Here is a 48,904-nt window from a genome sequence, read left to right as displayed (position 1 = left end):
TTTAAGGATAAATTACGCGTTAATTACAAAGGAGGTTCTCGCTTTCGCGAGATCCGATAGCTATCGGATGACAACTCCTTGGGTGTCGAGAGGAGATTCCGGCTCAATGCCGGAATTGGACTCTTATCAATAGCTGCAATTTAAAAATTGAAAAGGCCTTTTTTAGGTACTAACTCCGATCCTGACGAAAGTCAGGATCTCCCCTACTATTAAATATTGAACTGTCATCGTGGCGGAGGCCACGACCTCATTTTCTTCTTAACTTAATGACATTGGACGAAAGTCAGGACCTGAACGATCACTTTCCGGGAACAATGAGTTATTTAATCGCCTAACTTAATGACATTGCCCTACCTGGTCATTAGAAAAAATCCTGACTTGATTGTAATCAAGCGGATTGAATTAAACTTAATTTTAACCCGAAACCACTGATGAGCAAATGAATTCCTAAGTTAAAAGGGATACTGAAATCAGCAGCAAAGTAATTTCCTCTGCCTGGTCATTCTGGTGTAGGGTGAAAACTAAAACAAGGAAATCATCACAATCAAAAAAAATCGTAGTTCAGACAATAGGTTGTTTTTGGTTGGTGTGTTCACACCAACCAAAGGGCAAATTAAATTGCAATCAGCATTTTCCCCTATTAAATTTCCAAGTATTTTTACAGTATTTTAGTAAAAAAAATACGTAAATAAATATGTCTGATACAAAAATTTTTGAACCTGGATCATATCGTTATCTTCGGGGTGTAAGGCAGTATTCTGCAGGTATAACGGCACTGGATGGTTATAGATTAGAACGTGTACGATTCAGCCGGCCGCTGCCACTAAAAGAGGGCTTCTTACGCATCCAACAACATCTCGACGCTTTAGGTCGTCCGCTCGCTGCATTTGGAGCCTGCGAATTACGTTCACCCGAGCCATTTACCGAACAAGGCTTTGTTGACTTTAATAACCTTTATATAGGTACTTTAAAAGAGTGGGGTATTTACGAAGAGGGGGGCGACAATCCCATAGCTCGCTCAAATGTCATTCCAGAGTTGAATAAACCATTGAGTCCGAGTATTCATGCATTTACTTACACAATGCCTGATGCTAATGCAAAACCTTCTTTTGTAATCGCTGGTAGTGCTGAAGCTCCAGAGGGTATGAGTGATTATCGTACTCACAGTATTAGTCTGGGTGACATATCCCAGGAGGGCTTAATGAAAAAGGGACGCTGGGTGCTTAATGAGATGGAACGTCGGATGGCTGGTCTTGGCTTTACCTGGGCAGATTCTACGGCAACCCAGTTGTATACTATCCATAACATTCACCACATAATGGTCAACGAAATTGTAAAGCGTGGCGCTGCATTAAGTGGTATTGACTGGCATTACAACCGGCCTCCAGTCCAGGATTTAGAGTTTGAAATGGACTGTCGCGGAGTTTATGCTGAAATCGTTATAGATACAAGGTAGTCCAATTTTCCTGTGGTCGGTGATATCACCGACCACTTAAATCCTTAGCACTACAACCCTAATTTCACTATCTTAGCTCTCAGGTGGTTGATGTTATATTGCCTATTGATCACCAACCCAAGGGTAACCACAGCTAATACAATTTATGAGAAAAATAGTTTTATTCCTCTTCCTCGCAATTATCACTAATTCAGGTTTTGCTCAAAAAGGCTGGACCAGTCTATTCAATGGCAAAGACCTCAAAGACTGGAAAGTGAAGATCAATGGCCACCCATTAAATGATAATTATGCCAATACCTTTCGTGCGGAAAACGGAGTAATGAAGGTCTCATACGATGGCTATTCTGATTGGAAAGACCGCTATGGACATATATTTTATAAAAAACCTTTTTCAGCCTATGTTTTGGTGGTTGAATACCGCTTCACGGGTGATCAGATCCCCGGCGGACCGGGCTGGGCATTCCGGAATAGCGGTGTGATGTTGCATAGTCAATCGCCTGAAAGTATGAGACTGAATCAGGATTTCCCGATTTCTCTGGAGACACAGTTCTTAGGCGGAAATGGAAAAGATGAACGAAGCACACTGAATTTATGTACTCCCGGAACAAATGTATTTCTTGACGGAAAGCTGTTTACCCCGCATTGTATTAACTCAACATCAAAGACCTATCATGGTGACCAGTGGGTAAGGGCAGAGATTGTTGTCCTGGGCGACTCACTGGTAAGTCATCGCCTGGAAGGCAAAGAGGTCTTCAAATATACCAAACCACAGATTGGTGGCGGAAGTGTCTCCAATTTCGACCCGGCGGTTAAAGTAGATGGAAAAGCTTTGAAAGAAGGTTACATCTCCCTCCAAAGCGAAAGTCACCCGGTTGAATTCAGAAACGTGAAATTATTCAATCTGGCAAAATACATGAATGATCCAGCAAAACTGGATACTAAGCTTCAAGCTATTTTGCAACGATAATTCTTAAAGCCAAAAGCACAGAAAGCTTAAAGGAAAAAGGAAATTCCAATTAATAATTAAACTCTGTATTAGTAGTTACAGTTAACAGGCAACTGATAACAGATAACGAATTCTTCAATTCCCCATCGGTCTTCCTTCAGGAAATACAATTGGTATTCTATCCGGATCTTTTGTGTTTTTCTTTCCTGTAAAATTTGCCGTCAGGAATTCTCCCATATCAATTTTACCTGAAATAGTATCCCCGCTGATCGTGCCGGCAAAAGTATAGCTAACTGCCGGCCTGCGTCCGGGACTCAGGAATTTCACCTCATTCCCTTCGATACTTCCGGAAATTTCGCGTACCGAAAAATCGGTTTTATGAATCCCTTTAAGCCAGTTTCCATCCTGTTCAAGGTAAAGTATATGATCACTTTTGCTGCTGAAATAATCTATTTCCAGATCCCAGCGACCGCCTATTTTTGAACCTGGCGCCTTCATCGCTGTTTCAGCTTTCGGACTTCTCTTCTTAGAAAGTAATTCAAAGATTTTATCTCCAACAATCTTATCCTGACCCGGCTGCATTTGCGATGCATTAATTGAAATAGAGGCCATTCCAGGATCTGTACTTCTTCCTCCACCGACAGTAATTCTGGGTTTAGAACTGATCAGCTCCTGAATCAGCTCGGCACTGCTCAAATGAAGTTTCTCAGGATCCCATGAAATGCTTAATGAAGCACTGCGGTTATTAATTCCTTCGGGCTCACGAATTGTAGTTTTTATGCTCTCGATTCCTGAAACTCTTTTAGCAATAGCATTCACCCAGGTCATCCAGTTCTTCTCACGTGCAGCATGGTCCATTTTAACCCAGGTTTCTACTGCCGCAAGCATACCAAGGGTCTCTTCACGGCCAACTTTGTTATCGCGGCCAGGACCATGATGTGGTGAGCTGGCCTGCCAGGCCGACATCAAAATATTTTTAGGGCCAAGCAGCAGTCCGGCACATTGCGGACCGCAAATTGCTTTTCCTCCACTGTAGGCAACCATCGTTGCCCCGTTTTTCAGATGAACATTCGGAATAGTCAGAATTTCGGCAGCGGCATCTGCAAGAATCGGAATATTTAAAGGTTTAGCAATTGCGGCAATAACTTCCAGACTCATCGGTCCGGGAACCAAATTCCCACCACTAAGTTTGATCATTGCAGTCTTAGGCCCTAATGCATCTTTTAGTTCTTCAATAGTTTCAACCCGTATGATCTTTACCCCAATATTCTGAATAGCAAAATCATAAGCACTGAATGATCCAGCAGGTATAATCACTTCTGTTTTATCCAATCCGCTCAGATCAGGAATACGGTGTAATTTCTCAGGATTCCCTCCTGCAACACATGCAGCGGTTGCCATTTTAAGTGCTGCTGCGCAACCAGCCGTCACCATTCCCCACTGTGCGCCAGTCAACTCAGCAAGCCTCTTCCCTACCGCATCAGCCAGTTCATCCATCTGAACAAAATGTCTCGATGCTGAATCCATTGCCGCTCTAACCTCAGGCAGTTCGATTGAGCCACCGATAATAGTAAAGGTACCCCGGCAGTTAATAACCGGCTCAACTCCAATCGACTGGAATATTTGCGGGCCGGGAGTTAGCGGACCATCGGGAAGCAGAGGTGCGATGAACTCATTGACAGCTCCCATAGCTGTTTCAGGTGATCCGACTATAGCTCCTGCAAGGGGCAGAAAAGTAAGTCCTTTAATTAATTCTCTTCTTTTCATAAATGACATGTTTATACAGGTTTGCCTGATAGCAATTTCATGTAATTTTCAGAGAATAACAAAAAAAAGCTAAAAGGTAAAAGCAGAACGCTTAAAGCAATTCAATCTCAATAATGGATCTCCACAATCCGGTGATAAATTGACGGGAAACTCCAATCAAAGAAGCATTTAATATCTTCTCTATAAGCCGCTGAATGAATTTATATGACTGATCTACATGAACTTATAATTATTTTATAAATTAAAACTAACAAATTAGTTGCATAACTAAATATTTAGTTATAGCTTTATATTACAGATTCGAATCAGGTGTAATTAATTATATCAGACAATAAATAAAATTATATGGAGATAAAGGAATTAACAAAAGCAGAAGAGCAGATCATGCAGGTTTTGTGGGATCTGAAAAAAGGATTCGTAAAAGACGTGGTTGACCAGCTTCCTGAACCGAAGCCAGCTTACAATACTGTATCAACGATCATCCGCATTCTGGAAACTAAGGGTTTCATTGATCATGAAGCCTTCGGGAAAAGCCACAGGTACTTCCCCATCATCGGTATTGAGGAATATAAAAGCTTTGCAACCGAAAAACTACTTAGCGGATATTTCGACAATTCGGTAGAGAATATGTTTTCCTTCTTCGTAAAGGAGAAAAAACTCGACCTGAAGGAAGCAGATGAGATCATGAAACTGATTGAAAAACTAAAAAACAAGTAAAATGAACATCCTGAATTATCTTTTACAGACAAACCTGTATCTGATCCTGTTCATGGGATTCTATACATTGGTTCTGAAGAATGAGACTTTCTTCAGACAGAACCGTATTTATCTGAATACGAGTACACTCCTTTCATTTATCATTCCATTCATCAATTCCAACTGGTTTCAGGAGCTTTTTATTACGCAGAAACTCAGGGAAACTATCGTTCCAACCCAGATAATCTACGAAACTGTGGTAGTAGGAGCTGATGAGGGAACAAGTAATTGGGCAATCGGAGATATAATTTTATGGGTTTATTCTGGTGTGATGGCAATATTATTGTTTCGTTTCCTAATCAGAATGATACTCTTGAATTCCAAACTCAAACCCAAAAAGGGAGCTGCTTATTCCTTCTTCAACACGATGGTTGTAGACAGAGAATTGCCTGAATCGGGAATCATCATCGATCATGAAAAAGTTCATATGAGGGAGTGGCATTCAGCCGATGTTCTGTTCATTGAACTTGCCTCGATTATCAACTGGTTCAACCCGGTGGTTTATCTGTACAAAAAGGAGATCAGGCATATTCATGAATTCATCGCTGATGAGGAAGCTGCATCAGCGATGCCCAGCAAATCAGATTATGCCCTATTGCTGTTCAGTAACACCCTGGGAGTTCAGCCCGATCAATTAAGTAATAATTTCTTTAATAACTCACTTTTAAAACGACGTATAATCATGCTAAATAAAAATAAATCACGCAGAACCGGTCTTTGGAAATATGGTTTTTCTGCCCCCCTCTTTGCTTTAATGCTAATCTTCTCTGCTGCCAGTGTTGCTACTGAAAAAACTCACCTGATTGCAGGAGCCGAAAAATTGATCAGCCCTTTAAAAGCAGAAGTATATCCCACATTAAGATCTTCTTCAATAGTTTCTGAAAAAAAATCAGATGAAAAAATCCTGAAAAAACCTCCAACAATTCGATCAGAGGCCTCTTCAAGCATTGAGAACACACAAATTTTCAGCGCCTTATGGAATCATATTCAGAAAAACATTAAATACCCCGCTTCTGCCAGGCAGAATAAAGTAACAGGTTATGAGATCGTATACTTTAATGTTCAGAATGGAAAGATGTCCAATGTAAGAATAGCTAAAGGCTTACAAAGCGATATAGACAAAGAGGTTCTGAGAACTTTTAATTTATTCAAAGAATCCATTCAGGCTGAAGATGGAAACTATTCTATGGCTCTGGCTTTTCAGTTAACAGGTATTGAGTCTAATCTGGGTGTATTACCTGCTACTGGCAAAAATTACTTTTTAGGATCCATTTCTGTTTCGGCAATCGGAGGGCCACAAAAAGCTGGAACAACTGCCAGCAATTCTTCTTCATCTGACGTTCTCATTGTAAATGATTTTGCAAATGTTGAAGTTCTACCTGAGTTTCCCGGAGGTATGAAAGGCTGGGGAGATTACCTTCAATCAGCTCTTAAATATCCGGATGAAGCAAAAAAACACAAGATAACCGGAAGAGTAATAATAAGTTTCATAGTACTAAAAAACGGCAGTATAACAGATATCAAAGTTTTAAGGGGCATCGGTGGCGGAGCTGATGAAGAAGCAGTAAGAGTAGTTAAAGAAAGTCCCAAATGGAAACCAGGTTTAATAAGGGGAGAGCCAGTAAATGTTGCCTATACCATGCCAATATTTTTTCAACTTGCTCCGAAAGCATCTGAGGAAAAGACAAACTAATAGGACCTGAAGGTTATCTTTTATTGGGAATAGGAAATAGTGAATGGGGAATAGAGATTAATACTATTTCCCATTCCCTGTTTTCTATTTCCTATTTCCTATTCCCTCCCCCTCAAATCAACCTATCCTTAATCACCAGCGTCCCTGCTATCTTATCATGCAGGCATTGCTGTTTCTTGTCGAAAAAACCCATCATATAACCAAACCCGACAGTTGCAGTACTGATAATTTTGGATAAATTTCTGACCAGCGAACGACCGAAAGCAATTGGTGCTCCCTTCTCGTCGGATACTTTAAGTCCCATTAATATTTTACCCCAGGTTCCTTGTCTGGCCGAGGCCTCCATTATGGTACTATAAATAATTTTAGAAATCGGGATGATTGCCAGTCCGGCAAGAGAAACGATGATACGCAATTGCTTCTCATCAATAAAAAGCACTACAATTGTAGCGATAACACAGTAAATGGCAAAAATTATAAAGTAGTCAATGATTACTGCTAAAAGGCGTACATCCAGGGAGGCAAAATACTGGGGTTCCCGAATATGAGTTTTGATACCCAGAAATTCACATAATTCAGGAACATCATGTGCTTCTTTATAGTCATCCATATCCTCTGTTTTCACAAAGGTTCCGGGTTTAATCTTCAGCCCTTTTAACTGCTCAGGTGAATGAGGCCCGGTAGGTTTCCCTTCAACAACAACAAAATAATCCTTCATTTTTTATATGGAAAAGAGCTGTCATCCTGAATAGATTTCAGGATGACAGCCACTATGTTTCCATCAAATATATTTAATACTTTTTAACTTCAAATGAAGATAGTCCGCCTTTCAAACTGATATTAATCTTATTTGGCGCAGTACCATAATTACTGGTTTCATAAGTTCCGTCTGCTTGCTTAATGAAACCAATAAAATCTTTGGAAGATAAACCACTGTCTACATCAATCCGGCAACCTGAACTATCAGGGACTTCTATCTCAACATTTGCCACCCCGGTTTCAACTTCAACCTCAGTCAATGGCAATCCAGAACCAAGCTTTGCCTCAAAGGAAGCAGCCCCTCCTTCAAATACCAGTTTTTTAACCTTGTAATTACTCAGATCAAAAATTGCCTCACCGGCTCCCATCTCAATTTTAATATCCCAAACAGGTGTATTGTTCAATTGAATGAGAGTCTTGTTGTTCTCCATTTTATCCAGATTCCAGCTTTGCTTTCCGTCGCGCATCCTGAAGTTCAGGACTTCAACAGAATCAATCACAGTCTTATTAAGAGTAAATTTTCCAAATCGTTTCTTTAAACTCGCTTCAAACAAATTAGATGTAGTATCAGTAAGTCTGAAACTGGTAGCACCACCCTGAATATTCAGACGGGCATTTTTAGAACCGTCATAAGTTTCGGTAAAGGTAGTGTTGGCACCATTAGACCCGTAATCCTCATCCTGATCATTCTCATGTTGAAAATTCAACCAACCCCTTCCTCTATCAGGCCTTGTTCCCTGATAGGCAATCAACCCAAGAGTAAGAATCGTAATTGCACCAATCATATAAGGAGCTGCAGATTTATTTCCAAACCTGCTAAGGAGCATATTGGCACCAATCAGGATAAATATTACCGGCCAGAATCTCCATACTGAACTCCAGTAAAACTCAATCAGGTTAAAGTTCTCAAGAAGAAAAATACTTCCTGTAAAGATGAGGATCAAACCCCATACTATTTTTTCGGTTTTCATGATAGCTTAGTTTTGCTTTGGGTCAGTATTTGTATTTAGATCTTCTGAAGACTCAGCAGATTCAGTTGATTCGGTAGTGCTAACAGCCTGCTCTGTATTTGGGGCTGTGCTTTGGGTAAAGTCTTCTGTCTGAGCCCAGTCATCTTTCCAGGGTTCCTTTTTCTTTGCACTTGCAAGGGTATAAAGCCCCATTGCAATTAATATCAGCGGCCAAAGGTTATGAAACTCCACCCAGTGAGGAATCAGGTCAAATTCATTCAGGAGGAAAAATGATCCGAAAAATATAAAGATTGAACCTGCAATCAGACGTCCGTTACCGTTTCCTTTTTTCTTTTGTGGAAAAGCAGGATTTGAAAGATTCACCGGCTCAGACACTTTATAGTCAACATTAAACTGACTATAATCAGGCAGGTAAGGTCTTTTGGGAACGGCTATCCAAAGTACAATATAGGCCAGAATACCTGAAGCTCCAGCCATTACAGCTACTACAAAAGCGATCCTGATCCAGGTTACATCAACATCGAAGTATTCTGCGAGACCGGTACATACACCTGCAATCATTTTTTCCTGCTCGATGCGTTGAAGTTTCTTTTCCATTTCTTTAATTTTATAAGTTCAGCTTTTAATGTCAATTATTCTTTTTCTTTAATTGATAGATCAAAACTAAGCCTTGATTCCCGGGTTCTAAATACCAAATAGGTAGGTTATCCTAAGTTCTCGGTAAAGCGCATTAAATTATCGGTAAATGAAGACAAAATAATATAAAATCAAACTTTGCCATATAGAGGCCTGATTATAATCTCATCAATATTTGCGCCGGGGCTCATTTGAAGACAGTTCATAATTGATTTTGCGATATCCTCAGATAAAATAAACCAATCTGATGGGAGGCTCGTTCCTGACCATGAATCTGTCAGTGTGGATCCCGGCAGAACTGCAGTCACCTTTACTCCTGCAGGTCTCAGCTCTTCCCTCAAAGCCTTTGTAAGTCCAAGGAGTGCCGTTTTACTGATACTGTATGACCCGGCTCTGGCAACAGGCTCTAAACTTGCAATTGAGCAGATATTTATGATATGTCCCTTTTCCTGGCCAATCATTTTGGCGGCAAAGAACTTGCTTAAAAAGTGAGGGGCAAAAACGTTGACCTGCATTTGCCGTTCCAGACATCTTTGATCCTCATCCATGAGTCCGGATGGAATATACAGGCCAGCATTATTAATCAGAACATCCACATGGCCTAAACTCTTTTCAGCAAATTCAGCGAATCCCCTCACATCTGAGCTTTCTTCCATATCTGCCCGCATCCCGAAAAACTGTAGACGGGGATAGTTTTTCCTGAGTTCATCCAGAAGGGCCTGAACCTCCATTTCATCTCTGGCACAAAATATGATATTATAATTATTTGCCGCGAGTTCCATAACAATGGCCCTGCCCATTCCCTTTGTTGCACCGGTTACAATTGCATTCATGGATTAAAATTAACAAAATCAATGATGGAGCAGTATTTAATTTAAGGCATAATCTCATTTGATTACCTTTGTTTAATTATACTTCTGTCTCCGGCAGTGATAATTTTATATTAATATTGTATAATTAGTAAAACAAACAATTTTCAAATGATATTTCACCCCTTAGGTAAATATATATTATTGTTAAAAGCAGTATTCCGCCGGCCGGAAAAATGGAATATTTACCGGAAGGAAATTTTCCACGAAATGGTATCTATTGGTGTTGGCTCTTTGGGTATCATCGCCATCATCTCTGTGTTTTTGGGTGCTGTAACTACCGTTCAGACCGCGTTCCAGCTTGTCAGTGATTTCATTCCGAAATCTGTGATAGGTATGATCCTTCGGGATTCATCCATTCTGGAATTAAGTCCAACTATTTCTGCAGTTGTGCTGGCAGGTAAGGTTGGATCGAGTGTTGCCTCTCAAATCGGGACTATGCGCGTAACCGAGCAGATTGATGCGCTTGAAATCATGGGAATAAATTCACCTGGTTATCTGATTCTACCTAAAATCATTGCTGCAATTACTACTATTCCCTTGCTGGTAATCATCTCAATTGGTTTAAGTATAACAGGAGGTTTTTTTGCCGGCACGGCATCAGGAGCCGTTACCCAACAGGATTTTATTACCGGACTTACTACTGATTTCAACTCCTTTACTCTTACTGTGTGCATGGTTAAGGCCGTAATCTTTGCATTTATAATCACTTCAGTATCAGCCTATCAGGGATTTTACACCAGTGGTGGTGCTCTTGAGGTTGGGCAGTCAAGTACCAAAGCAGTAGTAATCAGCTGTATTGCTATTCTGTTTTCTGATTATGTTATCGCCCAGTTAATGTTATGATAGAGATTAAAAACATTCATAAAACTTTTGGCGAAAACCACGTCCTTCAGGGTATTTCAGCAGAGTTTGCAGAAGGAAAATGTAATTTGATTATTGGAGGATCCGGCTCAGGTAAAACCACTTTATTGAAATGCATGGTGGGGCTGCATGAGCCTGAGGAAGGTTCTGTAATCTATGATGGGCGTGATTTTACCCGAATGAACTTTGCTACAAGAATTGAAATTCGTACCGAAATCGGGATGCTTTTTCAGGGATCTGCGTTATTCGATTCCATGAATGTAGAAGATAATATCATTTTTCCAATCAACATGTTTACGAATCAAAGCCACAAAGAAAAACTTGATCGTGCCAATTTCTGTTTGGAAAGAGTAAATCTTGCCGGAAAGAATAAATTATTCCCTGCTGAGCTTTCAGGAGGAATGAAAAAAAGAGTAGGTATTGCAAGAGCAATAGCAATGAATCCCAAATACCTGTTTGTAGATGAACCCAATTCCGGACTTGATCCTAAAACAGCTATCGTAATTGATGATCTTATTCAGGAGCTTACAACGGAGTATAACACAACAACCATTGTTGTTACCCACGATATGAACTCGGTGATGGGTATCGGAGAAAATATCATTTTCCTGCATGAAGGAAAAAAATGGTGGGAAGGTACAAATAAGGAAATTTCATCGACCGATAACAAAGAATTGAACGAATTTGTTTTTGCCAGTAAATTCATGCAGGCATTACAGAAGAAATAAAGAACACATTACTCTCCATTAAGTGAGTAAAATAGTATAAGAATGATTCAACTGTTAAGTCCGCAAAACTGGAAAGATTACGAACTGATTGATTGTGGCAATTTTGAAAAGCTGGAACGCTTCGGAAATGTAATCCTGATCCGTCCGGAACCTCAAGCTGTCTGGGGGAAAAAGTATCCTGAAAGTGAGTGGACCAAACAACATCATATTCGCTTTAAGGGCCGTTCAGCAACTTCAGGAGAGTGGATTAAAAAAGATCAGAAAACACCCGACAGATGGCATATCACTTATAAAAATGAGGATATCAAACTGCAGTTCAGGTTGGCCCTCACCTCATTTAAGCATCTGGGTATATTTCCTGAACAGGCTGTTAACTGGGATTACATCATTAAAAACGTTAAGAAATTCAAAACTGCGCAGCCAAAAGTATTAAACCTTTTTGCTTATACGGGAGGTGCTTCTCTTGCTGCCAGGGCCGCGGGTGCCGAAACGACACATGTTGATTCAATCAAACAGGTAGTAAGCTGGGCGAATGAAAATCAAACACTATCCGGACTTGAAAACATTCGCTGGACAGTTGAAGATGCCTTGAAATTTGTAAAACGTGAAGTCAAGAGAGGGCGTAAGTATAACGGAATCATTCTGGATCCTCCTGCCTACGGACATGGGCCAAATGGAGAAAAATGGAAACTGGAAGATAATATCAGGGAAATGATGGATGATGTGGTGAAATTACTGGATGAGGATGAACATTTTTTAATTCTGAACACCTATTCTCTTGGTTTTTCATCTGTGATTGTCGAAAATCTGATTCTATCTTCTTTTCCCGAAGTTCAAAACCTGGAAACAGGAGAGCTTTACCTTCAGGCAAGTTCAGGTTACAAATTACCATTGGGTGTATTTGGAAAATTCTGTAAATTTTATTGAAAATTATTCGTGTACAATACAGGCAACAATTAATTTGATTCTCCGGAACGCTCTTAAAATTCAAAATACTTTCAACAAATAAATTAGGCATTATTAGCACATCATCTCAAAAACAGAATATAAACTCAATCTATGAAAACCGGAAAACTAAGCATAAGCAGTCTTTCAATTTTATTCCTCATTATTTTTTTCACAAACTGCAGTGAATCAAAAAGTAAGACAGATACTAAATCTGCGCTAAAAACCGAGTCAGGCGCTAAGCCTGAAGGTGAAGAATCCGAAGAAGAATCAACAGCGGAAAATATTGATTATGAACCAATTGACACTGCTCTTTACAACAAGAAGCTTAAGGAACTCGCAAATGGCGATACTACCGGAAAATGGCCGGTTAAAAAGCAGCCTTATCCACTTCCGGGTGCAATACTGCCTTTTAAAAGAGTAGTAACCTATTATGGGAACCTCTACTCCAAAAAAATGGGTGCTTTGGGCGAGTATGCTCCAAAAGAGATGTTGAGAATGCTTTATGCAGAGGTTGCAAAATGGGAGAAAATTGATCCTAAAACACCGGTACAACCAGCCCTGCATTATATTGCGGTAGTTGCAGCAGGTGATCCCGGAAAAGATGGTAAATACAGAAACCGTATGCCTGATAAGCAGATCGATTCAGTATTAACTATTTCCAGAATGAAGAAAGACATGATTGTATTCCTTGACATACAGGTAGCCTTAAGTACGATCAGGGAAGAACTTCCGCGTCTTGAAAAATATTTAATGATGCCAAATGTACACCTTGGAATTGATCCTGAATTCTCAATGAAAGGTGGAGTTCTGCCAGGCAGAAAGATTGGCACTTATGATGCTTCAGAGATCAATTATGTATCAGATTATCTGGCAAAATTGGTGAGAACCCATAATCTGCCTCCTAAAATCTTTGTCATACACCGCTTCACGAAAAAAATGGTCACAAATTATCAGAACATCAAGCTGAGACCTGAAACACAAATCGTTATGCACATGGATGGATGGGGTGAACCAGAACTTAAAATGGGAACACATCGCCACTTTATATATTCTGAACCGGTACAGTTTACAGGTTTTAAAATTTTCTATAAAAATGATCTGAAAAAAGCTCCAAACCGTTTAATGACTCCTCAGGATCTGATGAAACTTAAACCACAACCAAGCTATATTCAGTATCAGTAAAGACAAAATACACAATAGATAAAAGAGGGTTTTACCCTCTTTTATTCTTTACAGGGCTATTATAATTCTTTCATAATAAATTCTCACATTTAGTGATATGGAACAGGCAATTTTTGGCGGCGGATGCTTTTGGTGCACAGAAGCCATCTTTCAGAATTTAAAAGGAGTTACAAAGGTAGTATCGGGTTATATGGGAGGGCATAAACCAAACCCCAGCTATGAGGATATCTGCAAGGGGGATACGGGACATGCAGAAATCATCCGAATTGAATTTAACCCGGAAGAAATCTCTTTTGAGGATCTTTTGCTCGTATTCTTCAAGACTCATGATCCTACTACCCTGAATATGCAGGGAAATGACGTTGGCAATCAATATCGTTCAGTTGTATTCTACGAAAATCAGGAACAGAAACTTGCCGCTGAAAATATGATCGATCAGCTGGAAAAAGAAATGGTGTTTGAACGGCCAATCGTTACTGAGGTAACACCGGTTTCAATATTTTATTCTGCAGAAGATTATCACCAGGACTATTATAACAATAATGCGAATAAGGCCTATTGCGTCCATGTTATTCAACCGAAGCTGCATAAGTTTATCAGAGAATTCAGGGAAAAATTAAAATAATATTAAGGCTGACAGGGTTTGGAACCCTGTCAGCCTTTTATCAGCTTATTCTTTAACACCCAATTTAGTAAGAATATCATCCATAAGACACCATTTTGTCATGGAAGACTGTAATAAATTAGCTCCCACAAAAGCTGTAAACCAGAGAAAGTTGATGTTAACATAAACAGCTAAAAGTAAGCTAAGCAAAATAAAGCTGCCAGCAATTGCTCTTACAATGCGATTTTTCATTTATTATAAATTATTTGACTTTTCAATATTTAAAACTGCAATGTGAATACGGGACTCATTCCCCTGTTTAGAATTGTATACGTCCGTGAGATTGAAAAATGATTCAACTATCTCCTTATTTACAAAGGCATAGAATAAAATTGATTCATTTTCATTCATCTCAGAGGCAAACCAGTTAAGTCCAACCTCATCGCCTGAATTATCCTGAAATCCTGTTACTTCTCTGTATGAGAAGTTTTTAACTCCAGCTGCCCTGAGCATCTTCAGTATATCTTTTTTGTACTCTCTTATCGCAGTAATTACCAATAATTTCATATCTCTTCTGATTTAATAGTTTCTCCATTGTCGGGCAATTTACTTTCCCATTTTTTTCTCTCAGTAATGTAATAGATCAGGGGCACCACGACCAGGGTTAGCAGGGTTGAAACAATTGCACCTGCCACGAGCGAAATTGCAAGTCCCTGAAATATCGGATCGAACAAAATTATGGATGCACCAATCACAACAGCGCCTGTTGTTAAGAGGATCGGAGTAGTTCTCACAGCACCCGCTTCAACGATTGCCTGCTTTAATGGAACCCCGTCATTCAGACGAATTTCAATAAAGTCAATCAGCAATACTGAGTTGCGAACCATAACTCCTGCTAATGCGATCATTCCTATGAAAGAAGTAGCTGTAAAGAAGGCTCCCAACATCCAATGCCCGAGTACAATACCAATCAGCGACAATGGAATCGCCATCATCATGACCATTGGGGTTTTAAAATTCTGGAACCAGCCAACAATCAACATATAAATAATGATTATAACCACTAAAAATGCTGCACCAAGATCCCGGAATACCTCTAGTGTGACCTGCCATTCACCATCCCACTTTACTGTAAAATTGCTTTCATCAGCAGGCTGTTCCATATATAACTCATTCACTTTATATCCCTTTGGCAATTTGATTTTCTGAAGTTTTTCATTCATACCAAGAATAGCATAAACCGGGCTTTCTAAAGCACCTGCCATATCAGCAGTCACATAAACCACACGCTTTTGATCCTTACGGTAAATAGTTTTGTTCAATGTATCACGCACTACCTTAACCAGATCACTTACCGGAATCATATTCCCATGAGAACCTTTTACCTTAAGGCTGGTAATATCCTGTAAATCTGACTTTTCCGAATCATCCAGAGATAATACGATACCAACCTGATCATTTGAATTTTCATCATATAAATGAGAAACCGGATACTCTTTAAGCAAATAGGTCAAATTACCCACTATCTGCTGGGAGGCTACTCCATTCAGCATAGCCTTTTCTTTATCAACCTCCAGGCGGTACTCCGTTTGAGCATCTTCAACCATCCAGTCGATATCAACAATATCTGAAGTTTGTTCCAGAATAGTTTTTACCTGCTTCGCAACCTTAATTTGCTCCTGATAATCAGGACCATATATCTCGGCAACAAGTGTAGATAATACCGGAGGACCAGGCGGAACTTCAATGATCTTTACATTTGCACCGTACTTTTTGGCTATCTTTTGAATCTCAGGACGGACCTCCTTCGCGATATCATGACTTTGCTGATCTCTCTCCTCTTTATGTAACAGATTTACCTGAATATCCGCCATATTGCTTCCACCTCTAAGATCGTAATGGCGAACTAATCCATTGAAGGTAATGGGTGCAGATGTTCCAATATAATTCTGATAGTTAACAACCTGCGGTTTTTGAGAAAGATACTGTGCAATTTCCTTAGTTACCGCAGCGGTTCTTTCCAGGGTTGTCCCTTCAGGCATATCAATCACTACCTGAAACTCATTCTTATTATCAAATGGAAGCATCTTCACTATTACTGATTTGGTGAAGAACATCATCACCGACCCAATCAACAATAAGAAAGTAATACCCAGCATCCAGCGACGCTTTGGAGAACTTTCAAGTAAAGGGCGCTCAATCTTATCGTAAACTCTATAAATCAAACTGGTTTCCAGTCCCTGCTCTTCCTTATGCTTTTGCTCATCTTTCTCTTTCAATAAATGATAACCCAGGTATGGAGTAATTGTGAGGGCTACAAAGAGAGATAAAATCATCGCGATAGATGCCCCAATTGGCATAGGACTCATATATGGCCCCATCATTCCGGAGACAAAAGCCATAGGCAAAATCGCTGCAATGACAGTAAATGTTGCTAAAATAGTTGGGTTTCCAACTTCGTTTATTGCAAAAATGGCCGCTTGTTTAAACGGAAGACGTTTCATCTTAAAGTGCCTGTGCATATTCTCGGCGATGATGATACTATCATCCACAACAATACCTACCACAAATACTAATGCAAATAATGTTATACGGTTTAGCGTATAATCAAGGACATAATAACTGAACAGGGTCAATGCAAACGTCAATGGTACTGAGAAAAACACGACTAATCCACCTCTCCATCCCATAGCAAGCATAACCAGGAAAGTTACCGCAACAATTGCAATACCAAGGTGGAGCAGGAGCTCTCCTACTTTATCGGACGCAGTCTCACCATAGTTCCTGGTCACTTCAACATGAACTTCATCAGGAATGATATTTTGCTTCAAATGATCCACCTTCTCCAGAATCTTTTCAGATATTTTCATTGCGTCAGCACCCTTAACTTTACCGATAGAAATTGTTACTGCAGGATATTCTGAATTAGATTTAGAATAGCTTTCATTAGACTTTCCGTACCCAAAAGAGACATAGCTGCCTGGGCTTGATGGGCCGTCCTGAACTGATGCAACCTGCTTCAGATAAACAGGCATATTATTATTTACTCCAATTACAAGATTCTCAACATCTTCAGAATTAGTCAAAAACTGTCCCGTAGACACTAAAAATTCCTGATCATTATTAGAGAAGCTCCCTGATTGAGAACTTGCATTATTCGACTGAATCATTTGCATGATTCCAAGCGGATCAACACCGCTCTCAGCCATTTTATCTTTATCTAAAACAACTTTTACTTCACGTTTGCGGCCTCCAATCTCTTTTGTCGCTGCTACATCTTTAATTTTTTCGATTTCAGAGGTTACTTCTTCTGCAATTTGTCTAATCTGAAATTCATCATATTTCTCACTCCATAATGTCAGTCCCAGCATTGGAACATCATCTATAGAGCGGGTCTTTACGATTGGCTTATAAACTCCTGCCGGAAATAAATCCTCATGCTTATTTAATTCATCATAAAGTTTAACATACGAACGCTCTACATCTTCACCCACAAAAAATTGCACAATCATCATTGCCTGGCCATTCATTGCCATACTATGAACGTGCTCAACACCCTTGATGTTGGAAATAATCTTTTCCAGTGGTTTAACTACACGGCTTTCGATCTCTGACGGACTTGCTCCCGGATACCCGACCATCACATCAGCCATCGGTACATTGATTTGAGGTTCCTCTTCTCTGGGAATAAGAAACGAACTGTAGACACCGATAATCATCAGCACCGACATCAATAAAATTGTAAGTTTAGAGTTTATGAAAAAATGGGCTATTTTTCCTGATATACCTTCTTGCATGATACTTTAGTTATATTCTCTATCGCTAAATGGATAAAAAATGCTTGAAACTGTAATTTATTGTTGGATACTAACTTTCGCTCCGTTATACAATTTGCCCTCTGCAGAGACTACATATTGTTCAGAAGCAGATAATCCAGATAAAACCTCAACCTGATCACCAAATGTTTTACCTGTCTTGATCCATCTCAGAATTGCAGTATTTACATTTCCTATAGTATATACTCCTTTAAGCTGACCCTGCTTTACCAATGCAGCAACAGGAATCAAAACCTTATCTGAAGATTCAGTAGAGGCTGGTTCACTTTTAACAGGGAAATGAACATTAACAAACATGCCTGATAGAATAGACTTATCAATTTTATCAAGATCAACCTTCACCAGATACTGTCCACCGGTATTTTTTGCCGAGACACTCACCTCGGAAACCTTACCATTAACCTCCTTATTAATTGATTTTATAAGAACCTCAGCAGGCATTCCTTTTGTAATACTTGAGATCTGATTTTCTGAGACCATCGCAGTTACCTGTAATCGGGATACCCCCTCCATACTCAAAAGAGGCATTCCCGGATTAGCCATATCACCCTCTTTAATAAAAGTATTGGTAATTACTCCAGTGAAAGGAGCCGTAAGATTTGAATATGAGAACTGCGCCATCACCTCCTTCTTCATTTGCTTTGCGCCATCCAGTGCGGCTTTTGCCATCTCATATCGGGCAGTAATATCATCCAGCTCCTTTTGGGAAGCACTTGCATCCTTAAATAAATTCACAAATCTGTCGTAATCCTTCCTGGCACTGTTATATGCAGTTGTCGCTTGCAGAATCCCTGCATCTACCTGTGCTCTTTTTGCTGTTAGATCAGAGCTGTTTATGCTGATTAGCAATTGCCCTTGTTTAACTTGCTGACCAACCTTTACATGAATTTTAGTAATATAACCCATCATTCTCGTACTGATATTCGCACTGTTCTCTGCCTCAATCTTTCCACTTGCACTGATAAAATCGGTATTCTGTATTGAAGAAGAGCCGGCCAGCTTTACCGCCACCGTAGGAACGTCTATAACTGTTTCTTTCTTACTTTCACCGCAGGAAGCTAAAAATGAGAGTGCTCCTAGAATTACTATTGGTATTAATATCTTTTTCATCCGTTTATTGTTTGTTAATGGTGATGAAGCAATCATGATTTAATAATCATACCCCTGCGGGTTTTGGCAAAATCATGATAGTTTCATTTTATTACTTAGTTAAAAAGCTTAAATATTGTTGAGTGAAATTGTATTCAAATACTGCCTGAAGGTATTCAAGCTCTTTCTGAAACATCTGAGTCTCTGAACCAAGCAGATCGCTGGTCTTTTCGAGCCCCTGTTTAAACCGGTTATTGTGTATCCGGTAAGCCTCCTGAGATTGCTCAAGCGCTAATTTCGACAGGCTTACTTTAAGGCCTGCGTCGTTAAGCTGCCGGCTGGTTTTATTGAGTTCCATTTGACTTTGGGCCTTATACTGATTGGTTTCAGCTTCAGATTTTTGATAATCTGCTAAAGCTTTTTGTCTCTTTCCAATAGACTTATAACCATCAAATACATTCCATGACAATTGTACACCCAACAGATAACCCTTGGCCCGGGCACCAAATACTTTATTATCATACATTTCGTATGTTCCAAAAGCATTCAACCTCGGCAAAAAGGTCATTTTTGAGGATTTCAACAAGGCATGATAAGCTTCGGTTGATTTTGTCATAGCCATGATATCTTTACGACTTTCTGATAAACCGATACCGCTTTCATTTATTGAAATAGAATTTTCAAGTTCTTCAACAGGACGATATACTTTACCGTTCATATCCTCCTGCATTAGAAATGCCAAATAATCTGATGCATTCCGGGTATTGCTTTTTGCCAGTTGAACCTGATTTTTAATCTCGTTCACACGTACTTTTACAGAAAGGACATCAGTCATTTGAAGCATACCCTGATTAAAGTAGCTTTCAATTAATTTAAGATTGGCTCCGGCCGTCAATTCTGCTTTTCTGAGAACATCAACTGCTTTGTAGGCTAATTGCAATTGCATGAATGCCTTAACTGACTCCAATTCAAGATATTCCTTTGAACGTTCAGACTGCAAATGAATAGCCTCCATTTTAGATTTTGCAGCCTGCCTTCCATATACACCATCCAGATTAAGTAGGGGTTGCAGAATTTGAAATTTAGTTGCGAAATTGCTCGTAACATCAGGGTTATTCAATAAAGCCGGATTAAAATCTGATGCCGTTAAAATTTCCTGATTTAATTTCGAACCAAAAGCAATCAAAGGATTGGTACTTGATGTTCCTGTATGCGAGAGAGAAACATCGGGCAAAAACAGTGAATTTGATTGCTTGAAATCAGCCTGAGCCGACTTATAATCCTGATCCTGAATTTGCAATTGAAGGTTCCTTTCAGATACTTTCGCCCAAATATCTTTCCTGGAAAGTGAAATTGTATCCTGGCTGAATACCTCTGCCGAAAGTGAAATAAGGCCGGCAAAAATGACAATCGCTATGCTCTTCATATAAAATTGTTTAAAATTTTATACAAAGGTATTTCACCTAAAATCTACTGATGGTAACAAATATCACAATTGTCACAAACGTGTTTCAAGTCATGAAAAGCAAATGAAAGTATCAGCTAACCAGGCAGATATCTGAAATTATTTTGGAAAAGAGCTTTATAGTCTATTAGAAAATTCAATTCAGGAATAAATTCTGTTGCCAGAATTAGCTTTTGAGTCAGTCTGATCAAAACAATCCCAATTGCCCTTTATCATCAATATCCAGATCCTCCGGATTGGTGATTTCAAAATCAATTTTCTTTGCAGGCTTTATTTCTTCTTTTGGAGGTTCCTCAGAAACTATTGTTACATCCTGATCCTCAGCAATATTATCCTCAACAATCTCTTCAATACCATTGGATTCATCCAAAGATTCAGTTTTTGACAAAGGCTCTTCAACTATGATTTCAGCACCCTGTGTCGGCTCTATTTCAGCATCAATATCCCTGGCCTGTGAAGAAACTGGGGTGGCCGTATGGACTCCCGGCTCATCTCTTTCATTATCGTCGGGTTCAGAATCCGCCGCTAGAATCTCTTCATCTTCTTCATCAATAAGTGAAGGGATAAGCTGGATATCTTTCACTTCATGAGGGCTGAGCCTGTTACCCATAGCCTTCATTCCCTTAACTTCAATTGCTTCACTCAGATCAATCTCAGATTCCTCAGCAATTTTAGTTTTACCCTTCAATACTTCCAGTTTGATCTTTGGTCTGACATGGCCTGAGATCAGAATAAGTTTTGATCCTGATTCTTCGCTGATGACACTGGTTTTCTTGCCGATAGTAGCGTTTTCAAAAACAAATCGCTTGAGATAATGTGCACCGGATTTACCTTCAATATAGATCATGGTGAACACCTTTTCCGGATTAAACTTCTCAATCAGCAGCAGGCGATCATCAAAGTGATTACTCAGATCAAAACTACTCAACTCATAAACACCCTGCGGATTTAGCGTCAGAATTCTATCATCTCCATCAAATTCTCCAAGATATTTGCCCCTTCCATCCACATTCAGTCGTTTTAGAATTTCATCATACCATATCTTACGTCCTGATAAAGTGGAGATACCCTTGCTCTTCAGCACGACCTTCTTCACAGGATATTTTGTTACAATATTGCCCATTGAACTCCTGCCTTTAATCACCTGATCAGCAAAGTCAATATCGAACTGCAGTTTTTTCAGTTTGGAATGAGGTTTAAGCTGAACATTAATTATTTCAGCCTCACCGTTAGGGTTTGCTGTAAAATATAACACTTTTGATCCCTTGCTTCCCTTGGTCAGGTCGTACTCCTTATCACGGGTAACACCCAGTACAGAGAACCGTTTTATATAGGATGTACCACTTTCCCCATCCCTGTAAATCAGGTTGTATACTGTACGCTCATCATTCTTTTTAAACACCTGGGCGTGGACTATCCCCTTCCCTGCAAAGGTTTTTTCGGCGACCTTTGAAACAATGAACTTTCCATCCTCTCTGAAAACGATTACCTCATCCAGATCAGAGCAATCACAAACAAATTCATCTTTACGAAGTCCGGTTCCGATGAAACCATCTTCGCGGTTCATATATAATTTAACATTGGCTAAGGCCACTTTGGAAGCCTCCACCCGATCGAAAGCCCTTATTTCTGTCTTGCGCTCCCTGCCAGCACCATATTTACTCTTTAATTTTTCAAACCAGGCAATGGCATAATCTGTCAGATGTTTGAGGTGTTTATTAACTTCCTTAATATCACTTTCCAAAGCCAATAACTGCTCGTCAGATTTCTTAAGGTCAAAGCGGGTAATACTGCTCATCGGTTTATCGATCAGCTTTTTATAATCTTCAGGAAGAATCTCCCTGTATAATTGGGAGAAAAACGGACTGAATAATTTATTTAAAACTTCAACTACAGCTTCAAAATTACCGGAACCTTCATATTCAGGATTCTTGTACATTCCTTCCTGAATAAATATTTTGAGTAATGAACTGAAAAAGATCTTTTCCTTGAGTTCTGCAAGCTTAATTTCAAGCTCCAGTTTAAGAAGACCTTTGGTGTGCTGGGTACTCTCAATGAGGATATCATTCACACTCATGAAATAGGGCTTATCACCCTTAATGATACAGGTATTGGGAGAGATAGAAACCTCACAATCTGTAAAAGCATAAAGTGCATCGATCGTCACATCAGGTGAGATCCCCGGTGCGAGATGAATAATGATCTCAACATCTTTGGCTGTATTATCCTCGATCTTTTTGATCTTGATTTTGCCCTTATCATTTGCCGAGATCACACTGTCAATCAGTCCGCCGGTAGTTGTAGTATAAGGAATCTCGGTAATAGCCAGAGTCTTCTTATCCCTTTCAATAATTTTAGCCCTGACCCTGATTCTGCCACCCCGCATCCCTTCATTGTAATTACTGAAATCAGCCATTCCCCCCATCTGAAAATCAGGAAGAAGATCAGGACGATTACCTTTCAGAACCTCAATCGAAGCGTCGATCAGTTCCACAAAATTATGAGGCATTATTTTAGTCGCGAGACCAACTGCAATACCATCTGCCCCCTGAGCAAGAAGCAAAGGAAATTTTACAGGAAGAGTAACAGGTTCACGGTTACGTCCATCGTAACTGCTTTGCCATTCGGTGGTATCGGGATTAAATACTACCTCATTTGCAAATTTAGAAAGCCGGGCTTCGATATAACGTGGTGCAGCTGCGGAGTCGCCTGTTATAGGATCTCCCCAGTTACCCTGAGTATCAATCAGCAAATTCTTTTGGCCGATCTGAACCATTGCATCTCCGATTGAAGCATCTCCATGCGGATGATACTTCATCGTATTACCGATTACGTTGGCAGCCTTATTAAAGCGTCCGTCGTCCATCTCCTTAAGAGAATGTAAAATACGACGCTGAACAGGCTTTAAACCATCATGAATATGAGGTACTGCGCGATCCAGAATAACATAGGATGCATAATCTAAAAACCAATTTTCATATAAACCGGAAAGCGATGTTACATTATGTAAAGCTTTTTCTTCGCCTGCCGTATTGTTGTTTTCGCTGTCTGTGTTTTCTATTTCTTCACTCATCCTTAAATATGAAATTCTATTGTGGTAAATATAAGTTATCGGATGAAATTGCAAGCGCTAAGTTTTAAACAGCTCTTAGTTAAATTTAATAATTGATGAATAATTAAATTAATGCTTCTGCAAACTGTTTTAATAGCAATCAAGTAATTAATTAGATTTATTTCATTGACATTCAATATTTTACATTTAAATTCACTAGTAAAAGCAACCATTTAAATCCTTTCACCGTGTATATCACAAATAGCTATTAAATTGAGTAATTCGATCGAACAATTACCTCATCAGCTTCGCGAAGATTGCATACGCGGAATAGCAGGTAGTCAGAAAAAATTGTATTACAATTTTTATGGCTTTGCTATGGGGATTTGTTTGAGATATGCCCGCGACAGAGATGAAGCGGTTCAAATATTGAATGATGGTTTTTATAAAGTTTTAACTCGTCTCGACCGGTATGATCCGTCGAAGCCATTTTTACCATGGCTTTCCCGTATAATGACCAATACGGCGATCGACCATTACCGTGCTGAGCTGAAGCATCCCATTACCAGTGACCTTGCCGAGCTGGAAATTCAGGGTAAAGAGACTGATATCCAAAGTAAGCTTAATTATGATGATCTGATCAAATTAGTACAAGCCTTACCCCCGGGTTACCGGACAGTGTTCAACTTATTTGCGATTGATGGTTATACACATGAAGAAATAGCTGAACAGCTTGGTATTTCGGTGGGAACATCCAAATCAAATTTATTTAAAGCAAGGCAAAAGCTAAGAGCAATGCTTGAAGAGAATGATAAAAAAACAGAAATAAACACAGGACAGAATACAGCAATAATTTTCAATGAGCAATTTGAGCCCAAACAAGACAGACAAATTTTTCAGGCAGGCGCTTAAGTCAACTCCGGAGCTTTCTCCTGCAGAGAAAGACTGGAAAGAAATGGAGCGTCTTCTGAAAGGCAAGCCAAATAATCGGCCTGTCATTGGCTGGTTTTACTGGCCGGCTGGAATAGCTGCAGGATTACTTATTTTCCTGTCAGTATGGCTTTCCCCTGAACCTGAAATCCCTTTGGCTGATGTTGAAAAGGCCAAAAACAACCAGATTGAAACCCAAAATAAAGAGAATACAACGCTGAATACTGAAAATGAAACTACCAGTCCTGCGGCCTTTCTGCCTGATCCTGTAATTCCTGATGAAAGAAAGACTTCCGGCCTGAACACAGACATTGTGAAACAGGAAAGCGAAAAACCTGTAGAAGATTTTATAGAACCTGCCTTATTTACAAATATTAATTCAGAAGACAGAAATCAACTCCAGCCTTTAAATAAGGCTCTTTCTCAGGAGTTCAGAAATATAAGCCCCCTCCCATCCGGCGATCTTAAAGCAGTCAATACATTTTCATTAAAATCTGACAAAAGTCCTGCTATTGACAGTATCACCAGGAAACCGGAACGCAGCAATAAAAACCAAACAGGCAGACTCACTTTGAGCATGGCTTTTACCACCGACATGAATTCTGTAAATGGGATTGGAAACAGCAAAGCTGGAATTAGTAGCGGCTTTGGAATTAACTATAGAATTTCGAAAGGTATATCTGCCGGTACCGGTATCTACTATTCACAAAAGGAATATACCTCCGATAAATATTCATATTATACAACAGAAAAGCCATTCTCAACCTGGGCTAGTTATTCAAGACAGATTGATGCAGATTGCAGTGTGATAGATATTCCACTGAATATGAATGTGCTGCTAAGTAAAACCAAAAAGACAGGAATTATAGCATCTGCGGGCTTATCCTCCTACATTATGTTGTCTGAGAAATATAATTTTATCTATAATTCTACCCCGTCTTACCCTTCTGCCGGAAGGAAATACAAAATCAATAATGCAAACCAACACATTATGAGTATTGTTAATCTATCTATAGGTATTGAAAAGCCTATTGACAATCAAAGCAGCATAGTGATTCAGCCTTATGCTAAATTACCATTGTCAGGAATCGGACAGGGTGAAACTGAATTGAAATCTTTTGGAATTGGATTCCAGCTAAATTATTCGATGAAGAAGAAGAATAAATTCTTCAACAGGTAATCTGAATAATTATTTCTTCTTTATAAATACCAGTTCTACACGACGATTTAACTGACGACCCCTGTCGGTACTGTTATCTGCAACCGGCAATGTATATGATTTACTGAGAGCAGGTATACTGATTTTCTCTCCAAGCATTTCACTAACAGCATTAATGATAGCTTTATTTCTACGATCTGAAAGTGCATAATTGTATTCCAGACTTCCGTAGTTATCCGTGTGACCAGAGATACTAATCGAATACTGATTTCTTACTTGTTTGTACTTATTGATGGCAGTCCGGAGCTTGACCATTTCTTCCTCTGTAATATCCGATTTATCAAAATCAAACAGGATCACAACATTGGGCATTTCAAATTCCGGTTCTGTTAGTACCACTTTCTTTTGTGCAGGCGAGGCTACGTCAACAGGCTTCGGAGCCGGCAATGATCTTTGCTTAGGTTGAACAGGCGGAGCAGCGGCAGGAGCGGGTTGAGAAACAGGTTCAGGTGTTTGTTGTACTGCGGCAACTGTCTGCTCAGCCGGCTTAGTAATTTCCTTCTTATAATTTGCAGGCAGGATCTCTTCAAGCGTTTTTCCCTGTAAGATCAAATTGGGATCAATCACTTTGCTCAGATCAGGATAATCGACAAAGCCTGGCTGTTGAATATCCTTTTTCGATGTCAAACTGCGATCTTCTATAAACACCCCCGAATCATAGATATTATCGGCAACATCAGCGATCACGATCTTAAGATGATACTTCTTGTAAGGAGTAACATAGCTTTGAGCAACCAGTTTTTTTGTGATTCCATCGTAACGCAGATTACGGTAAAGATTTGGATCAAGAGTCTTCAATAATTCCGGGTCAGCCTGAATTACTGTCTGATCACCCGGTACAGGGCCGCTCATTGTAAAGATCGAACCAATACCTCTTAATACTCTGCCCGGTAATGTTCCCCTATAGGTTGATTTTAATGGCTCCTGTCTTTTGATTGTAACCTGCTTGTATAAGTTATTATCAATAAAATGATCCTGATTTAGTTTAAAGTTTACTGTATTTATACTGACAGGCACACCGGTTCCGGGTATCAAAGCGATATTCTTAGTACTGCTTTCATCAGAAACAATAAAAGCAAAAACATCATTATAAGGCGAATCTACATACTCAGGATATTCATCAGAACCAAACTGATAATTAAACTGTATACTGTTATCCATTGGTACAAAATCAAATTCAATACTGCAGATGTCAAATAACTTACCGCTTACTATTGCCGACAGATCCGGATCTGTTTGAGGGGATAAAATATCTCCGAAAGTTGAACTTTGATTATGGGAATTATTATATCCGGCAACATTGAATGAGTTTCCGGTTGAAAGGATTAAGCCCTTTTGTACCTGCAAAATATTACCCGCGCTGGTATAAGACAAGGTGGATAGCGGATAACCCTTAAATTTAATATTCCCGATTATAACTCCTTGTCCGCTGAAATTCTTTTTTACCCATTCATCCACCTTAATGGACGATAATCTGATTTGGGTGAAACTATCAGCAGCTGAAAATAACACTGCAAAAAGCAGAAATAGATATTTCTTCATCATTGATCGATATTAGAATTAAAAGAGGCTTTCAATAAAGATCTATTGAAAAATCCTGTTCAATTGCGGGTGTAAATAATTGGACACCTGCACATAATACAATTTACGATTATTTTTGAAGTCTTGTTTCTGCAAAAGCAAAGGGAAGCAAACTTTTTATTCCTTCTGTTCGGATAATTGAACCCTTGCGGCAATAAAAGAGAACATTGATTGGGCTGGACTGTTTCTTTTCGTATTCTGCCATAACCTGTAAACAGGCACCGCAGGAAGTGACCGGTTCCTTTATCTCAAAATGATCAGTTTGAGCGGTTATCGCCATGCTGACAATCTTATCGTCCGGATAAGTGGAGCCGATGGTGAAAAGAGCGACCCTTTCGGCACATAATCCGGATGGGTAAGCTACATTCTCCTGATTACTGCCATAAACTATCTTTCCGCTTTCGAGCTGCACAGCAACCCCTACCCTGAATCCTGAATAAGGAGAATGTGAACTTGACATTGCTTTCTCAGACTCCAGACAAAGATTCTTATCTGATTTACTTAATTCATCTACCGAAGAATACTCCTCAAAAGATATGGAAAGGTTCTTTCTTTCTATCATGATACTTCGGCTAACAATGCTGCTGCTTCCTGCTCCTCTGCAATAACATCAACCTCAACACGCAGGTTCTGAATAATATGCTGTTGCCTGTCTGGAGTATTTTTACCCATATAATATTCCAGAAGACTCTTAATCCCCTGCTCTTTTGATAAGATCACAGGATCAAGCCTTATGTCTGCGCCAATGAACAGACCGAATTCTTCCGGAGAGATCTCACCCAGACCCTTGAACCTTGTTATCTCCGGTTTATTCCCGAGTTTATGAATCGCCCGCTGCCGTTCTTCATCACTATAACAATAGATCGTTTCCTTCTTATTTCTAACCCTGAAAAGTGGGGTTTGAAGGATAGAGACATGCCCGGCCTTAACCAGATCCGGGAAGAATTGAAGGAAAAATGTCATTAATAATAAACGAATGTGCATTCCATCCACATCCGCATCAGTTGCAAACACAATATTATTATAACGAAGGTTATCCAATCCGTCTTCAATGTTCAGTGCATGCTGCAGAAGGTTAAATTCCTCGTTTTCGTACACAACCTTTTTTGTCAGACCAAAACAATTGAGGGGTTTACCCTTCAGACTGAATACAGCCTGTGTCATCACATCCCTTGATTTGGTAATGGAACCACTCGCAGAATCCCCCTCAGTTATAAATAGTGTGGTATCCTGTTTACGCTCATGGTTATCATCAAAATGGATCTTACAATCCCTTAATTTCTTATTATGTAAGGAGGCTTTTTTTGCACGCTCATTCGCCAGTTTTTTGATACCGGCAATATCTTTTCGCTCACGTTCCGACTGAAGTATACGCTTCAGAAGTGCATCCGCATCGGCTGGATGTTTATGGAGATAATCATCCAGTTCCTTTTTGATGAAATCATTGATGAATGTTCTAACTGAAGGTCCATCCGGAGCTATATTCTGCGATCCGAGTTTGGTCTTGGTTTGCGATTCAAATACCGGTTCCTGTACCCTGATTGAAATCGCAGAGACAATAGAAGCCCTGATGTCCGAGGCATCAAACTCCTTTTTATAAAATTCGCGAATGGTTTTAACAACCGCCTCCCTGAAAGCTGCCTGATGCGTTCCTCCCTGTGTGGTATGCTGTCCGTTAACGAATGAATAATATTCCTCACCATATTGCTGACCGTGGGTCATAGCCACCTCTATATCCTCTCCTTTGAGATGAATGATCGGATATCGAAGGGTCTCTGCCTCAGTATTCCTGGTAAGCAGATCATACAAACCCCTTTCGGAGAAAAATTTGGTGCCGTTGAAATTGATCGTCAGCCCGGAATTCAGGAATACATAATTCCAGATCATGCTCTCCACAAATTCAGGGATATAATGATAGTTTCTGAAAATAGTTTCATCCGCATAAAAAACAACTGCGGTCCCGTTACGCTGAGTACTTTCGGTTTCCGGCAAGTCGTTCACCAGAACACCCTGCTCAAATTCAGCCTTTTTTGTACGGCCATCACGGTAGGACTGGACAGTAAAACTGGAGGAAAGTGCATTTACCGCCTTGGTACCTACTCCATTTAAACCTACCGACTTCTGAAAGGCTTTAGAGTCATACTTACCGCCGGTATTGATCTTGGATACACAATCGATTACTTTTCCCAAAGGAATTCCCCGGCCATAATCGCGAATAGATACCTTTTTATCACTCACGGTAACCTCAATCGTACGGCCGGAGCCCATCACAAACTCGTCAATCGAGTTATCCAGAATTTCTTTAAGTAAAACATAAATTCCATCATCGTATGCCGACCCATCACCCAGTTTCCCGATGTACATCCCCGGACGTAAGCGAATATGTTCTTTCCAGTCGAGCGATCGAATACTATCATCACTATAATCTATTTCAGCCATCCTTATCTATAAATAATACCTGTACAATTACAAATTTAAAATTTAGATCGGCATACTGGCTGCTTAGATTTCAACATTTAAACACCGGAAATATAGAATTGCTGCCTGTTTAAATAGATGTGTCGCCGGAGGTTCCCGCTTTCGCGGGAACCTCCCAACCCTTAAATAATGACATTGCACCTTCAGGGTCGCAGTAAAACATTATTCCGCATACTTCGATTCCTGCAAGGCCCAAAACTATGCAACAAAAAAGGGCTCCCATTTAGGAACCCTCATCAAATATAATTTCTTGTATCTATACCTTCCTTAATCTGATGATATGGAGGTGGTGCATCAATTTAATGATAGGATAAGATGGGTCAAATTCGAACCATTTCAATGCAAAATTTACGTTGTTTGGTTTTTTATGATGATTATTCTGAAATAATTCTCCAAGCATCAAAAAGTCTAATGGAAGTGAATTCTTACTGTGATCATGATTATCATAATTAGAATACCCATACTTATGACCGCACCAGTTAACCACTGCTCCGTGAATTGGCCCCATTAGAAAATGAATAGGAAGTAGTAAGAACATCCACCAGTACTCTGCAAAATATACATAGAAAGTTATATATAATGCAATAAAGGTCAGTCGGGTGATCCAAAGGTCACCAATCTTGTCGATTAAGGGCCAGGTTGGGTAATTATCGCGGAAAGCCGGTTCGGGTTCAATCTTAAACCTTACGTAATCGAGGTAAATATTTTTAGTCTGAACCATCATCCCAATCACATCTTTAAAGAAATGCGGAGAATGAGGATCTTTTTCGGTATCACTGTAGGCATGGTGCATACGATGCATGATGGCATAAGCACGCGGATTCAGGAATGAAGATCCCTGAGCCAAAAAAGTAGATAAATAGAAAAATTTCTCCCAGAAAGGGCTCATTTTAAACATTTTATGAGAAGAGTAGCGATGCAGGAAGAATGTTTGAAAGAACAGGGACAAAAACCAATGGCAAAGAAAGAAAATAAGAATTATCATAAATCAAAAAAGGCTTTGGATTGAAAGCCTGCGAAAATAAACAAATTAATATGGTTAATTATACCCCAAATGTCACGATAACATATGCATTATCGTCCGAAATCATCCTGAACTCTGACGATATCAGATTCATCAGAGGGATTTGAGGCATCGGTATGCTGCCAGATTTCTGCAATTACGCCCCAGTCATCAAGCCCGACAAGTCTGTGACGCTCTCCCTGTTTTAACACGATCTGATCCCCTGGATGATATTTCTTAAGTTCAGTCTCCTGGTCTGTAAAGCTGGAAATAACTCCGACTGTACCACTTATTACCTGCCAGATCTCTGCCCTGCGGTGATGATACTGCCATGAAAGCCGGGTTTGAGGGGCTACAACTAGTACTTTCGGACTGAGTTTTCCGGAGATCTTAAGCTGGTCAACAGCGATTCCCCTAAAGTAAGTATCAGAAAATTTCTGAGCCTGATCCTCATTTATTACGAAGAAGCCCCCCCAGGGCCTCTGCAAATCCATTTGTAAAATTTCAAAACCTTGAGCCTCTAAATTCTCTTTTACCTTATTGAATAATTTCTCTTTCTGCAGTACTTTGTCCATATCCTGCAATAATAATTCTTAAGCATGATATATGCAATTTGCACATTAATCAAATAAGCAATAGGTGCCAATTTACTGGTTCATTCCCACCGTAATTTTCCAGAAACCTTCTTCTTTGAACAAAACTTCCAGAACTTGATTTGAAATAGTGATGCGAACCTTTAATGGGAACACGACCTGCTGGAGCTGAAGAGTATGTCCTCTACCGGTTTTAGATATTTCCTGAATTTTATTATAGCTTCCAACTGTAGCCAGTATATTCGTAATGTCTGCACCCACCATGTCAGGACCATCGATTCGCGGAGTGCCCCCGCTTGCATTAACTGCCTCAATCTGAACGGTATTCTCCTTAGCCCTCTGGTCCTTTATAATACTCAGGCGGGTCATGTGTTGCCCTCTTTCAAGAATGTTATATGGCCTCTCTGCCTTTGGCTTAGGTTGTGCATTTACTGAAATTGCACTGAGTACAAAAAGAGCAATTAATATAATTTTGAAATTATTCATTATTCCTGATTTCTATAAAAGACAAATTATTATGTTTATAAACTTTAAAGTGCAAAAAAGGACTATGGAAATTCCGACCACCTTGGGTGGGCAGAAACAGGGTTTTATGATACTTCTATAAATATTCGACCATCTTAGGGGTCGAAGTACAAATTTTTTTACCGGAAATTAGATGTTAGTTAAAAATAATGCAGATTATTTTGTCATCCCTACTGCAATCTTCCAGTTACCTTCTTCTTTGATCAAAACTTCAAGAACCTGATTTGAAATAGTAATGCGAAGCTTTAAGGGGAAGGCAGCTTGAGTAAGCTGAATAGTTTCTCCTCTTCCAGATTTAGAAACCTCCCGGAGAGCATTATAACTACCTATAAAAGCTACGACCTCTGTTATATCTGCACCCGGCATCTCCTCGAGGTGACCAACCTGGTAATCTGCACCTGCAACCTCCGAGCCTACTATTCGGGTTGTTCCACCAGTCAAATTATTAGCATCGATCTGGACAATGTTCCCCTTACCCCTTAAATTCTTGATAATACTAACTTTGGTCATATGCTGCCCTCTTTCAAGAATGGTATAAGGCCTTTCAGGCTTTGGATCGGACTGTGCGTCTACTGAAAAAATTGCCATTGCAAAAATAGCAATCATCATAAATTTGAGGTTTTTCATTTTTTCTGATTTTATTGGTTAGATAAATTGAATATTTATAAAAATTTAAGCATAAAAAGGCTCATTCTCAGATCCTAGTACCTACTGCGTCAATCCAACTGCAATCTTCCAGAAACCGGCATCCTTTATTTCAACTTCCAGAAACTGGCCTGAAATATTAATACGAAGTCTTACTGGAAAAACAACATCCAGTAATTGAATGCTTTCCCCTCTTCCTGATTTAGAAATCTGACGTATCAAATTAAAACTTCCCTGAGTAGGTATTACTTCATTAATCTCTGCACCCGCAAGAATTGGTCCCCTGACCAAAGCGGTTCCGCCGCTTGCATTCAGCACCTCAATCTGAACAATATTCTCTGTACCTCTGAGTTCTTTTCTTACAGCAACCTTATTCATTGACTGGCCCTTTTCGTAAATATGATAGGGTTTTTCAACCTTTTCTCTGGGCTGAGACATCAGCGGACCGACAGATAATAAGATGATTAGTAGGAAGATATACTTGATTAATTTCATATAGCTGAACTTCAATTATTAAATGTAATGAAATTAACCGAATGATTTACAGAGAATTAATCTTTCATTGAAAAAACAGAAACCGTCTCATAAAAATGAAACGGTTTCTATAAATCCGGCTGTAAGCACAGGAGGAAATTTTTAAATTATAGCAATATCAATTCTGAAGATTAATCATCCTGAATCTTTTGCTCCAATCTTAAAAATGCACTTCTTCTGGGTGCAGGCATTTCGAAATCATCCCCTTTTAATCCCTTCCAAAGAACCTCATTAAATAATCTGTCGTCATTCTTATCTACTTCAGCAAAATCAAAGCCATCGGATATTTTTGACCATTTTGAGGCAATCTTATTTATGTCATCAAGACTAACCCTGTTTGGCACAGCTTTAAATTTAGTAAAATCAGGTTTACTGGTAAAGCTCCTGAACATTGGCATCGCGGCAGCGTCATACTGACTCATCGGAGGCAAGCCCAGTATTAACTCCATGGTCCTTAACATCCCTGAAGTGGAATACATTGTGTGATCCAGATAGTTTCTTTTAGTGTACGGACTCACAACCATTGCAATTGAACGATGCGCATCAACATGATCGGGACCATTTTGAGCATCATCTTCAAGAATAAATATTGCAGACTGAGCCCAGATCGAACTGTTACTGATATGTTCGACCAATTTGCCTACTGCCAGATCATTATCTGCAACACAGGCGTAAGGAGTAGGTTTGCCGACTCCAAGTCCCTGGGTGTGATCGGCTCCCAGACGGATCGTACTTAAAGAGGGCACTGCATTTTTCGATAGCAAACCATCAAAATCAGCTTTCCATTGTTCAAAACGCTCAACGTCTTTCACTGTCTGATCGTAATAACCGGTGAATGAAGAACAAACATGAGCTTCATCCAGAACAGGTATATTTCCCTTATCCTTATCTGCAAAAACGCCGTAAGTTCTGAATGAAACCCCATGTCTTTTGCACATATCCCAGATAAATCCATCCTTATTGTTTGCAACTGTCCGGCGGCCTAATCCATCATTTTGTCCGCCTCTGCGACCATAAGAAGTTGGCCAGGTCTTTTCGAGAAAATCGGTTGCATAAGCACCCAGGGACCAGTTATGACCATCGGCACTAACCTCGGCATCGACATAAAAATTATCCAGCAATACATATTCCCTTGCAAGTTTATGCTGATTGGGTGTATATTTCTCTCCAAAAAGAGTAAGCGTAGAATCTCCGTTTCCTTCTTTTATATCTCCAAATACCTGATCATAGGTCCGGTTTTCTTTAATTATATAGAAAACATACTTGATAGGAGAAGGATCACCAACCTTTTTTGGAATAGGATTACCGGCTTCACCATCGGCTATCAATTCCTTGTCCTTACTGTAGGGAGTGTTCATGAAAACATTTTTGGAATATACTTCCAGATCTGCAGCCGTAGGCTCATCGATCACGCTCATTGTTCCCTTCATCAGACTACCTATATATTGCAATCTATTGTTTGCTTGCGGAAGTTCCCCTCTGTGTGATTCTGATTTGACATCGGTTCTTACAGGCTGCGGACCTAAAGGATTTGCGAATGAAGAAAATCCTTTCCCATTACTGACAAATATTTTACTCCCGATTACTCTTACATTCGTTGGGTACCATCCAACCGGGATAAAACCTTTGGAGACACTTTTACCTTTCTGACTTATATTGAAAACTGCCAGGCAATTATTATCGGCATTGGCGATGTATAAACTACGTTCATCCTTCGATAAAGCCAGACCATTTGTTGTAGATCCTGTCAGGGAATTTGGGAATAAAGCAGCATTCAGAATTTCAACAACCTTTTTGGCCTGAACATCAATTACAGAAACACTGTTATCCTGCGAATTAGCAACATAAAGCATGTTTCCTGCTTTATTCAGAATTAATTCATTCGGGTTGTATGAAACGTCAACAGAGGCAGTAACTTTTCTGAGATTGGTATCAAAAAAAGCCACTTTTTTTCCTCCCCATAAGGAGATATAGAGCATTTTCTTATCCGGGGATAAAATACAGGTATAGGCTTCACTTCCAATGCTTTGCTGATGGATGATTTTATTAGTCAGCAGGTCGAAAATATAGAGTGAATTATTTTCCTTAGTGACTACATACAAAAGATTTTTAGCATCATCGATCTCCAAACCAACGGGAGATATTTTCTCAGGCCAGGGTTTACCCAGCTTCAGGGTATCCTTGGTTATTAATTTTGAATTGGCGATTTCATATTTCAGAATCCAGTTATCATTGCCACCAGAGGCATATAAAAACCGGTCACCCTTTCCGAATTTCAGTCCGTAAAAAGATTTTGGAATTTCAACCCTGTCTAATACCTTTTCTGTTTTCGGGTCAATTAACTGAATAGTTTGAATGCTCTGCCCATTATTGCTAACCGCAATAAATTTTTCGGTTCCTGAAACTGCAATATTGAGTGGTAAATCACCCAATTCAATTGATCGTCCTGCTGAAGATAAAGACCAGCCATTAGGCAGCATAATTCGTTTTGCATTCAACTGATCATTTAATTTCTGTGCATTTGAAGCAAATGCAAGAAACACTAAACAAGGAAGGAGTAATTTTTTCATTTCTTTAATTTAATTCCCGCAAGTGTATGTTTATACTAATCATTTATACCCTGGTATTATATTCAAATCGAATTTTGAAATTAACTGATCTATTTCCCATTCCCCATTTCCCATTCCCCTCACACAATATACTATTTCTCCCACCAAACCTTAACATTACTGTTATCACCACCCATAGATGCAACTGCTGACTGCAAATTACCAGAATTCAGGGACTGCAAATAGGTTGGATAAGGCACTCTTGACGGGAATATGTTCTCAGCCGGAATGCCAGTCCCGCGTGGTAAAACAGGATAACCTGTACGACGTTTTTCAAACCAGGATTGATAGTCTACAAAAAAGAATGCGTAATACTTTTGCAGCATGATCTGCTCGAGTTGTTGTTCCTGGCTTAATGCAGAATTATACGCAATCCCCGGATCTGTTAAAAATCCTGCTGGTAAAGCAACTCCCCATTGTGCCATGGATGCACTAATTCCTGAATCATAATGAGCAGCAGGTGTTTTTCCTGTCATAAACCCCTTCAATGCCAGTTCGGCTTTAATAAACTCCACTTCAGAATAGGTCATCATTAAACCTAAACTAGGGAGTGTTTTTAGAATATCGTTATAACTTGAATTCCTATCTACTACATATTCTAAAGTTGTTGGATAGCCACTTTCTATGCCCTGATAAACCGGTACACCACCCACATTGACAGTAGTCATCCAAACGGTTCTCCTAGGATCATTTGTACTGTTCAGTTTGCTCAGAAAGAATTTAGTAAAATAATTACCTGCATTCCAATCAGATAACCTCGCATTATAGTAGGGATTGAAATAAGGAAATGTACCCGGATATTTGAAAATAGCATCATCAGCAACCGAAGTAAATACAGGGTAAGTGGTTGGATTTGCCAAAATTGCATTAATCTGCTGATTGACATCAATTTCTCCATTTCTTTTGCTAATCCTCAGGAGTAGTCTTAATCGCAACGAATTCGCAAATTTCTTCCACTTCTGGATACCTGGATTTTTACTGCCGCTTAAAGCATTGGCATTATAGACCATGTCACCACCATAAGTAAGGGCTTTAGTATCATCAAAAAGACCATTTGCGGTTTCCAGATCTTTCAGGATCTGTACATAGATATCCTTCTGCTTGTCAAATGCCGGCTGAAAATTACCCTCCTGTGCTTTTATTGCCTGTGAATAAGGAACATCGCCATATAAGTCGGTTAATATTGAATAGACCCAGCTTTTGTAAACAAGTGCAATTGCCATGTAGTTTTTTTCCTTCAGCTTATCAGACACTTTGTAAATGTCTTCAACGTCAGTAAGTCTGTCATAATAACCTGTCCAGATTGCCTGTCCGGGCTGCACTACATAGCGGTGCAGGCCCTGTCCGCTGGTGCTGGAACGTGGGGCATCAACCTGCATCAGCTCATTTGTAAAATTTCTTGAGGCAGTTACATTATTATTAATTAATCTGTACTGCATTTGCCCCAGTAATACACCGGGAGTAACATCTTTCGGGCGGTTGGGATCTGTATTTAATTCCTCAAATTTATCTGTACAAGATATAATTGAAGTTATAAGCATACTTAATGCAAGAACTATTTTGGTTGTAAATTTCATTGTTTTCTTATTAAGAAATAATAAATCAGATTAGAATTTAAAAGTCAGGTTAGTACCCATTGTCCGGTTCGAAGGGAACTGGGCAAGCTCTACACCGGGAGTGAGAGTACCATTATTCAGGTTTCCACCTTCCGGATCAAAGCCAGGGAATTTTGTGAAATTAAACAGGTCTCTTCCCCAAATTGCGATACTGGTTCTTTGAACTCCAAACTTCTTCAACAGGTTTGAGGGTAAGGAAAACTCAAGCCTTACCTCTCTGATTTTCAGAAAAGAGGCATCAAAAATATTGGTTTCGGCATTGGCTATTTGATAATAATTATCATAATAAGCACTTGCAGCGGCCTTAACAGTATTTGGCACATAAGTACCATCGGACTTCTTCACAACCCCCGGGCCAATGATACCATCTTCTCTGCCCGGTAAGGTTACTCTTGTTTTACCCAAAGTATTGTTTTTATGATTAGTTTGAGAGTACATCGATCCACCTTTCTGGCCATCTATCAAAGCACTGAATCTGATGTTTTTATAGCTCAGTTCATTGCTTATACTTCCTTTCCAATCAGCAAAAGCATTTCCCCATTTTTTGGCAACCGGATCAAGCGGTGCTGGCAAACCATTTGATGAGTTGTAAATGATTTGTCCATCAGGTGATCTCTGAAATCCTCTACCATACATGTCACCCATTAAACCACCCACGCGGGCTTCTATCAGAACATTTGAATTATGCTGATAAATGATTTGATTGGTAATCCCTTCGGCAAGTTCTTTTACATAACTCCTGTTTCTGCTCCAAAGCAATGTAGTATTCCAGGTAAATTTGTTATTCGAAATTGGCTTACCAGATAATTTTACTTCCCAGCCTTTACTGTTAATCAAGCCGGCATTGATAAGGGCAGTTGAAAACCCTGTAACCGGATCTAAGGGAATAGACAAGATCTGATTCCGGCTCTGATTATTGTAGTACGCCACATCAAAGCCAAGCCTGTTCTTTAACATACGCAGATCCAAACCAAACTCATAACTTGAGGTGATTTCAGGTTTTAGCTCTGCATTAAAAAGCTGGGCAGGATTCGTAAAGCTATTGCTGTAGATCCGGTCGTAATACCTTGCAGTTTGATAAGGACGGGTATCATTACCTACCTGAGCCCATGATGCCCTTGCTTTGGCAAAAGTAATAGAAGAAGGTAAATTGAATATCTCATCCAGTATAAAACTTGAGCTGAATGAAGGATAGAAGAAAGAATTATTCTTGAACGGTAAGGTACTCGACCAATCGTTTCTACCAGTTACATCGAAAAATATTTTCTCATCAAAAGCTACCTGAGCTGATCCGTAAACACTCTGGATTGATTTACGGGTCTTAAGCGGATCTGCAACCGCCTGATCTAAACTATTAGATATCTGATAAATACCCGGTTGTGCAAGCTGATCTGCATACATACCTGCAAAATCATATTTCTGATTCATTGAGTTTGCTCCGGCAGAAGCATTGAAGTTTATTTTGGATGATATTTTGTCTTTAAAGGAAAGTAAAACGTCGGTATTTGACTCAAGACTGAATACATTTTGTTCACGATACATCCCACGAGGGTATCTGGTCATGCTAAACGGTCTCTGTTGTGAACGAAACTCATTCGACATATCAAGACCTGTTCTTAACATCAGGTCAAGCTTTTTAGAAATTTCATAATTAGCCGACACCGAACCAACAAGACCATTCTTATTCATGGTATTCAGCATTTCGTACATTGCCAGATATGGATTATCCGGACCGGGATTGAATGGATTTTTTTGCTCTACATTTTCTAATCCCGGTTTCCAGTAAGGTTTATACCATGAAGCCTGCTGGTTTGGACTTGGACCAATAATCAAAAAGTACATTAAGGTTTGATTATTGTATCCGGCCATAGGCAGGTTATCACTTTTCTTATTCGAATAATTTGCTCTCCCGCTGATCTTCAGTTTAGGAGAGAGCTTTTGATTAACTGAAAGTGAGGCATTCAATCTTTCGAAACCGGTATTTGGGATGATCCATTTGTTTTTCATTTGGGTTACCGATACTCTGGCTGATCCCTTTTCATTTCCTCCATCAAGCGACAGACTGTTGGATATCGTATGACCGGTTTGGAAAAAATCAGAGATATAATTTTTATTGGCTACCCATGGAGTCCGGACAGTTGGTTTATTATCCGGGGTATTTGGATCATACTGAAAATAACTTTGTCCTGCAAATTTCGGACCCCATGCACGACCTGCAGCTGCAGTAGTACTGGTGTTAATTCCATCAGGACTATCTAAATAGGAGTAATATGCACTTGTTCTTCCTTCACCATATTCAAATTGATAATCAGGCCAGCGGTTAACCTGCTCTATGTTAAAGTTGGAATTGAAGGTAATACCCAAACTTCCGTCCTTACGCTCACCTGATTTAGTTGTGATAATAATTACCCCGCCTGCCGCACGGCTGCCGTATAATGCTGTCGCGCCCGGACCTTTTAAAACAGTGACATTATCGATATCATCAGGATTCAAATCAGAAACAGAAGAACCATAATCTACCGGACTATCAGCAGAGAGATGGGATGAAAAACCTGTACCTGTAATTTTACTGCTTAATGGAACACCATCTACTACGATTAGGGCCTGATTATTATCCAGGTTTAAGGAAGACTCCCCTCTAAGCGTGATTCTGGAAGAACCCATCGGTCCGGCACCAGTACCCTGTATATTCAATCCGGCCACCTTGCCGGATAAGGAATTTACCCAGTTATTGGTTTTTGCATCAACAATTGCGTTTGCACCTATAGTCTGGGCAGCAAAACCAAGCGACTTTTCTTCCCGTTTAATACCCAAAGCTGTGACAACTACCTCATTAAGAAATTTATTGTCTTCGATTATTTTTACTATAAACTCCGTCTGACCATTAATGTTTATCTCCTGAGGGGTATAACCAATTGAAGATATGACAAGAACACCCTGTTTGGAATCTGTTCTCAATTTAAAATCTCCGTTAAGGTCAGTTGTAGTACCAATTTTAGTGCCTTTTAATAAAACACTAACCCCGGGAACAGGCTCATCCTTTGCATCTTTAACTTTACCGGAGATCTGTGTTTGAGCAAACACTTTCCCGCGGAAGTCCAGGAATGAAAAAGTAATTAATAAAATAAGAATTTTACTAAAAAAGAGCAGGTATTGTCTTTTCATAATCAGTTTTGAATTTTGAGGGTTAAATAATTACGCCACAAAAGTCAAGTCGGGATATTAAGCCTGCATGATGAGAATGTTGTATTTTGAAGAATAAAGAAATTGCCTAAAAGGCTAACAAAGCTTCCTAAATATCGTAAATAATATTATTATCTATTTATTAATCAAATAGTTGCAAAATTTTATTAAGAATAAATTGCCATGACAAAATTCATCTCAGGTTAAATTAATGTGATAGAAAAGTTTAATTAGAAATTTTTGGGATATTTCAATTTGAAGGGATCTATTATAAAACACAATGAGGAAAAACCTAATCTAAGTAGTCAAAAGCTTAGCAAGACCAGGGATAAATGAATTTTGGGATTTTAAATACTGCAACACAAATTACAGCGGGGTTGAAATTCACATTATCTGGTTATCGACATGAGCTACGGAAACATGTCCAACAGCCATGTATTCTTCAATTAGAAATTTACCTTTCTGCTATACTGTATCAGCAAAAATCATAAATGATCTTTTACAAACTTGAAAAAGTCGTTTAAAATGCTGATAATTGTACCCGGAGAACCAATCCAATGGAACTCTCCAAATATGGGGGATTAGCTCATTTGGCTAGAGCGCTTCGCTGGCAGTGAAGAGGTGATCGGTTCGAATCCGATATTCTCCACGGATAAGGCTTCAGACGATTCTGAGGCCTTTTTCATTACAAAGTGTCGTTACAACCCTCCCAGAAACCAAAATTCTGTATCTATAGTTCCAGGTCAATTGTCAGGTTGCTGAAAGTGATGTAATTCATCAAACCATTCACATGCCATCTCAATAATCAATTCCCCGAATAGTAAAATGTAACAAACAATAACCAGATTCTTTTAACAATTTAAAAGAGTTATATTTAAAGTATTATAAGTTTATACAAATCAGAATAGCCTAACTCTTTACGTTTTTTCCGCTTTGATACCATCAGGTACTTTAATAGTCAGATTACCTCTTTAACAAGAGTTTTAGCCTTTTACCTTTTTTAATTTCTGGCCATATGAGTACTACTATCCCCCACCACATTATTGCCATTGGCGCATCCGCCGGCGGGATGGAAGAAATCAATTTATTCTTCGATCATACACCTTTGGATGGAGTAGCTTATGTTATTATTCAGCATTTGTCTCCCGATTTTAAAAGCCGCATGGTTGAATTATTGTCCAGGCATAGTAAGCTCATCGTAAAAGAAGCTGAAAATGGAATGGCAGTTCTTCGCAACGAAGTCTACTTGATTCCGCATGATAAGTTTATGACCATTAGTAATGGATTGCTCATTTTGAGTAAAAAGGAAAATATAAAAGGCCCTCATTTAACCATCAATACTTTTTTCGATTCACTTGCTGCTGATTGCGGCAAAAGAGCAATCGGAGTAATTCTTTCAGGACTAGGAACTGATGGCACTGAAGGAATCAAAGCCATTAAAAAAGCCGGAGGTATGGTCATAGCACGTAACCCGGCAAATTCTGAGTTTAGCAATATGCCATCCAGCGCCATTGCAACGGGTTTGGTGGATTTCGTTCTGGAGCCCACCCTCATGCCTGCCGTAATAGAGGATTATGTAAAAAATTCTATCGATTTATTAACTGATAGTGATGCAGACGATAAAAATTTAAAATCGATAATCGAACTGATCAAGGAGACCTCGCCACTTGATTTTTCCGACTATAAACAAACAACAATACTCAGAAGAACCAAGAGAAGGGCTACTTATGGCAATTTTACTTCCCTCGGAAATTATCTCAATTTTCTTAAACAAACACCCGAAGAAGTTGAATCCCTGACCAAGGAGTTTCTTATCAGTGTTACCTCTTTTTTCAGAGATAAGGAAGCATTTGAATTTATTCAGAAAGAAGTATTTCCTGAGATTTTAAAGAATCTCGCTCCTGGGGAAGAATTGAAGATGTGGGTAGCTGGTTGTGCAACCGGAGAAGAAGTTTATTCATTGGCGATACTAATTGATGAACTACTCACAGGCAAATTTGAAGATACTGTCGTAAAAATATTTGCGACGGATATTGATAGTACCGCACTGCTTTATGCAGGAAAAGGGATTTATACTGAAAGTATTTCTAAAGATGTATCAGCTGAAAGGCTTGAGAAATATTTCCTTAAAGAGGGCGATAAATTCAGAATCAGTCAGACAATCCGTAAAATGGTCATTTTTGCCCAGCACGATCTGGTTAAAAATCCGCCCTATTGCAATATGCACTTTATCAGTTGCCGGAACCTGCTCATTTATATGACGCCAATTCTGCAAAAGAAAATATTCACTATGCTGCTTTTCGGACTTAAAATGGATGGCTATCTGTTTTTAGGTTCCAGTGAAAATCCGATTTCGATATTAAAAGATCTGGAGGTAGTTCATAAAAAATGGAAAATATATAAAAATCTAAAAGTTAAACGGGGTATTAATTTTGATGCCTTCTCTTTGCCCGACTTATTGGATATCAAGCGCAACCCCTCCCGCTTTGTAACAGAAGAAATTGAAAAAGGTACCAATTCGGCATTGTGTGAAGCCATGCAAAGTAATCTGGCAAATGATCTCGATTATCTGGCAATTTGCGTCAATGAAAACAATCAGGTACAAAGTTCCTACGGCGATACCTCGACCTACCTGCTGCAAAAACATTTTACTTCAAACCTCCCGGAACTTTTGCCAAAACCTTTAGCCATAAGCTATAAAATATTGTGCATCAAGGCTATAAAAGAGAATCAAAAAGTAAATCTCAATGGTATCAGGATAAAAAAAGAACAGAAAATAATTAAAGTAAATCTTTCTATTAGGCCCCTGGAGCTTATCAGCAAGAAATTATTATTGGTAGTTTTCTCCAAAGACCATACACACAATACAAATAAAAGCCCTGTATTCGACGAGAATGTCTATCTCGACCAGTATACAAAGAGCCTGGAAGATGAGCTTAAGGAATTAAAAGATAAACTGCAAACTTCATACGAAAGACTTGATGCTTCCAATGAAAATATGCAGTCCTTTAATGAAGAATTGATTTCGGCCAATGAAGAAATGCAGAGTACAAATGAAGAAATGCAATCTGTTAATGAAGAACTGCATACCATTAATTCTGATTATCAGTTAAAAAACAAAGAGCTGCTTGAAATCAATGACGATCTGAACAACTATTTCAGAAGTAATCTAAACGGACAGTTAATCATTAACAATGATCTGGAATTGGTGAAATTTTCGCCTGGTACAGTAAAGCAAATAAACTTACTTGAGACCGATATTGGCCGGCCACTCAGTAATATATCAACCAATATCAAATTTGAAACGATTGTGGATGATATAAAGCAGGTTTTGCAGAACGGCACAGTCATTACGAAAGAGATTGAAACACAAAATGGCAAATGGTATCAAATAATGACAATGCCATACTTTGAGCAAGCCAATAACAGAAACAATGGAGCAATAATTACTTTCAATGACATCACTGAACTCAAGAAAACACAGGCTGAAATTGATATAAAGAATAAAACCCTGATCAGAATTAACGCGGACCTTGATCATTTTATTCATGCTGCATCGCATGATCTTTTAGCACCTCTTGGCAATATTGAAACCAGTATTAATATCATGAATAAAATCCACCTGTCTGATGAAAAACTGACGGATTTTTTAAATATTATAAATACTTCCGTGAAAAAATTCAGGGAATTAATTACTGATATAGCGACGATTGCAAAGATAGAAAATGACATGAGCGCGAGAGAATTAGTGGATCTTAACGAGATAATTGAAAATATAGAATGGAGTTTAGAAGATAAGATCAAAGCATCAGGTGTGAAAATTACCAGGAGGCTTGAAGTGAGACAGATTCCGTTTTCTAAAAAAAATCTGCGAAGCATAATGTTTAACCTGATTTCAAACGCTATAAAATTCAAAGGATCTGATGCTCCGGAAATTACGATTCTTACCTGGAAGGAAGCGGATAAGATCATTCTATCTGTAAGGGATAATGGCCTCGGAATTCCAAAAGCAGGATTAGACAAAATATTCGACATGTACGGCCGATTAAAACAGGACATTGAAGGTCAGGGAATTGGTTTATACCTCGCAAAAAAAATAGTGAATGCTGCAGGAGGGGAAATTGTTGTTGAAAGTGAGCCCGGTGTCGGCTCTGATTTTATGATTCATATTAAAGCAGATTCTGAAAATCTGGAATAACAAACTAAATAGCAGCCTATATTGATAGTGGAAACATAGTTATGAAAGAAAAAATTTTAATTCTGGATGACGACAAGGATATTCTCGAAATCCTATCACTAATTTTAGCAGAATCGGGGTATGAAATTCTTAGCCTGACAAACGGGAAAAGAGTAATTGAAGAGATAAAAGAATTCAATCCCAACTTAATCTTGATGGATGTAATGCTTGGAGATATGGATGGCTTTGAAATTTGCAAAGGCATTAAAGAGAATATTCAGCACAAGCACTTACCTGTAATTATTATTTCCGCATCATGCCATCTTGAAGAATCCTTCGGGAAAATGGGCGCACCTGATGATTATCTGGCAAAACCCTTTGATATTGAAGTTTTACTGAGTAAGGTCGAAAAACACCTGAGAACCTGATCTATCAAAAACCCAAAATTACACTATTAGACTCCCACTGGTCGGTATGTTCTGCAAGGTATGCCGGGCTGCAGATAAAATAAATTTTAATTCACTCCAATAAAAAAACACTACTCTAAGCTATCCCATCATATAGCCTTCCTAGGATTTGAAACGAGTGTTTCATAATTTATTCACAATCAGCATATTTCTTATTGGTTTTTTATAGCTTTAATCATCAGGTGATTAGAGAAATTATTCAAAAGCAATTAACAAGACAGTAAAAACCAGCTATGTATAATTCCAGAAGAAAATTCATTCAAAACACTATGCTCCTGGGAGCCGGAATCAGCATGCCGCAAATCCTGAACGCTTCCGATTTTGGCCTCTTTACCAGAACTATTAAAGCATCCGATCAGATCAATTTTGGGCTGATTGGCTGCAAAGGTATGGGCTGGTCGAACATGAATGCACACCTGAAACTCCCACAGGTGAATTGTATTGCACTCGCAGATGTGGATCAAAGTGTACTTGATCAGCGTACCGAGGATGTATTTAAATTACGCGGCAAACGACCAAAGCAATACAGGGATTATCGCAAATTATTGGAAGACCCCGCCATTGATGTTGTCATCATCGGCACCCCTGATCACTGGCATTGCCTGAACATGGTTGATGCTGTTTCGGCCGGCAAACATGTCTATGTTGAAAAACCAATAGCCAATACCATTGAAGAATGCCAGATTATGGTGAAAGCGCAGCAGCGATATGGTAAGATCGTACAGGTGGGACAGTGGCAGCGTTCAGGATCACAATATGCTGAAGCCATTGATTATGTAAAATCAGGAAAGCTGGGTCAGATCAGGCTGGTGAAATGCTGGGCATATCAGGGCTGGATGAAACCTGTACCTAAATTGCCAAACAGTCAGGCACCGGCAGGAGTTGACTATACGATGTGGTTAGGTCCGGCACCAAAACGTGATTTTAATCAGAACCGCTTTCATTTTAATTTCAGATGGTTTTGGGATTATGCCGGTGGTTTAATGACCGACTGGGGTGTGCATGAGATCGATATTGCCTTATTTGCGATGGGAGTTCAGGCTCCGAAATCGGTAATGGCTTCAGGCGGAAAATTTGCTTATCCGGATGATGCTTCTGAAACTCCCGACACCCTTCAAACAGTATATGAGTACGATGGATTTAATATGCTCTGGGAACATGCCACAGGTATTGATGGAGGCAATTACGGTTCAACCGAAGGCATCGCATTCATTGGAAATAATGCCACCCTGGTAGTCAACCGTGGTGGCTGGAAGGTAATTCCTGAAACGGAAAACAAGGATGGCCAGCGGGTTAACAAGGTTGAGGAAGTGGCGCATCGCAAACCTGAAAGGAATGCGCATGAAGCACATGCGATTAATTTTGTGGATGCAATTACAAATAATGATGTCACGCGCTTAAAATGTGGAATTCAAACCGGAAGTATTGCAGCAATCAATGCACAAATGGGGAATATTGCCTATAAAACAGGTAAGAAAGTCTATTGGAATGCTTCAAAAAATGAATTTACAGATACTGAAGCCAATCAATTGATGAAAGCACGTTACTTTAATGGATGGCAGGTACCGAAGGTTTAGTGGGGAATGGGGATTAGGAAATAGTGACCCGATAGCTATCGGGTGGGAAACAGGGACCCGATGGCTATCGGGAGGAGGAAAATTTGTTATCTTCATTTCTCAAGAGCACAATTACATTTTTTAACTAATTATTACAAAACGATTTAAATTCAGATGAAAAGACTTATATTCTTAATGCTCCCTGCGACTTTGTTATATGCTTGTAATCAGTCAGCCACAAACGATTCAAGTAAAATGGAAGGCAACACAAAAGACACCGTCGCATCAACACAGAAAGTATCAGACACTCTTAACATTGATATTGTACAAACATCTCCAAATCAGGCCAGAGTGCTGATGGAGAATGAACATGTAAGGGTTGTAGAATACGCTGTAAAGCCCGGAGAAAAGGATGTTTGGCATACTCATCCTCCAAGATCATCTTATGTTGTTTCAGGTGGAAAAGTCAAAGTATATTCTGAAAATGGAGAGCCCAAAATTTCGGAGGTTAAAACAGGTGCTTCATCCTGGGCAGGGCAGGGTGCCAAACATTATGTAGAGAATATTGGCGATACGGATATTAAGATCATATTAACCGAGATTAAGTCAATGCATTAGGATTAATAGGATTAGAGGATGATAGGAGTTAGGATTAAAGGATGATAGGATTAAATGATTAGTATGATTAAATCATCATCCCTGAAAATCGAACTAAATACTTAGTTGCTTGCTGTTTATATAATTGTCAATTGAACACTCTTTAATCCTATAATCTTGCAATCCTATAAATCCTAACTCTGACAGTACCCATAATAACTCTAATCCTATTAACCGAGATTAAGTCATTGAATTAGGATTAAAGGATGATAGGATTAAAGGATTAGTATGATTAAATCATCCTCCCTCAAAATCGAACCAAATACTTATTTGCTTGCTGTTTATATAATTGTTAATTGAGCACTCTTTAATCCTATAATCTTAAAATCCTATAAATCCTAACTCTGACAGTAATTCTTGTAATAATATTATTCCATTTCATTATTATAATCAACCTTATCTATATTTGTTAAAAACCCATAAACATGAAAAAACTATTTGTACTATTATTAATGACAGGCCTTTTCAGCGGATTCACTGCGTGTGCTCAAAGGCCAAGCCCGGCGGCTAAAGTTTCGGAAACTACAAGCACGGGAGTAAAAATCAGTATCGATTACAGTCAGCCTGGAGTTAAAGGCCGTACCATTGGTAAGGAAATAGCTACTTATGGCAAAGTTTGGCGGACAGGTGCAAATGAGGCTACAGTTTTTGAAGTTAGTAAAGCTGTAAAGGTTGAAGGCAAATCTCTTCCGGCAGGAAAATACAGCCTGTACACCATTCCTGGCGAGAACCAATGGACTGTAATGATCAACAAGTCATGGAACCAGTCGGGCACAGAATACGATCAGGCACAGGATGCAATGCGTTTTACTGTAAAACCGATTAAATCTGCAAGTTTTACTGAGCGTATGACCTTTAAGATCGCAAAATCTGGTCTTGTTTCTTTGATCTGGGGCGACCATCAGATCAATTTCAACGTAAAATAATATCAAAGCGCCCTTTTTCTGAAGCTGAAACTTATTAAGACTCAGAAAAAGGGCATTTTTATCTTACCAGAGTAACATATCCGGATCGTGAATACGGCTTTGAATTACGGATACCTTCAAAGACCCAATAATAAACTCCGGTAGGAACCTGTATATTCTCCTTAATTCCCGTCCAGTAATTTTCGATATCCGGAGTAGTAAAAACCACATCCCCCCATCGGTTAAATATCCTGAAACTTTTAACTTTTATTTCTTCATTCAATAATACAGTTAGTTCATCATTAACCTTATCTCCGTTTGGAGTAAAAATATTGGGGATAGCCATTTCAGGCACGAATATCTCCACCGGTGCCGGCGTGACACTAACGCAGCCCCCATTACTCGTACTTTTTATATAATAGGTCCCGCTTTTAAATATTCTATCCGGATCACGGAGTGGAATCGTGGTTTCATTATCCATCCAATAGCTGTAGGTTAGATCGGGTGCCGGTGTATATGCTTTAGTCAGATCAATTGTTTCAGGATAATCTGCCTGTAATACGCGGTTTAATGTAACCTTCGGCACCTGTACAATGGTGACAAGG

Annotated in this window: 39 protein-coding genes and 1 tRNA gene; 17 read left to right on the top strand and 23 right to left on the bottom strand. The window is 39.2% G+C overall.

Features of this window, described 5'->3' with window-relative positions; genetic code table 11:
• Positions 1-694: 694 nt before the first annotated feature.
• Complete coding sequence (gene cnbZ, locus VGE44_RS17240; RefSeq protein ID WP_331081482.1) at positions 695-1,456, top strand: 2-amino-5-chloromuconate deaminase CnbZ; 762 nt, start codon at positions 695-697, stop codon at positions 1,454-1,456.
• Positions 1,457-1,601: 145 nt separating this feature from the next.
• Entirely contained in the window at positions 1,602-2,423 is an 822-nt protein-coding gene (locus VGE44_RS17235; protein ID WP_331081480.1) for a DUF1080 domain-containing protein, read from the top strand.
• 114 nt (positions 2,424-2,537) lie between these two features.
• Here VGE44_RS17235 and VGE44_RS17230 read toward each other — a convergent pair whose 3' ends face one another.
• The gene (locus VGE44_RS17230; protein WP_331081478.1) at positions 2,538-4,169 is read right to left on the bottom strand and encodes an aminotransferase class V-fold PLP-dependent enzyme; all 1,632 of its coding nucleotides are present in this window, start codon (positions 4,167-4,169) and stop codon (positions 2,538-2,540) included.
• A gap of 345 nt (positions 4,170-4,514) precedes the next feature.
• Here VGE44_RS17230 and VGE44_RS17225 point away from each other — a divergent pair, with 345 nt between their 5' ends.
• Together VGE44_RS17225 and VGE44_RS17220 are read left to right on the top strand one after the other, a co-directional pair.
• Positions 4,515-4,886, top strand: a complete 372-nt coding sequence (locus VGE44_RS17225; protein ID WP_305364163.1) for a BlaI/MecI/CopY family transcriptional regulator — start codon at positions 4,515-4,517, stop codon at positions 4,884-4,886.
• A 1-nt stretch (position 4,887) separates the two neighbouring features.
• Positions 4,888-6,618, top strand: a complete 1,731-nt coding sequence (locus tag VGE44_RS17220) for a TonB family protein (RefSeq protein WP_331081475.1) — start codon at positions 4,888-4,890, stop codon at positions 6,616-6,618.
• Positions 6,619-6,730: 112 nt separating this feature from the next.
• Here the strand turns inward: VGE44_RS17220 and VGE44_RS17215 are convergent, their stop codons facing one another.
• The 4 genes from VGE44_RS17215 to VGE44_RS17200 form a co-directional block, all read right to left on the bottom strand.
• Positions 6,731-7,336: an RDD family protein gene (locus VGE44_RS17215; RefSeq protein ID WP_331081473.1), complete on the bottom strand. Its 606-nt coding sequence runs from the start codon at positions 7,334-7,336 to the stop codon at positions 6,731-6,733.
• 73 nt (positions 7,337-7,409) lie between these two features.
• A complete protein-coding gene (locus tag VGE44_RS17210) occupies positions 7,410-8,348 on the bottom strand; it encodes a LiaI-LiaF-like domain-containing protein (protein ID WP_331081471.1) in 939 nt (312 codons plus the stop codon).
• A gap of 6 nt (positions 8,349-8,354) precedes the next feature.
• Positions 8,355-8,945: a PspC domain-containing protein gene (locus VGE44_RS17205; protein WP_331081469.1), complete on the bottom strand. Its 591-nt coding sequence runs from the start codon at positions 8,943-8,945 to the stop codon at positions 8,355-8,357.
• Positions 8,946-9,115: 170 nt separating this feature from the next.
• On the bottom strand, positions 9,116-9,817 hold the full coding sequence (locus VGE44_RS17200) for an SDR family oxidoreductase (RefSeq protein ID WP_331081467.1): 702 nt from the start codon (positions 9,815-9,817) through the stop codon (positions 9,116-9,118).
• 147 nt (positions 9,818-9,964) lie between these two features.
• On the opposite strand from VGE44_RS17200, the gene VGE44_RS17195 reads away from it, so the two are divergent.
• The 5 genes from VGE44_RS17195 (at position 9,965) to msrA (ending at position 14,200) form a co-directional block, all read left to right on the top strand.
• A complete protein-coding gene (locus tag VGE44_RS17195; protein ID WP_331081465.1) occupies positions 9,965-10,699 on the top strand; it encodes an ABC transporter permease in 735 nt (244 codons plus the stop codon).
• Positions 10,696-11,445: an ABC transporter ATP-binding protein gene (locus VGE44_RS17190; protein WP_331081463.1), complete on the top strand. Its 750-nt coding sequence runs from the start codon at positions 10,696-10,698 to the stop codon at positions 11,443-11,445. Before VGE44_RS17195 ends, VGE44_RS17190 begins: the two co-directional genes overlap by 4 nt.
• 42 nt (positions 11,446-11,487) lie before the next feature.
• Positions 11,488-12,372 carry a class I SAM-dependent methyltransferase gene (locus tag VGE44_RS17185; protein WP_331081461.1) on the top strand — a complete coding sequence of 295 codons (885 nt, stop codon included), beginning with the start codon at positions 11,488-11,490 and terminating at the stop codon, positions 12,370-12,372.
• A gap of 132 nt (positions 12,373-12,504) precedes the next feature.
• Positions 12,505-13,575 (top strand): hypothetical protein, encoded by a 1,071-nt coding sequence (locus VGE44_RS17180; protein WP_331081459.1) that lies wholly within the window; start codon positions 12,505-12,507, stop codon positions 13,573-13,575.
• A 97-nt stretch (positions 13,576-13,672) separates the two neighbouring features.
• Positions 13,673-14,200, top strand: a complete 528-nt coding sequence (gene msrA, locus VGE44_RS17175; RefSeq protein ID WP_331081457.1) for a peptide-methionine (S)-S-oxide reductase MsrA — start codon at positions 13,673-13,675, stop codon at positions 14,198-14,200.
• 45 nt (positions 14,201-14,245) lie between these two features.
• Here msrA and VGE44_RS17170 read toward each other — a convergent pair whose 3' ends face one another.
• The 6 genes from VGE44_RS17170 to VGE44_RS17145 all read right to left on the bottom strand — a co-directional run bounded on the left by VGE44_RS17170 (position 14,246) and on the right by VGE44_RS17145 (position 23,642).
• Positions 14,246-14,431, bottom strand: a complete 186-nt coding sequence (locus tag VGE44_RS17170) for a DUF2892 domain-containing protein (RefSeq protein ID WP_331081454.1) — start codon at positions 14,429-14,431, stop codon at positions 14,246-14,248.
• Between the two features lie 3 nt (positions 14,432-14,434).
• Entirely contained in the window at positions 14,435-14,746 is a 312-nt protein-coding gene (locus VGE44_RS17165; RefSeq protein ID WP_331081452.1) for a hypothetical protein, read from the bottom strand.
• Positions 14,743-17,976: an efflux RND transporter permease subunit gene (locus VGE44_RS17160; protein WP_331081450.1), complete on the bottom strand. Its 3,234-nt coding sequence runs from the start codon at positions 17,974-17,976 to the stop codon at positions 14,743-14,745. Before VGE44_RS17160 ends, VGE44_RS17165 begins: the two co-directional genes overlap by 4 nt.
• Positions 17,977-18,033: 57 nt before the next feature.
• The gene (locus VGE44_RS17155; protein ID WP_331081448.1) at positions 18,034-19,125 is read right to left on the bottom strand and encodes an efflux RND transporter periplasmic adaptor subunit; all 1,092 of its coding nucleotides are present in this window, start codon (positions 19,123-19,125) and stop codon (positions 18,034-18,036) included.
• Positions 19,126-19,216: 91 nt separating this feature from the next.
• Positions 19,217-20,530, bottom strand: coding sequence for a TolC family protein (locus tag VGE44_RS17150; protein ID WP_331081446.1), 1,314 nt, complete (start codon positions 20,528-20,530; stop codon positions 19,217-19,219).
• Positions 20,531-20,756: 226 nt separating this feature from the next.
• Positions 20,757-23,642, bottom strand: a complete 2,886-nt coding sequence (locus tag VGE44_RS17145) for a DNA gyrase/topoisomerase IV subunit A (protein WP_331081444.1) — start codon at positions 23,640-23,642, stop codon at positions 20,757-20,759.
• Between the two features lie 252 nt (positions 23,643-23,894).
• On the opposite strand from VGE44_RS17145, the gene VGE44_RS17140 reads away from it, so the two are divergent.
• Positions 23,895-24,533 carry a sigma-70 family RNA polymerase sigma factor gene (locus VGE44_RS17140; RefSeq protein WP_331081442.1) on the top strand — a complete coding sequence of 213 codons (639 nt, stop codon included), beginning with the start codon at positions 23,895-23,897 and terminating at the stop codon, positions 24,531-24,533.
• Positions 24,481-25,731 (top strand): outer membrane beta-barrel protein, encoded by a 1,251-nt coding sequence (locus VGE44_RS17135; protein ID WP_331081440.1) that lies wholly within the window; start codon positions 24,481-24,483, stop codon positions 25,729-25,731. The genes VGE44_RS17140 and VGE44_RS17135 overlap by 53 nt, the downstream gene beginning before the upstream one ends.
• Positions 25,732-25,740: 9 nt before the next feature.
• On the opposite strand, the gene VGE44_RS17130 is transcribed toward VGE44_RS17135, so the two are convergent.
• From VGE44_RS17130 to VGE44_RS17080, 11 genes are all read right to left on the bottom strand, one after another.
• Positions 25,741-27,315, bottom strand: a complete 1,575-nt coding sequence (locus VGE44_RS17130; RefSeq protein WP_331081438.1) for an OmpA family protein — start codon at positions 27,313-27,315, stop codon at positions 25,741-25,743.
• A gap of 106 nt (positions 27,316-27,421) precedes the next feature.
• Positions 27,422-27,913: a cytidine deaminase gene (locus VGE44_RS17125; RefSeq protein ID WP_331081436.1), complete on the bottom strand. Its 492-nt coding sequence runs from the start codon at positions 27,911-27,913 to the stop codon at positions 27,422-27,424.
• Positions 27,910-29,790: a DNA topoisomerase IV subunit B gene (locus tag VGE44_RS17120; RefSeq protein ID WP_331081434.1), complete on the bottom strand. Its 1,881-nt coding sequence runs from the start codon at positions 29,788-29,790 to the stop codon at positions 27,910-27,912. Before VGE44_RS17120 ends, VGE44_RS17125 begins: the two co-directional genes overlap by 4 nt.
• Before the next feature lie 295 nt (positions 29,791-30,085).
• Positions 30,086-30,778 carry an acyl-CoA desaturase gene (locus VGE44_RS17115; RefSeq protein ID WP_331081484.1) on the bottom strand — a complete coding sequence of 231 codons (693 nt, stop codon included), beginning with the start codon at positions 30,776-30,778 and terminating at the stop codon, positions 30,086-30,088.
• Positions 30,779-30,903: 125 nt separating this feature from the next.
• The gene (locus VGE44_RS17110) at positions 30,904-31,407 is read right to left on the bottom strand and encodes a phosphoheptose isomerase (protein ID WP_331081432.1); all 504 of its coding nucleotides are present in this window, start codon (positions 31,405-31,407) and stop codon (positions 30,904-30,906) included.
• Between the two features lie 72 nt (positions 31,408-31,479).
• Positions 31,480-31,911, bottom strand: a complete 432-nt coding sequence (locus tag VGE44_RS17105; protein WP_331081430.1) for a hypothetical protein — start codon at positions 31,909-31,911, stop codon at positions 31,480-31,482.
• Positions 31,912-32,106: 195 nt separating this feature from the next.
• Positions 32,107-32,577: a hypothetical protein gene (locus VGE44_RS17100; RefSeq protein WP_331081428.1), complete on the bottom strand. Its 471-nt coding sequence runs from the start codon at positions 32,575-32,577 to the stop codon at positions 32,107-32,109.
• Positions 32,578-32,658: 81 nt separating this feature from the next.
• Positions 32,659-33,090, bottom strand: coding sequence for a hypothetical protein (locus tag VGE44_RS17095; RefSeq protein WP_331081426.1), 432 nt, complete (start codon positions 33,088-33,090; stop codon positions 32,659-32,661).
• A gap of 170 nt (positions 33,091-33,260) precedes the next feature.
• Positions 33,261-35,699 (bottom strand): bifunctional YncE family protein/alkaline phosphatase family protein, encoded by a 2,439-nt coding sequence (locus VGE44_RS17090; protein ID WP_331081424.1) that lies wholly within the window; start codon positions 35,697-35,699, stop codon positions 33,261-33,263.
• A gap of 131 nt (positions 35,700-35,830) precedes the next feature.
• Positions 35,831-37,315: a SusD/RagB family nutrient-binding outer membrane lipoprotein gene (locus VGE44_RS17085; RefSeq protein ID WP_331081421.1), complete on the bottom strand. Its 1,485-nt coding sequence runs from the start codon at positions 37,313-37,315 to the stop codon at positions 35,831-35,833.
• A gap of 30 nt (positions 37,316-37,345) precedes the next feature.
• Positions 37,346-40,519 carry a SusC/RagA family TonB-linked outer membrane protein gene (locus VGE44_RS17080; RefSeq protein WP_331081419.1) on the bottom strand — a complete coding sequence of 1,058 codons (3,174 nt, stop codon included), beginning with the start codon at positions 40,517-40,519 and terminating at the stop codon, positions 37,346-37,348.
• Between the two features lie 593 nt (positions 40,520-41,112).
• Between VGE44_RS17080 and VGE44_RS17075 the strand changes: the two genes are divergently transcribed.
• From VGE44_RS17075 to VGE44_RS17050, 6 genes are all read left to right on the top strand, one after another.
• Positions 41,113-41,186: transfer RNA gene (locus VGE44_RS17075), tRNA-Ala, on the top strand.
• Between the two features lie 366 nt (positions 41,187-41,552).
• Positions 41,553-44,735: a chemotaxis protein CheB gene (locus VGE44_RS17070; RefSeq protein WP_331081417.1), complete on the top strand. Its 3,183-nt coding sequence runs from the start codon at positions 41,553-41,555 to the stop codon at positions 44,733-44,735.
• Between the two features lie 41 nt (positions 44,736-44,776).
• On the top strand, positions 44,777-45,142 hold the full coding sequence (locus tag VGE44_RS17065; RefSeq protein ID WP_331081415.1) for a response regulator transcription factor: 366 nt from the start codon (positions 44,777-44,779) through the stop codon (positions 45,140-45,142).
• 272 nt (positions 45,143-45,414) lie between these two features.
• A complete protein-coding gene (locus VGE44_RS17060) occupies positions 45,415-46,758 on the top strand; it encodes a Gfo/Idh/MocA family oxidoreductase (protein ID WP_331081413.1) in 1,344 nt (447 codons plus the stop codon).
• Between the two features lie 153 nt (positions 46,759-46,911).
• Complete coding sequence (locus tag VGE44_RS17055) at positions 46,912-47,355, top strand: cupin domain-containing protein (RefSeq protein WP_331081411.1); 444 nt, start codon at positions 46,912-46,914, stop codon at positions 47,353-47,355.
• Between the two features lie 464 nt (positions 47,356-47,819).
• Positions 47,820-48,320 (top strand): DUF2911 domain-containing protein, encoded by a 501-nt coding sequence (locus VGE44_RS17050; protein ID WP_331081409.1) that lies wholly within the window; start codon positions 47,820-47,822, stop codon positions 48,318-48,320.
• Between the two features lie 58 nt (positions 48,321-48,378).
• Here the strand turns inward: VGE44_RS17050 and VGE44_RS17045 are convergent.
• Positions 48,379-48,904, bottom strand: a 526-nt coding sequence (locus tag VGE44_RS17045; RefSeq protein ID WP_331081407.1) for a gliding motility-associated C-terminal domain-containing protein, incomplete at its 5' end; no start/stop codon positions are given.

The organism is Daejeonella sp. (assembly GCF_036405355.1).
GTDB lineage: Bacteria > Bacteroidota > Bacteroidia > Sphingobacteriales > Sphingobacteriaceae > Daejeonella.
This window is presented reverse-complemented; position numbering and strand designations above follow the sequence as displayed.

Excerpts from the sequence above, each read along its gene's own strand:
- cnbZ (WP_331081482.1), top strand. The coding sequence starts at position 695 with ATGTCTGATACAAAAATTTTTGAACCTGGATCATATCGTTATCTTCGG.
- VGE44_RS17235 (WP_331081480.1), top strand. The coding sequence starts at position 1,602 with ATGAGAAAAATAGTTTTATTCCTCTTCCTCGCAATTATCACTAATTCA.
- VGE44_RS17230 (WP_331081478.1), bottom strand. The coding sequence starts at position 4,169 with ATGAAAAGAAGAGAATTAATTAAAGGACTTACTTTTCTGCCCCTTGCA.
- VGE44_RS17225 (WP_305364163.1), top strand. The coding sequence starts at position 4,515 with ATGGAGATAAAGGAATTAACAAAAGCAGAAGAGCAGATCATGCAGGTT.
- VGE44_RS17220 (WP_331081475.1), top strand. The coding sequence starts at position 4,888 with ATGAACATCCTGAATTATCTTTTACAGACAAACCTGTATCTGATCCTG.
- VGE44_RS17215 (WP_331081473.1), bottom strand. The coding sequence starts at position 7,336 with ATGAAGGATTATTTTGTTGTTGTTGAAGGGAAACCTACCGGGCCTCAT.
- VGE44_RS17210 (WP_331081471.1), bottom strand. The coding sequence starts at position 8,348 with ATGAAAACCGAAAAAATAGTATGGGGTTTGATCCTCATCTTTACAGGA.
- VGE44_RS17205 (WP_331081469.1), bottom strand. The coding sequence starts at position 8,945 with ATGGAAAAGAAACTTCAACGCATCGAGCAGGAAAAAATGATTGCAGGT.
- VGE44_RS17200 (WP_331081467.1), bottom strand. The coding sequence starts at position 9,817 with ATGAATGCAATTGTAACCGGTGCAACAAAGGGAATGGGCAGGGCCATT.
- VGE44_RS17195 (WP_331081465.1), top strand. The coding sequence starts at position 9,965 with ATGATATTTCACCCCTTAGGTAAATATATATTATTGTTAAAAGCAGTA.
- VGE44_RS17190 (WP_331081463.1), top strand. The coding sequence starts at position 10,696 with ATGATAGAGATTAAAAACATTCATAAAACTTTTGGCGAAAACCACGTC.
- VGE44_RS17185 (WP_331081461.1), top strand. The coding sequence starts at position 11,488 with ATGATTCAACTGTTAAGTCCGCAAAACTGGAAAGATTACGAACTGATT.
- VGE44_RS17180 (WP_331081459.1), top strand. The coding sequence starts at position 12,505 with ATGAAAACCGGAAAACTAAGCATAAGCAGTCTTTCAATTTTATTCCTC.
- msrA (WP_331081457.1), top strand. The coding sequence starts at position 13,673 with ATGGAACAGGCAATTTTTGGCGGCGGATGCTTTTGGTGCACAGAAGCC.
- VGE44_RS17170 (WP_331081454.1), bottom strand. The coding sequence starts at position 14,431 with ATGAAAAATCGCATTGTAAGAGCAATTGCTGGCAGCTTTATTTTGCTT.
- VGE44_RS17165 (WP_331081452.1), bottom strand. The coding sequence starts at position 14,746 with ATGAAATTATTGGTAATTACTGCGATAAGAGAGTACAAAAAAGATATA.
- VGE44_RS17160 (WP_331081450.1), bottom strand. The coding sequence starts at position 17,976 with ATGCAAGAAGGTATATCAGGAAAAATAGCCCATTTTTTCATAAACTCT.
- VGE44_RS17155 (WP_331081448.1), bottom strand. The coding sequence starts at position 19,125 with ATGAAAAAGATATTAATACCAATAGTAATTCTAGGAGCACTCTCATTT.
- VGE44_RS17150 (WP_331081446.1), bottom strand. The coding sequence starts at position 20,530 with ATGAAGAGCATAGCGATTGTCATTTTTGCCGGCCTTATTTCACTTTCG.
- VGE44_RS17145 (WP_331081444.1), bottom strand. The coding sequence starts at position 23,642 with ATGAGTGAAGAAATAGAAAACACAGACAGCGAAAACAACAATACGGCA.
- VGE44_RS17135 (WP_331081440.1), top strand. The coding sequence starts at position 24,481 with ATGAGCAATTTGAGCCCAAACAAGACAGACAAATTTTTCAGGCAGGCG.
- VGE44_RS17130 (WP_331081438.1), bottom strand. The coding sequence starts at position 27,315 with ATGATGAAGAAATATCTATTTCTGCTTTTTGCAGTGTTATTTTCAGCT.
- VGE44_RS17125 (WP_331081436.1), bottom strand. The coding sequence starts at position 27,913 with ATGATAGAAAGAAAGAACCTTTCCATATCTTTTGAGGAGTATTCTTCG.
- VGE44_RS17120 (WP_331081434.1), bottom strand. The coding sequence starts at position 29,790 with ATGGCTGAAATAGATTATAGTGATGATAGTATTCGATCGCTCGACTGG.
- VGE44_RS17110 (WP_331081432.1), bottom strand. The coding sequence starts at position 31,407 with ATGGACAAAGTACTGCAGAAAGAGAAATTATTCAATAAGGTAAAAGAG.
- VGE44_RS17105 (WP_331081430.1), bottom strand. The coding sequence starts at position 31,911 with ATGAATAATTTCAAAATTATATTAATTGCTCTTTTTGTACTCAGTGCA.
- VGE44_RS17100 (WP_331081428.1), bottom strand. The coding sequence starts at position 32,577 with ATGAAAAACCTCAAATTTATGATGATTGCTATTTTTGCAATGGCAATT.
- VGE44_RS17095 (WP_331081426.1), bottom strand. The coding sequence starts at position 33,090 with ATGAAATTAATCAAGTATATCTTCCTACTAATCATCTTATTATCTGTC.
- VGE44_RS17090 (WP_331081424.1), bottom strand. The coding sequence starts at position 35,699 with ATGAAAAAATTACTCCTTCCTTGTTTAGTGTTTCTTGCATTTGCTTCA.
- VGE44_RS17085 (WP_331081421.1), bottom strand. The coding sequence starts at position 37,315 with ATGAAATTTACAACCAAAATAGTTCTTGCATTAAGTATGCTTATAACT.
- VGE44_RS17080 (WP_331081419.1), bottom strand. The coding sequence starts at position 40,519 with ATGAAAAGACAATACCTGCTCTTTTTTAGTAAAATTCTTATTTTATTA.
- VGE44_RS17070 (WP_331081417.1), top strand. The coding sequence starts at position 41,553 with ATGAGTACTACTATCCCCCACCACATTATTGCCATTGGCGCATCCGCC.
- VGE44_RS17065 (WP_331081415.1), top strand. The coding sequence starts at position 44,777 with ATGAAAGAAAAAATTTTAATTCTGGATGACGACAAGGATATTCTCGAA.
- VGE44_RS17060 (WP_331081413.1), top strand. The coding sequence starts at position 45,415 with ATGTATAATTCCAGAAGAAAATTCATTCAAAACACTATGCTCCTGGGA.
- VGE44_RS17055 (WP_331081411.1), top strand. The coding sequence starts at position 46,912 with ATGAAAAGACTTATATTCTTAATGCTCCCTGCGACTTTGTTATATGCT.
- VGE44_RS17050 (WP_331081409.1), top strand. The coding sequence starts at position 47,820 with ATGAAAAAACTATTTGTACTATTATTAATGACAGGCCTTTTCAGCGGA.